We start from the raw sequence: 56,284 nt of genomic DNA, 5'->3' as shown, positions 1-56,284 counted from the left end.
GCAGGCAATGACCAGCAGCACCAGCGCCTTGTAAATGGACTCGTGCCAGGGCCAGCTTGCCGCCAGCGGCCCCAGCAGCGCCACGGCCAGCGCCAGCGCAAACACCGCCGGCGTGTAAATGGCGGCAAAGCGGTCGATGAAGGCCTGCATGGGCGCGCGCTCGCTTTGCGCCTGCTCCACGGCGTGGATGATGCGGGCCAGCTGCGTGTCTTGCGCCGCCGCTGTCACGCGCACCAGCAGCGTGCCGCTCAAATTCAGCGTGCCGGCGTACACCGTGTCGCCCACGCACTTGTCCACCGGCAGGCTTTCGCCCGTGACGGGGGCCTGATTGACGGCGCTTTGGCCCTGAATCACCGTGCCGTCCAGCGCCAGGCGCGCGCCCGGCTTGGCGCGGATCACGCTGCCGGGGGCCACTTGTGCGGCGGGCAGCTTGCGCCAGGTTTCGCCGCTTTCGCCGCCTTGGCCGCTTTTGCCGTTTTCCACGCGCACTTCCGCCTGCGCGGGGGCCATGTCCAGCAGGCGGGCGATGGCGCCGCGCGCGCGGTCCACGGCGCGCGCTTCCAGATGCTCGGCCAGGGCGTAAAGCGCCATCACCATCGCCGCCTCGGGCCACTGGCCAATGGCGAAAGCGCCCGTGACGGCCACGGCCATCAGCGCGCTGATGGAAAGCCGCGCGCGCCTGAGCGCCGCCAGCCCCTTGGCATACGTGCAAAGGCCCGCCAGCAGCACCGCCAGCGCCGCCAGCGCCATGCCCGCTGCGGCCCAGGCTTCAGGCGCGAAGGCGTGCCACAGCTCCGCGCCCAGCGCCAGCGCCAGCGCCGCCAGCGTGCGCCCCAGCGCAGGCGGCAGCAGCAGCGCCTGCCAGGCCGCTTGCAGGCGCGAAAGCAGGCCCGAATGCAGGTCCGGGTGCAGGCCCGGGTGCAGGTCTGATCGCGCGCGCGAATGTGAATGCGGGTGCGCGTGCCCGTGTTCATGCCCGCAACAGCCGCCGCAGTGCCCGGCCGCTTGCGACGCATTTGAAGCATCTGGTGGCTGCGGCGCAAAGCCCGCGTTGCGCAGCGCCGCTTCCACGTGCGCCAGCGCCTCTTGTTCGGCGTGCACCGTCAGCGTGCGCGCGCCCAGCCGGAACGCCAGCCGCCGCACGCCCGCCACACGGGCCAGCGCATGGCGGATTTCGCTTTCTTCAGCGGCGCAATCCATGTTGGGAATGCGCCAGGTCACTTCGGCCAGGGCGGAGCTTGCGGTATTCATGCCGCCAATTGAAAACCCTGGAGCCGCTCCAGGGTCAAGCGCCCGGGCCGCTGCCTATGATGCGGCCGCCCCTCAGAATCTGTCCAGAGTCTGGCCGTGAGGGGCAAAAGCGCGAAACCGGGATGGGCTGCAAGGCATTTGCAATGCCGCGCAAGCCGCCTTCGGGCCGCGCCCGATTCCACAATTTCCGTCACACCTTCCGCATCACGGACAGACTTTGAACAGGTTCCCAAGAGTTTGGCCATGAAGATCAGCGAGCTTGCCCGCGCCACCGCCACGCCGGTGGACACCATCCGCTACTACGAGCGCCAGGGCCTGCTGCCCGCGCCTGCCCGCAGCGGCAACAACTGGCGCCACTACGGCAGCGCCCACGCCGAGCGGCTGGCCTTCATACGCCAGGGGCGGGGCCTGGGCATGTCGCTGCAAGAAATCAAAACCCTGCTGCGCTGCCTGGACGCGCCTTGCGGCGACTGCGGCGAAGTCAATCGCATGGTGGACGAGCACATCCGCCACATCAGCCAGCGCATCCGCGAGCTGCGCCAGCTGGAGCGCCAGCTCAAGGCGCTGCGCGCGCGCTGCCCCGCCGCGCAAGAGGCGGCCCGCTGCGGCATCTTGCGCGGCATGGCCGAGCAGGCCGCGCAAGACGGCCCGCCGCCCGCGCCCGTGCAAGGCGTGCATGGGCAGTAAGCAGGTTCAGTGAACGCGCCAGCGCGCGATGAAATGAAGAAAAGCGTGAAGTCCGCCGATAAGCCGGATTCTGTGCGGCATGGCGCGCCATGCCGTGACCGCCATCAATCTGGGCCGGGGGTCGCCCGCCCGGCTCGATGCCACCTACCCGCACACTCAGCGGGCCGCCTCACTGTGTGCCTATTTGGTGTTGCTGCGCGCAGAGATTGCCCGTTTCACCCGCACTCAAGCGGCTCGTCTCTGTTGCTCTGATCCTCGCCTCGCGGCGGGGAGCCGTTAGCTCCTGCGCTGCCCTGTGCAGTCCGGACGTTCCTCCAGCGCGGCCTTGCGGCCTGTTGCGCCAGCGGCGGTCTGGCGGGCTTCACGGGCGGCGATTATCGCCGCCCAAGCCCGGGCCTGGGCGGCAAAGGGCAGCGCGCCGGCAATGCAAGAAAACGCTCGAACGAAGGGTATATCTCGCTCCTTAATCCATAGCAATATGTCCTAGTACATATTGCGCGAAGCGGTGTTTCTTTCCCGTTTATTTGCTCCTGTTTTTTTGTATCAAATCAGGCCTTCGAGCGTCAACTCCACGCGCAAGCCCTTGAGCGCCTCGCTTTTGCCCAGCTTCAGCTCTCCGCCGTAGGCTTGGGCGATTTGGCTGGCGATGGACAGGCCCAGGCCCGTGCCTTCCACGCTTTCATCAAAGCGCAGGCCGCGCTGGCCAGCCGCTTCAAGCTGGGCGGCGCTCATGCCGGGGCCGTCGTCTTCTATGGACAGGCGCAGGGCGCTGCCAGTTCGGCGCACTTGCAGGCGCACTTGGGAGGCAGCCCATTTGCCTGCGTTGTCCAGCAGGTTGCCTGTGGCTTCTTCCAGGTCGGTGCGGTCGCCTCTCCAGCGCCAGGCGGCAGCGGGCGGCGGCGCGTCCATGTGCCAGTCCAGCTCTTGCGCGGCGTGCAGTCTGCGCATGGCTTGCACGATGGGCGTCAGGCACTCAAGCACGGCTGTGCTGGCGTGGGTGGCGCTGGCGTGGGCGGCGTCGCTCATGGTGCGGCTTTGGTAGCGGTCTATCAGCCGCGTCATGGCGGTGATGTGCTGCAAGGCTTCGGCCGAGTCCACCTGGCTTTGGCGGCTGGCGCTGGCCGCCAGCAGGGCCAGGGGTTTTTTCAGAGCGTGGTTCAGGTCGGCCGCGTGGGCGCGGGCGCGGCTGACGACGCGTTCGTTGTGCGCCAGCAGGGCGCCAAGTTCGCGCTGCAGGGGGGCCAGGTCGGAGCCGGCGGGCACGTCCTGGATGCGGGGCGTTTGCGGATGGCGCGGGCCGTGGGGCTGGCGTTCGGCCGCTACGGCACGGGTGAGCCGCCGCAGCGGCGCCAGGCCCACGCGCACTTGCGCCAGCAGCATGACGGTGAGAAAAACAATGAGGCTGATGACGCTGACCAGCAGGATGCGGTCTATGCGCTCCAGGTTGTCTTGCAGGGTGCTGGCGGGGGCGAAGACGGTCAGAGTCGCTGGCTCGTTCAGGCCGCTGAGGGTGATGCTGCGGCTTTGCGCCAGCAGCGGCTCGGCGCGCGGGCCGCGTGCCTGCATCAGCCCCAGCGCGGCCGGGCCTGCGGCTTTGTCAAGCAACTGCGCCTCGGCATCCCATAGCGAACGCGAATGGCCCAGCGTGCTGGCGTCGGATGTGCGCCTGACCTGCCAGTACCAGCCGGAATAGATGGTGCTGAATTCGTCTCCTGCGCCTGATTCGGTGACTTCGTCTTTCACGCCGGGCACGTGCAGCAGGCGCGCGGCTACGCGCTCCTGGCGCTCTTGCAGCGCCTGCGCAAAGCTTTGGTAAAGCGCTCCGTGCATTTGAGTGCGCAGCCAGATGCTGCCGCCCACCAGCGCCAGCGCGGCTGGCGCCAGCGCCAGCACGGCAATGCGGCGCGCCAGTGTCCAGCGCCGCACGGAGGGCGCAGGCGGCGGGGCTGTTTCAGAAAGGTCTTCAGGCGCGGACATGGGTGCGGATTATTCAAAACCTGTTCATGGCTCGAAGGCGCAGACGGGTCATTGCCTTGGCGCTGCGCTTTCAGCTCCGTTCAGCTTGCACAGACACATCAAAAAGAAGAGCTAATTCAGGCATCCAGAAACGGCATCAAACGCACATTTCATCAGGACCTGATGCTATGGATAAAGGAGCTGAATATTTTGTCTCATTCAGCTCTGTTCCTCCGTTTGCTGGCAAGGCTGTGAACAAGACAGGAATAAATGTCACCTTGTCCACAGGGCGATGTGCGGCAGCGTTTCTTATCCCCGCTATGCCGCAAAGCGGGCGGCTGTTCTCCATACCTTCACCAATCATGCAATCCATTGAAAAACAAAGAAAAAGAGATGTTCTCCACAGAGAAGTGGCAGGCTTACTACGACGACTAATTCAAAAAATCAAAAAACATCCAGAGACAAGGGATATCTTTTTCCGGACCGTGCCTGGGCCAGACGCGGGCGTTTTCCGGCTGAAAGAATGAAAATTTCGTGAACTTCCCGCTATCGGCAAAGACAAAGGCTGCCCGGCACAGGCCCGGGCCTTGAACAACCTTCAACGAAACAAACCACCACGATGTCTTCTGCTCACACCAAAACCCTGCCAGACCAGGCCCGTTACACCCGGACGGCCATTGCCCTGCATTGGCTATTGGCGCTGCTTCTCATCGGCCTGGCAGGCTCGGGGGTCTATATGGCAAACCTGCCGTTTTCACCAGCCAAGCTCAAGCTCATCAACTGGCATAAATGGGTGGGCATCTGTGTGCTGGCGCTTTCAGCTTTGCGCCTGCTGTGGCGGCTGACGCACCGCCCGCCCGCGCTGCCGCCTGCCGTGCTGGAGGCTATGCCTGGCTGGCAGCGCGTGGCGCACCACGGGGTTCACGCGCTGATGTATCTGCTCTTTTTCGCCGTGCCGCTCGCGGGCTGGGCTTACAGCTCGGCGGCGGGCTTTCCCATTGTGTTGTTTGGCGTGCTGCCGCTGCCTGATTGGCTGGGCGCTGACAAGGCGCTGGCGGCTGGCATCAAGCCGCTGCACGCGCTTTTGGCCATGGCCCTGATGGCGCTGGTGGCGCTGCATGTGGCAGGCGCGCTCAAGCACCATCTGATAGACCGCGATGGCCTGTTGAGCCGCATGAAATAACGCTGAATTTGTCCGAAGGAGTCAGATATATGTTCAGAAAAACCGTGGCCGCCAGCGCGCTGGCGCTGGTCTTCGCAACTCCCGCCCTGGCCGCTCAGGCGTTGCTGCCCGCCCAAAGCGAAATGGCCTTTGTGAGCACGCAAATGGGTGTGCCGGTGCAAGGGCATTTCACCCGTTTCAGCGGTGATGTGGCGTTTGACCCGGCCCGCCCCGCCGCCGCCAGCATCACCTTGTTCATCGACATGGGCAGCGCCACACTGGGCGTGAAGGAAACCGATGCCGAGCTGGCCAAGGCTGACTGGTTTGACGTGGCAAAGTTTCCGCAGGCCACTTTCACTTCCAGCGCCGTAAAGGCGCTGGGCGGCGGCCGTTTTGAAGTGGCGGGGCAGCTCTCCATCAAGGGCAAGAGCCTGCCTGTGACAGTGCCGGTCACGCTTGTCCAGCAAGGCGCGGTGACGGTGGCCAGCGGCGAGATCACCATCAAGCGGCTGGCCTTTGGCATTGGTGGCGGCGAATGGGGCGACGCTTCTTTGGTGGCTGACGATGTGAAAGTCAGCTTCAGACTGGCGCTTTCGGGCGTGGACAAAATCTGATGGTCCTTGCTCAAAATACCCGCTCTGGCCGCCTTGGCAGCTTTCAATTGTTTTTATCAACCCCTAGAAAAGGAGCTTTCCCATGCGCCATGCATTTACCGTCCTCGCCGCTTGCGCCGCTTTCGCAGCCGCCGCGCCAGCCCAGGCCGCCGATTACGTGATTGACGCCACGCACACCACGGTGTTTTTTGAAATCAACCACTTCGGCGCTTCGATCAACCGCGCCCGCTTTGACAAGAAGGAGGGCACGGTGCAGTTCGATCCCGCCGCCAAGACGGGCAAGGTGAATATCAAGATTGACGCCGCCAGCATCAGCAGCGGTGTGCCGCCGTTTGACAAGCACCTCAAGAGCGCCGATTTGTTTGACGTGGAGAAATACCCGTCAATCACCTTCGCGGCCGACCAATTCACGTTTGACGGTGACAAGGTGAAGGAAGTGAAAGGCCAGCTCACGCTCAAGGGCAAGACGCACCCCGTTACGCTGGCGGCGCGGCAGTTCACCTGCTACCCGAACCAGATGGTCAAGCGCGAAGTGTGCGGCGGTGACTTCGAAACCACGATTGACCGCACCCTGTTTGATCTGGGCTACGGCCCCGAACAAATGGCGGGCAAGCAAGTGCACGTCGTTATTTCTGTAGAGGCTGTGCGCCAGTAAGAGCCTGCTTCCAATTTGTCAGTGGGCGCGAACCGCAGGCGGGCTTTGCGATCCGGCGAGAATTTGCAAGACCCGTAAATGCCCGAGGCCGCGCCCAAGTCCGCACTTTCCGCGCCCACGGACATGAACTGAAGGCGCGAGGGGGTTTGGAAGGCAGGCTGATTTTGCTATTGCATTGATAGCTGCCCGCGCTTATTTCATCAGGACTTGCGGGCAATTTGGCTCCCATAAAAACGCTTTCTCATCCGGCCCGGCCGCCCCAGCGGCTCCAGCCGCCCAACCGGCTTTCACGCACCATGCCCCGATTTCCCTTGTGGCCCCTGGCCTTGCCCCTGCTGGCCGCCGCCCAGACAGGCGCGGCCGCGACGCCAGCCGCCCCTGCCACGCCCCTTGCCTCGCCATTGGCCGAAGATACGCAAGCCAAAATTCAGCAGGCCGCCGCCTGGCAAGCCTGCACCCTGCTGGCCGATGACGAACGCCTGGCCTGCTTTGACCAGTGGGCCGCCAGCCAGCAAAAGCTCATGCAAGCCATGAGTCAGCGCGTGGCGGGCGTGACCCAGACGAGCGAGGCGGATGCCGCGCTGCCCGCTGCCAGCGCCACGGCCTCCGTGCTGCGCGCCGATGTCACGCAGGCTCTGGCCAGCGCCCAGCCCGCTCCTGCGGCCCGTGACGACGCGCCTGAAGGCATTACTGCTTCCACCGGCATCGTTGGCGTGGGGCTGGAGCAAGGCTGCCGCGACCGGCAGTTTTCCGCGCTCTCGCGCTTCTGGGAACTCGAGTCGGGCAGCGCCTGCCCCACTTTCAGCCTGCGCGGCTATGGCCCCACGGGCCTTCTGGTAGCCGTGGGCAACCGCATGAACCAGCAGCCAGCCTCGCCCAATGCGGCCAATGTGGTTTCCACTCCCACCAGCTGGCGCAAGGAAGAGACGCTGTTGCTGGTGTCCGTGCGCACGAAGATTGCGGGCGGCCTTTTCACCCCGGCTCATTCGCCCCGGCGCGACTCGCTGTGGTTTGGCTATACCCAGCAGTCTTACTGGCAACTGTTCAGCCCGGAGCATTCGCGCCCTTTCCGCTCTACCGATTACGCGCCCGAAGCCATCTACATCTACCCCACCACAGCCAGCCTGCCCCTGGGCTGGCGCTGGCGTTACACCGGCGCAGGCCTGGTGCATCAGTCCAACGGCCAGTCAGACCCCCAGTCGCGCAGCTGGAACCGCGCCTATCTGATGGCTGGCTTTGAGCATCCACGAGGCTTGACCGTGCAGGCCAAGCTCTGGAGCCGCTTCAAGGAAACGGCGCTCAACGACAACAACCCTGACATCACCCGCTACCTGGGCCACAGCGAAATTGCCGCAGCTTGGCAAGTCAATTCCCGCAACCTGTTGCGCGCCACCTTCACCGGCCCCGTTGGCACAGGCCGTGGCAGCACGCGCTTGGAATGGCTGCGCGCCTTGGGCAATGGCGCAGGCAACAGCTTCAGCGGCCTGCATCTGCACCTGCGCCTGTTCCACGGCTATGGCGACAGCCTGCTGGACTACAACTACAAGCGCACGGTTTTCAGCGTAGGGCTGAGCCTGCTGGAGTTCTAGGAACCCGTCCTCAAGGTCATTCCAGAAGTCTGACCGTGCGACGAATGCAGGCAATCTTCGCGAATGCTTCAGCCGAGGCCACGCTGACCCCCGGCTCAACTTTTCGATAGCGCTTGGAAAGCCACTCAGGCCGCCGCTTCCGTGGTGCTGAAGCGCACTTCGCCCGTTAGCAGCTTGTACAAGGTGTGGAGGTGCATTTTTTTCAAGCTTTGCCCCCGCCTTGGCGCGGCTACGGGGTGATGAAGCATCTCTCTCTTGCTAGTGCGCCACCAGCTGACGACTCCAGCCGCGCTACCGAGCCGGTGTTGCTTGCCCGTATGAATTGAAAAACAGGAGCGAATTAAAGGGGTATGAAATACCATTCTGCGCTTTGTGCACTAGGACATTCAGCTATGGTTTCAAGAGCAGATTAAGTCTTTCTTTCGTACCAGTGTGAGTGACTCTTTTATCCGCAGAGTCGGCCCAGGAATGCTCGGACCGGAGTTTGGGTTTTGCTTTGGAGCGCTCAGGCACCACATTGAAGCGCTGCTCATTCCCTGCGGCATGTCGCCCGGCCGCGCGACGGGTGGCGGTCTTTACAAAACTTCAGCGCTCATGCGCACTGCCCGAAACATGCGCAACCCACACTTGCTCTCCATGCCGGACAACGGCGCCCTTCCCCTCTGTTGGAGCTTTTAAAAGGAAACCGCCATGTTTCATCACCGCAAACCTTTTCTGATGGCCGCTTTGATGGCCGTTGCAGCCGCTTCGGCGCAGGCGCAAATGCCCGCTTCCGGCGAAGCCTCCGCCCAGGCGGATGGCGCGGCCCGCCAGAAAACCGCCAGCCACGACGGCAAGGCTGGCCGGTGCCATGCCCGCATGGCCGAGCGCCACGCCAAGCGCATGGCCGCGCTGAAAGAGCGTCTGAAGATTTCTCCCGCACAAGAAGACGCGTGGAACCAATTCGCCAGCGCCATGCAGCCGCCCGCCCCGCCCGCCCAGCGCCCTGATCGCGCCGAGTTTGAGCGCCTTACGACGCCTGAACGGCTCGACCGCATGCAAGCCATGCAGGCCGAGCATCAGACTCGCATGGCCGCCCGCAACCAGGCCATCAAGAATTTCTACGCGCAACTCACGCCTGAACAGCAAAAAGCCTTTGACCAGCACGCCATGCATGGCCGCCCCGAGGGGCGCCCGCACGGCCGGCCGCATGGCAAATCACGCGATGAACGCGACGGCTGCCAAGGCGGCAAGGGCGGTCCAAAAGCCGGATTCAGGGGCGGCGACGGCCCTTGCGCCATGCCGCCTGATGGCCCCAATGGCCGCCCGCCGCGCGGCTGACGCTGGCGGCTCCTGCCGGCCGCTTGCTTTCATGCTTTGACTCCTCTTGCTCCTCCTGCCGCCCGGTGGCTTGCCACGGGCGGTTTTTTTATGCGCTGTTTTCATACCCGGCGCAGGCCGGGCGTGGGGCTATGCCGTAAGCTCAGCAGCCCTTTTCATTCCTTGCCTGCCCATCCATGTTCGGTTTCAGTGAAGAGCAGATTGCCTGGTTCGGCCTCACCTTTGGCGTGGGCGCGTTCATTCTTTACATGCTGTTTGTCATTGGACAGCTGGCATGGGAATCCAAGGCGGGCAAGTTTGGCACTTTCGTGCTCTTTCTCGCGCTGGCGCTGGGCATGCTGGGCTTTATTGCCAAGGTGGTGATCCAGTGGATTCTGGAAAAGGGCGCGCCAGCTTGAGCGCCGCGCCCCCGGCGGCGCAGGCGTCTTGCAAAAAGCCTTTTCTTGAGGTTTTCAGGACCTGTTCAAGGCCTGGCCGTAGACGTAAAGAAAATTTACGGCAAACGATTGTCATGTATCCAAGTAAGTGACATGACCGATGAACAGTGTGAGATTGTGCAAAAGCACTTTCCGATAGGTAAGCGTGCAGGCAGATCCCGGGTGCGTAGCGCCCAAGACACCCTTTTGGGTTCATTCAGCAAAGTGTTTGGTCAGCACATGTCACTGTGCGTCGGTCATACCGCTTGGGTAAATGGGGGATTTTGCTATTCACTTGGGGTTTAAGGACAGGCTCTTATGACAGGAAGCGTTTAAGTCGCAGCACCAGAAACTGGTGCGCAAGCGGCAAGGGCGCGCAGGGGCTTGACGTGGGTGTCTGCCGTGCAATCAAAGCTGTCGCAAGCACTGCCCCAGACTTGCTCCAGCAGTTCAGCGCAGATGCAAGATGCGCCCCGCTACTGTAGCGGGGCGGCCAGTAAGCCATGCAAGGTGGCTCACGCGCAAACTGGCAGTTTGCGCGGGGAAAAGTCCCAGGGCATTCCGTCTCCGCGCCGGAAGGCGCGGAGGTCAGGCTGGCTGATGTCTCAGTCCGCTAGCGCAGCAGATCAGTTTGCGCCCGGCCCAGCCAAATTGCCGGGGCGGGTGTCGGGCAGATCAATTTTGACTTCAAGTACATCCAGATTGCCCTGGTGGTGAATCTGGATGTCGCTGTCGTTGATTTGCACGTATTTCTTGACGACGGCGATCAGCTCGGCGCGCAGTGCGGGCAGATAGTCAGGGGCATGGGCGCTGCGCTCGCCGCGTTCGTGAGCCAGGATGATTTGCAGCCGCTCTTTCGCCACCGAGGCGGTTTTTTTCTTCTCGCCAAAGAACAGATCGAGCAGGGACATGGCTTATTTGCCTCCGAACAGGCGCTTGAAGAAGCCAGGCTTTTCCGCTTCGGTAAAGCGCAGCGGGCGCTCTTCGCCCAGAAAGCGCTCTACTACGTCTTTGTAGGCTTCGGCCACATCCGTGCCTTCCAGATAAACGGCAGGCAGGCCTTGATTGGAGGCTTGCAGGATGGCCTCGCTTTCAGGGATGACGCCGATGAGCGGAATGCGCAGAATTTCCTGGATGTCGTCCAGGCTGAGCATCTGTCCGTCGGCTACGCGATTCGGGTTGTAGCGGGTGATGAGCAGGTGCTCCTTGATGGCCTCTTTGCCGTCAATGGCGCGCTGGGTTTTGCTGCCCAGCATGCCCAGAATGCGGTCGGAGTCGCGCACGCTGGAGACTTCGGGGTTGGTGACCACGATGGCTTCATCAGCGTAGTGCATGGCCATGAGCGCGCCGGTTTCTATGCCGGCGGGCGAGTCGCAAACCACGTAGTCAAAGCCCATTTCTGCCAGTTCGTCGAGCACTTTTTTCACGCCTTCCTGCGTGAGGGCCTCCTTGTCGCGTGTCTGGCTGGCGGCCAGCACATGCAGGTTTTCGCACTGCTTGTCCTTGATAAGCGCCTGCGTGAGCGTGGCATCGCCCTGGATGACGTTGATGAAGTCGTACACCACGCGCCGCTCGCAGCCCATGATGAGATCCAGGTTGCGCAGGCCCACGTCAAAGTCGATGACGGCGGTTTTGAAACCCTTCAAGGCCAGGCCCGACGAAAACGCGGCGCTGGTGGTGGTCTTGCCCACACCGCCCTTGCCGGAAGTCACGACAACGATCTTGCTCATCTTCAGAGGTCTTTCTTTGCGGAAAACTGTTTTTGCTGGAAAAGGTGAATTTCGTTTACATGGCGACAGCCACGAGCTTGTGTCCGGCATCGCTGCTGCTGAGATGGATTTGCGCAGGGCGACCCCGCACGCCTTGCGGCAGGCCCGCTTCGGCGGTCTGGTATACGCCCGCAATGGCCACCAGCTCCGGCTCCATGGCCATGGCAAAGATGCGCGCCTTGGCGTCGCCATGAGCGCCTGCGATGGCGCGGCCGCGCAAAGGGGCGTAGACGTGGATATGGCCGTCAGCAATGACTTCCGCGCCAGGATTGACCACGGCGTTCACGATCAGATCGCGCCCTCTGGCATACACCTGCACGCCCGCGCGCACGGGGCGATCCACCATCATGGCCGTGCTGGGAACGAAGGCCGCCTCGGCCGTTCTGGCTGGCGCAGGGCGCGGGGCGGGGCGCGCGGCTTGATGTGACACGCGCGCATCAGGCGCGCAGGCCAGCCCGGCTGCGCGGGCGGCTTCCATCATTGCGGGCGTGCCGCCGCATACGGCCACGGGAGCCATCTTGTACTGGCGCAGCAGCTTGAGCAGCTCGGCAAAATCCAGCTCCGCGCCGGGCTGGCTGGCAACCAGCGGCGAGAGGTCGATCAGCAGCGGGTCGTGGTCAAAAAAATCGGGAGTGGAACCATAGTGGCGGCGCAAATCCGCCGCCAGCGCATCCAGCCCGGCTGACTTGAGCAGCAGCCCCACCAGCGGCAAGCTGGCGCTCTTGACTTCAAAGCTGGCAGGCGCTTTGGCAGGGGAGACGGAAGGCATGGATGAAGACTGCGCAGGGGAAAAATCGCCGCATCTTACCAGTGGGGTTATGTTTTTCGCTGCCTGCTTGAGTGACGGATGTAAGCAGTGATACCAGTGATGCAGACACAGGCAATGCCGTCCAAATTCCGTTGCAAATTCTCGTTTCCTGTCAGCCGGCAGGGGTCTAGGGGCATGGATTACATTCGCCCGGTTTTCCCGCCCAGCCCACGCCATGCCCTCTGATTCGCAACACTTTTTCTCCTCCAGCGCCAGCCAGCGAACCTCGGTCACGGTTTTGTTGTGGCGCGCGCTGGCGCTGTTGGGCATCGTCCTGGCCATCATCGGCGTCATGCTGCCCGTCATGCCCACCGCGCCTTTCGTGCTGCTGGCCGCCTGGGCGGCAGGCAAGGGCTGGCCCCGGCTGGAGGCATGGATGCTCGCGCATCCGCTGTTTGGCGTTTACATCGTGCGCTGGCGCGCCCGCCGCGCCATCCCACGCTCCGCCAAGTGGTTCGCCACCCTGGCCATGCTGTGCAGCAGCGTCATGCTCCAGTTCACCGGCCTGCCGCTGGCCGCACGCCTGGGCGTGCCCGCCGTGATGCTGGCCGTGGCGCTGTGGATCTGGCAACGGCCTGATCAGTAAAAAAGAGGTCCCCTGCCTCCAGAAAGACTCGTCCCATGCAATTGCTCTTCATCGCCGATCCGCTGCACACCTTCAAAACGTACAAGGACAGCACCTTCGCCATGATGCGCGAAGCCGCCGCACGAGGCCACGGTATCGCCTTTTGCGAGCCGCGCCATCTGCAATGGCAGCGCGGCGCAAGCGTCACGGCCCGCGTGCAAACGCTGCGGCTGACGGGCGATGAAGCCGGCGTCTGGCACGACATCACGGGCGAAAGCGTGCAGCCGCTGACGGCGTTTGACGCCGTTTTGATGCGCAAGGACCCGCCTTTTGACGCCGAATACATCTACGCCACGCACTTGCTGGAGCAGGCCGAGCGCGAGGGCGCGTGCGTCATCAACCGCCCGCGCGCCTTGCGCGACCACCCCGAAAAGCTCGCCATCATGGAGTGGCCGCAATACATCGCGCCCACGCTCGTCACGCGATCGGCCGAAGCCATCCGCGCCTTTCACGCCGAACACGGCGACATCATCCTCAAACCGCTGGACGGCATGGGCGGCATGGGCATCTTCCGCGTGGCGGCTGACGGCCTGAACCTCGGCTCCATCATCGAAACCCTCAATCACGGCGGCGCTGTCACCGTCATGGTGCAAAAGTACCTATCCGCCATCAAGGCCGGCGACAAGCGCGTGCTCATCATTGACGGCCAGCCCGTGCCCTGGTGCCTGGCCCGCATTCCGCAAGGCAGCGAAGTGCGCGGCAACCTGGCCGCCGGGGGCCGGGGCGAAGCGCAGCCGCTCAATGACACCGACCGCGCCACTGCCCAGGCCATCGGCCAGCGCCTGGCTCCGCGAGGTTTGCTGCTCATTGGGCTGGACATCATCGGCAGCAACGTCACCGAAATCAACGTCACCAGCCCCACCTGTTTTCAGGAAATTCACCAGCAAGCCGGCATCAACGTGGCTGCCATCTTCATGGATGCCGTTGAAAAAAAAAAGCCAGGCACAACAGCTGAGCCAAACCACAAACGCTCCTGAAAAAATAGCTATACGTCCTAGTGCAAAGAGCGCAGAACGGCATTTTTGACCCCCTGAATTTGCTCCTGTTTCTGATGCTTCTGGGCTACCGAGCTGATCTGGAAGCCTGCCTGCAACCCATCCAGGGGCGTTAAAAGCGCGGCCACAAGCAGGCTGAGGCGCCTTGCCGGGCTGCAAGGGAGGAGCAAGGCCCATCTGCGGTTTGCGTCTTGCGGCCCATCCTGGCTCCTTGGCTTTCGCCCCTCCCGGCCAGCTTGCAAACAGGCTCTGACAAATGCGGACGGCGTAATCTCGCGCCATCTCTTTGGCTTGACCGGAAAACGCATATGCCCTCCCACACCCAGGACGCCACCCGCACCAACGACATCCGCATGCGCGCCGTGCGCCCGCTGCTCACGCCCGCGCTGCTGCAAGAGTGGCTGCCCGCGCCGGATGCCGTGCTGGCCTTGGTGGAGCAAAGCCGCGCCGGCATCGCCCGCGTGCTGCACGGCGAAGACGACCGGCTCATCGCCGTTGTCGGCCCCTGCTCCATACACGACCACGCGCAGGCGCTGGAATACGCGCAGCGGCTCAAGGCCGAAGCGGACGCGCTGGCAGGCGAGCTGCTCATGGTGATGCGCGTGTATTTCGAAAAACCCCGCACCACCGTGGGCTGGAAGGGCTACATCAACGACCCGCGCATGGACGGCAGCTACGCCATCAACGACGGCCTGCAAATGGCCCGCCGCCTGCTGCTGGACGTGCTGGCGCTGGGCTTGCCCGTAGGCACGGAGTTTCTTGATCTGCTCTCGCCGCAGTTCATTTCCGATCTCGTCAGCTGGGGAGCGATAGGCGCGCGCACCACCGAAAGCCAGAGCCACCGCCAGCTGGCCAGCGGCCTGTCATGCCCCGTGGGCTTCAAAAACGGCACCGACGGCGGCGTGAAAGTGGCCGCCGACGCCATCGTGGCCGCGCAAGCGCCCCACGCTTTCATCGGCATGACCCAGATGGGCCAGGCCGCCATTTTTGAAACGCGCGGCAACCCGGACTGCCACGTCATCTTGCGCGGCGGCAAAGCGCCCAACTACAGCGCCGCCGACGTGCAGGCTGCCTGCCAGCTTCTGGCCCAGGCCGGGCTGCGCGAGCAAGTGATGATTGACTGCTCCCACGCCAACAGCGCCAAGCAGCACCGCCGCCAAATCGACGTGGCCGCCGACGTGGCCGCGCAAATCGCCGCTGGCGAGCGCCGCATCACCGGCGTGATGATCGAAAGCCACCTGAACGAAGGCCGCCAGGACATCACGCCCGGCCAGCCCCTGCAACACGGCGTTTCCGTGACTGACGCCTGTTTGAGCTGGCAGCAGACGGCGCCCGTGCTGCGCCAGCTGGCCGAAGCCGTGAAGGCGCGGCGAAAGCGCGGCGCCTGATGGGCGGCTTCATCACGCCTCACGCGGCAGCCCATTTGCCGCGCCTTTTCGTGTGCCATTACTAATGGCAGAAACTGCATTATCTGGCCGGCCTGACCCGTTTGCAGTTTGAAAACCGGCGCCAATTTTCTGACCTGCGTCATGAAACACGAGAATGGCGCCTGCCAGAACAACATAATCCATATTTTTTCATCGCCCGGCTGCCGCGCCAGGTTTAGAATCCGCCTTCATTATGGCCATTTGTGCGGTTACGGCGTCCGTGGAAAATGCGGGCCATTAATGCATTCGTGTATCGGTAATTGGCGCGCAGGTGTGCGCTGGCAGTCGTTGATAGTTTGGAGACGTCATGTCCACGCTGTTTATTGTTCAGTTTGTCATTGTTTTGTTGTGCATTCTGGTGGGTGCGCAGGCTGGCGGCATCGGCCTGGGCGTCTTTGGGGGGCTGGGCCTGGCCGTGCTGACCTTCGGCTTCCAGCTCCAGCCCACCAGCCCGCCCATCGACGTGATGCTGATGATCATGGCCGTGGTCTGCGCCGCCGCCGCCATGCAGGCCGCAGGCGGGCTGGACCTGATGATCCGGCTGGCCACGCGCATTTTGCGCAAGAACCCCAAACACATCACCTTCATTGCGCCAGCGGTCACGTACGTATTCACCATTTTTGCGGGCACAGGACACGTGGCCTACTCTGTGCTGCCCGTCATTGCCGAAGTGGCCCGCCGCAACGGCGTGCGGCCCGAGCGCCCGCTGTCCATGGCCGTCATCGCCTCGCAGTTTTCCATTGTGGCCAGCCCGATCGCAGCCGCCGTGGTATCTGCGCTGGTCATTCTGGAGCCTTACCACATCACCATGCTGGATGTGCTCATGGTCACCATACCCTCCACCATTCTCGGCATTGGCTTGGCTTGCATTTTCGTCAACAAAATGGGCAAGGAACTCAAGGACGACGAGCATTACCAGAAACGGCTAAGCGATCCGGATTATCTGGAAATGATTGAATCGCAGCAGGAACAAAATGCCTCGGAAACGGCCGCCGGCAACCGCAACGCCAAAATATCCGTGGGCATTTTCCTGATTGCCGCCGTGCTGGTGGTCATTATGGGTTCGGTGGAAAGCCTGCGCCCGTTTTTCCCTGACGCCAGCGGCAAGCTGAAACCGCTGGGCATGGCGCACACCATTGAAATTGTCATGCTCACGGCAGGCGCGCTCATCTTGCTGATTTGCAGGCCCGACGGCACGGCCATCACGCGCGGTTCGGTATTCCACGCCGGCATGCGCGCCGTGATTGCCATTTTCGGCATTGCCTGGCTGGGCGACACGCTGATGCACGCCCACATGGGCGAAGTCAAAGAGCTGGTTTCAGGGCTGGTGAAAAGCGCGCCGTGGACCTTCGCTTTCGCGCTTTTCATTCTTTCCGTGCTGGTCAATAGCCAGGGCGCCACAGTCGCCACGCTGTTTCCCGTGGGCGTGGGCCTGGGCGTGCCGCCGGAAATCATGGTGGGCACCTTTGTGGCCGTCAATGGCTACTTCTTCATTCCGAACTACGGCCCCATCATCGCGTCCATCGACTTCGACACCACGGGCACCACGCGCATTGGCCGCTACATCTTCAACCACAGCTTCATGCTGCCAGGGCTGCTCAGCCTGGCGTTCAGCCTGGCGTTCAGCTTGTTGCTGGCCAAAATGCTGCTGTAGCAGCGGCGCTTCCGCCTGCAAAGCACCGCCCCTTCTGGCGGTGCTTTTTTATGCCAGCCTGCGAGATTGAAGCGGCAAGGCCGCCATCAGGCTTCGGCGGCAAATTTCCTCTGAACAGCTTCTCAGCCCTTGCTTCAAAACCCGCAAGTCAACGCGAATGGCGCATGCCTGATTCAAGGGAGCAGAAATGCCGTTCCGCGCAGTGTTCACTAGGACATTGCGCTATGAATAAAAGAGCTAAATCAGGGCAGGCAACACGCTCTGCCCACCTGGCAAAGTCACGGGCACATCCGACAAAAAGCGCCTGGCTCCGTCAGCCGCGCGGCCAGCCCCTTTCAGACGGCATGGACCGGGCAAGCCGCCCGCGCGCCAGCGTTTCCGTTGATTATTTATTGATAGGAATTCTTGTTACTTGTAGCATGCGGCCCGCCATTTTCCTGACGCCTACGCATTGCCGCCATGCTGTTTCGCCCCGAAGTCATCCGCAATCACCGCAGCGCCCGGCTGGGCGGCATCGCTATCAGCCAGCCGCTGGGCGTGTGGCTGCTCACGCTGGCGGCGACGGGTATGGCGGCGGTCATCGTCGCCTTTCTCCTGCTGGGCAGCTACACGCGCCGCGCCAGCGTGGCGGGCCAGCTGGTGCCCTTGCAAGGCGTGGTCACGCTGCCTGCCCCTGTCACCCGCATCGTCGAGCGGCTGGACGCGGCCGAAGGCGACGCCGCCAGCGCCGAGCAGACGCTCGCCATCATCCAGGCCCCGCGCGCCATGCCTGAAAGCGGCAACGGCGGCGCGGCGCTGGAGCAGCAAATCCGCCAGCAGAAAGCCAGCTTGAAAGCCGCGCAAGACGCTCAGCAACAGCAACTGCGCCAGCAAGCCAGCGGCCTGAACGAACAACTGCAAGCCGCCCGGCGCGAATTGCTGCAAATCGAAGCCGAAGCCGCCACCCGCCAGCGCCAAACCCGCCTGGCCCGCGAAAAACTGGCCCGCTACCAAAGCCTGGAAAAAGCCGGAGCCGTCAGCGTGCAAGAGCAGCAATCCGCCGTTTTCGAGCACGAAGCGCAAACGCAAACCCTGCTGCGGCAAGCCGCCAGCACCCGCCGCCTGCTCGCCCAGCTGGAACAGGCCCTGCGCGAGCTGCCCAGCCAGCGCGCAGCCGCCCGCGCCAACCACGCGCGTGACATGGCGCAACTGGAGCAAAGCGAAGTGCAGGTGCGCATGGACAACCGCCTGGCCGTCACCGCGCCCGTGGCGGGCGTCATCGCCGCCCAGCTCGTGCGCCAGGGCCAGGCCGTGCAAGCGGGCCAGCCCTTGCTCAGCCTGCTGCCCGGCCAGGGCACGCTGCAAGCCCACCTGCTTGCTCCCAGCCGCGCTGTCGGCTTCATCGAACCGGGCGACAAAGTCATGCTGCGCTACCAGGCCTATCCGTACCAGAAGTTTGGCCACCACACCGGGCGCGTGGCCAGCATCAGCCGCAGCGCCCTCACCCGCAGCGAATTGCAGGCCCTTTCATCCGTTTATCAGAACCTGTTCAGAGTTTGGCCGTGAGGGGCGAAAGTGCGAATCGGGATGGGCTGCAAGGCGCAAACCGCAGACGGGCCTTGTGGCCCGGCGAGGATTTGCAACGCGGCAGCCCGCCCGAGTTCGCGCTTTCACGCCCACGGACAGACTTTGAACAGGTTCTCAGGGCGACGAGCCGGTTTACCGCATCACCGTGGATCTGCCCCGGCAGTACATCACCGCCTACGGCCGCCACGAAAACCTCAAGCCCGGCATGCTGCTGGACGCCGACATCATGGGCGAAAAGCGCCGCCTCATCGAATGGCTGGTGGAGCCGCTTTATTCGGTGGCGGGGAAAGTGGGGAATGCGGAATGACAAATGCCCTCGTTCATAAAACAGGCGCCGCCATTCAATGGGCAAGGGATTATGGGCAGGCGCATCCGAAAATGCAGGGTATTTTCTGGATCATCTCGACGGCTATCTTGACCATTGTTCCGAACGAACTCGTTAAATTCATGTGGAAATTTACGGGAAAAAATATTGCCGAATTCGCGGTAACGGCAATCACCATCCCCATCCTATTCATGCTGCAAAAAGAGCAATGCAGGAAATTCATGGGCCGCAGAATACCCATGCTGGCGCTGGCAGGTATTTTGCCTGCTGCGCTGTGGCTTTGCTTCAATAGAGAAGGTCGCATCAATGTGAATGGCGACACAAGCGGGGTGAATTTATTGATGTATTACTGTTTACATTTGATGAACATCTCGTTGATTATTCCGTTGTACGAAGAAAAAATCGTGAGGGGATTGCTTCTGAGGGGCATTGAGAAATTCACTGGAAGCCTGGGAGCCATCATCATCACGTCGTTTCTGTTTGGCGTAGCTCATCGCGGCAATGAGTGGCTGACGTTTGTTTATGGCGCCGTGCTGGCGTGGGCGGCGACATGCATGCGCATGGGCGCGTTCGAGCGCTCCATCATTCATGGAGCATACAACTTCACAATAGGATTTTATGTGCTGTTTTACATGGCTGATATTTGAGCAGGATCCAAGAATTGCCGGGCGTTCCGGCAGTCCCGTGGCACCGGGTTTGTGCCATTTCAATCGAAAGGAGCGCAAAATGCGCGAATTGACTCAAAATGAATTGTCTGAAGTTTCAGGTGGCGGCCCCTTGTATCCCTGGTATGAAGATATATGCAGCATTGTTGATGATCTGCCCAATCTTTATCGCTCGGTTATTAACTCCACGACCGAGATGATATGCATTGGAACCGGCGATTGCTGATGCCATAGACGCCTATGAAAGCCGGGCCGCGAGGCCCAGCTTGAGATCATGAGCAACGCGCGAATAATCTGTCTCTATATTCTGCATTTGATGGTTGCCGTGCTGATTGGCGTGGGCTTGCAAGATGCTGCGGGCCGTCATGTCGCCCAGGCAATTGGCAATCTGGCTGGACTTTTGTTTTTCCTGGCGGTTTACAGGCATGTCAGCGGCGGGAAACTGTTCGCCTGGCGCCCTGAAAAAAAAGTTTTTACCGGAAAGGACATGGCAATGCTTGCAGCGGGAAGCATTATGGCGGGCATCGCCATCAAGAGTGGCATGGGGCTGATTGATGATGCCTTTTATTTTGTTGCGGGCGGAATGGATATGGGCGCATTCCAGGAGATGATCAACGAAGACGCCGTCAGGCTACAAAAGATATGGGGTTGGCCGCTGGTTCTGATGCTGGCAACGGGTGCAGTGCGGGAGGAGTTGATTTACAGAAAATACTTGCAGGGGCATTTCGCAAAATATGGCCTGCTTGCAGGAGCAGGGGTCTCCGCCGTCATTTTTGCCGCCATTCATTTCAGGCCGGATTATATTTTTGCGGCCTTGCTGTTCTCGCTGCTCTATGTGGTGACGGGGCATTTGTGGGCGGCCATGCTGGCGCATTTTTCGGCAAATATGTTTTTTGGCGTTTGGGTGTGGCTGGCTGGCGCGCCGCAGGCGAAAGCTGTTTGGGCGCTGGGCGTGCTGTCGTTCGCTCTGTGCGTGATGTTTGCGATTGATTCAGTCAGGCGCGTTCGCGCTCAGGGCGGTTTCGGGGCGGGTGCATGAAGCCGCTAATCCAGTCTGAGGCCGCCGAATGCGGCCTGGCCTGTCTGGCGATGGTGGCGGGGCATTACGGCCTGCATATGGATTTGCCGCAGATGCGGCGGCGCTTTCCGCTTTCGCTCAAAGGGCTGCGGCTGAACCAGTTGATTGAGCATGCGCAGCAGCTGGGGCTGAACGCGCGGGCGCTGCGGCTGGAGATGCAAGACCTGGGGCAGCTGAAGCTGCCGTGCATCCTGCACTGGGATCTGAATCACTTCGTGGTGCTGGCGCACGTGGGGCGCAAGAAGGCGGTGCTGCTGGATCCGGCCTCGGGGCGGCGGGAGATGGATTTGCAGGATGTTTCGCGCCACTTCACGGGCGTGGCGCTGGAGCTTGCGCCTGCGCCGCAGTTCAGGCCGCAGCGGGCGGCGCCTGCGGTTTCGCTGCGGCAGCTGACGGGGCCGGTGCGTGGGCTGTGGGGAGCGCTGGCGCAAGTGCTGCTGCTTTCGGCGGCCTTGCAGGTGTTTGTGGTGCTGGCGCCCTTTGAGAACCTGTTCGCTGTCTAGACGCGAGGGGCAAAAGGGCGGATCGGGATGGGCTGCAAGGCGCAAACCGCAGACGGGCCTTGTGGCCCGGCGAGGATTTGCAACGCCGCAGACCGCCCGAGTCCGCCCTTTTGCAACCGTGACTGGACGGTGAACAGGTTCTTGTATGCAATGGGTGGTAGATCATGTTCTGGTGTCTGCCGACCGTGATTTGCTGGCGGTGCTGGGGCTGGGCTTCGGGCTGGCGCTGCTGGTGCAGCTGGGCATTGGCTTTTTGCGGGGGTGGACGGTGGTTCACCTTTCATCCAGCCTGGGGCTGCAATGGGCGGGGCGGGTGTTCGCCCATTTGCTGCGGCTGCCGATGGCGTTTTTTGAAAAGCGCCATGTGGGCGATGTGACTTCGCGCATGGGTGCGGTGCAGGCCATTCAGAAAACCCTGAGCACGAGTTTTGTCGAAGCGCTGATTGACGGCCTGATGGCTGCCGTGACGCTGGCGCTGATGCTGGTGTACAGCTGGAAGCTGGCGCTGGTGACGCTGCTGGCGGTGGCGCTGTACGCGGGGTTGCGGCTGGCGGCTTTCGCGCCCTTGCGCGATGGCACGGAGCAGCAGTTGCTGGCCGCCGCACGCCAGCAGACGCATTTGCTGGAAACGCTGCGCGGCATGCAGAGCGTGAAGGTGGCCAACCAGGAGCCGCTGCGCCGCGCCGACTATGAAAACCTGATGGTGGCCACGGTGAATCAGGATGTGCGGCTGGCGCGCATGAATTTGGGCTTTGGCAGCGCGAGCCAATTGGTTTTTGGCGTGGAGCGCATCGCCGTCATCTGGCTGGGCGCACTGCTGGCGCTGGACAGCGTGTCCAGAACCTGTCCGGAGCCTGCCCGTGGATGCAAAAGGGCGGATTCGGGCGGTCTGCGGCGTTGCAAATCCTCGCCGGGCATTTAGCCCGTCTGCGGTTTGCGCCTTGCAGCCTATCCCGCCCCGCTCTTTTGCCCCGCACGGCCAGACTCCAGACAGGTTCTTCGTGGGCATGCTGATTGCCTACCTTTCGTACAAAGACCAGTTCGCCACGCGCGCCGGGGCGTTGATTGACAAGGGCATCGAGTTCAGGATGCTGCGGCTGCATGCACAGCGGCTGGCGGACATCATGCTGGCCGAGCCAGAGGACGGGCCGCTGCATGAGGAGGTTCCAGCAGGGGCTTGGGCGGATGCGCCAGCGCCCGCGAGTCTGCCGCCGCTGACGGCGCTGGCAGGAGCGGGCATAGAGGTGGAGAACCTGTCGTTCCGCCATGCGCAAGGGGAGCCGTGGCTGCTGAAGGATTGCAGCTTTCGCATTGAGCCGGGCGAATCGGTGGCCATCGTTGGCCCTTCAGGCTGCGGCAAGAGCACGCTGCTCAAGCTGATGCTGGGTTTGCTGGCGCCTGCGGCGGGCAGCATTCGCATCGGCGGGCACTTGATGCAGCCCGCGAGCGCGGCGCGCGTGCGCGGCCTGACGGGCTGCGTGATGCAGGACGACCGCCTGTTTGCCGGCAGCATTGGCGAAAACATCAGTTTTTTCGACCCCGGCTTTCAGCCCGATCGCATTGAGCAAGCCGCCCGGCTGGCCGCCATTCATGACGAAATCATGGCGATGCCCATGAACTACCACAGTCTGAGAACCTGTTCACGGCCTGTCCGTGGGGGCGAAAAGCGCGGACTCGGGCGGTCTGCGGCGTTGCAAATCCTCGCCGGGCCACAAGGCCCGTCTGCGGTTTGCGCCTTGCAGCCCATCCCGATCCGCCCTTTTGCCCCTCACGGCCAAACCATGAACAGGTTCTGGCGGGCGACAGGGGTAGCGCTCTCTCCGGCGGGCAGCGCCAGCGTCTGATGCTGGCGCGGGCGCTTTACCGCCAGCCGCAGTTTTTGTTTCTGGATGAGGCGACCAGCCATCTGGATGTGGCCTGCGAGCGCCAGGTGAGCGAGGCCGTGAGCCGCCTGCCCGTCACGCGCGTGATCGTGGCCCACCGCCCCGAAACCATTGCCAGCGCCAGCCGCGTGCTGGTGATGCAGGGCGGGCGCTTGCAGGAGGCAACGCGGCAAGAAGCGCCGTGAGAGCCTGTTCAGAGCGCGGCGTTTGCGCCGCCGCCAGCGGATTTTCAGAGCCAAATCGGCCTGAAGTCCCCGTGAAACGGGCGCGGGCAGCTATTTTTCTGATAGCAAAAAGCCCTCGCTCCTACAATCGCGCCCCATCATGCAAGACCGTTACGACCCCTCTCAGATTGAAAAGGCCGCCCAGGCGCACTGGCAGGCCAGCCAGGCCTGGCGTGTGCGCGAAGACAGCCGCCGCCCCAAGTACTACGCCTGCTCCATGCTGCCTTACCCCAGCGGCAAGCTGCACATGGGGCATGTGCGCAACTACACCATCAACGACATGATCACGCGCAGCCTGCGCATGAAGGGCTTTAACGTGCTCATGCCCATGGGCTGGGACGCCTTTGGCCTGCCTGCCGAAAACGCCGCCATCAAGCACGGCGTGCCGCCCGCGAAGTGGACTTACGACAACATCGCCTACATGAAGGGCCAGATGCAGGCGATGGGCCTGGCCATTGACTGGAGCCGCGAGTTCGCCACGTGCGACGCCAGCTACTACAAGTGGAACCAGTGGCTGTTTCTGAAGATGCTGGAAAAAGGCATCGCCTACCGCAAGACGCAGGTGGTGAACTGGGATCCGGTGGATCAGACCGTGCTGGCCAACGAGCAAGTGATTGACGGGCGCGGCTGGCGCACCGGCGCGCTGGTGGAAAAGCGCGAAATTCCGGGCTACTACCTGAAGATCACCGATTACGCGCAAGAGCTGCTGGACCATGTGCAGGTGGACAACCCCAAGGCCACGCTCACCGGCTGGCCCGAGCGCGTGCGGCTGATGCAGGAAAACTGGATTGGCAAGAGCGAGGGCCTGCGCTTTGGCTTTCCCTTCGACTGGAACGACGCTGCCGCCTGGCGCGACGGCCAGCCGCCCGCGCTGCCAGCGGGCGAGCAGCCGCCGCGCGGGCCGCTGTATGTGTTCACCACCCGCGCCGACACCCTCATGGGCGTGACCTTTGTGGCGGTTGCGGCCGAGCACCCGCTGGCGGCGCTCATCGCGCGCTTTCGCCCGGAAGTGGCCGCCTTCATCGAAAAGTGCCAGCAGGGCGGCACCACCGAGGCCGAGCTGGCGCTCAAGGAAAAAGAGGGCGTGCGCACGGGCTTTCACGTCAGCCACCCGCTCACGGGCGAATGGGTGGAAGTGTGGGTGGGCAACTACGTGCTCATGAGCTATGGCGACGGCGCGGTGATGGGCGTGCCCGCGCATGACGAGCGCGACTTTGCCTTTGCGCAAAAGTACGGCATCGACATCAAAAAAGTCATCCTCTCCGCCGTGGAGATGAACTACATGCGGGCGCTGGAAGACCAGGCCCAGCCGCTGGACGAACTCACCCGCGAAACCTATGAGGCCGCCTTGCTGCGCCACGCCGAAGCCCAGGAGTGGCTGCCGGACTACGCCGACAAGCAAGGCGTGTGCATCAACAGCGGCCCGCTGGACGGCCTGCCCTACCAGCAGGCCGTGGACAAGGCGGCCGCGCTGCTGGCCGAAAAGGGCCTGGGCGAAAAACGCACCACCTGGCGCCTGCGCGACTGGGGCATCAGCCGCCAGCGCTACTGGGGCACGCCCATTCCCATCATCCACTGCGAAAGCTGCGGCCCGCAGCCCGTGCCCGAAAAAGACCTGCCCGTGCTGCTGCCGCAAGACCTGGTGCCCGACGGCAGCGGCAACCCGCTGGCCAAAAGCGCCGCCTTCCAGGCGGGCGTGCGCTGCCCCCAATGCGGCGGCCCGGGCCGGCGCGAGACGGACACGATGGACACCTTTGTGGACTCATCGTGGTACTTCATGCGCTACTGCGATGCGCACGATGACGAAAAAATGGTGGGCAGCGGCGCGGCGCACTGGATGCCGATGGACCAGTACATCGGCGGCATCGAGCACGCCATCTTGCACCTGCTCTACGCGCGCTTTTGGACCAAAGCCATGCGCGATCTGGGGCTGATCCGCATCGACGAGCCTTTCACCCGCCTGCTCACGCAAGGCATGGTGCTCAACCACATCTACAGCCGCCGCACCGCCAAGGGCGGCAAGGAATACTTCTGGCCCGCTGACGTGGAGCCGGTGCTGGACGCCAGCGGCAAGCAAGTGGCCGCCAAACTGATCAAGCCCGTGGCCAGCGCCGACGGCGAGCTGCCCGCCGGCACGCCCATCGACTACGAAGGCGTGGGCACCATGTCCAAATCCAAAAACAACGGCGTCGATCCGCAAACGCTCATCGAGCAATACGGGGCCGATACCGCGCGCCTTTACACCATGTTCACCGCGCCGCCCGAGGCCACGCTGGAGTGGAACGACACCGCCGTGGAAGGCAGCCACCGCTTTTTGCGCCGCCTGTGGGCCTGCGGCCTGCGCCTGTCTGCCCTGCCGCAACTGGCGCAAGCGGGCAAGCCAAGCGCCCCCGCCGCTTTGGGCAAGGCAGCCCGGGCGCTGCGGCACGAAATCCACACCGTGCTCGGCCAGGTGGACTACGACTACCAGCGCCTGCAATTCAACACCGTGGTCTCCGGCGCGATGAAGATGCTCAACGCCATCGAAGCCTTCAAGGGCGACGGCGATGGCGCGGCCAGCGAAGGCGACACCTTCGCCCTGGGCGAAGCCTTCGGCATCCTGCTGCGCGTGCTCTACCCGGCCACCCCGCACATCACCCACGCCCTGTGGCGCGAGCTGGGCTACGAGGCGCTCATGGGCGATCTGATCGACGCGCCCTGGCCCAGCCCCGACGCCCAGGCGCTGGAGCGCGACGAAATCGAGCTGATGCTGCAAGTGGGCGGCAAGCTGCGCGGCCGCTTCACCGTGCCCGCCAACGCCAGCAAGGCCGAGATTGAACAGGCCGCGCTGGCCAGCGAAGCCTTCATCAAATTCGCTGGCGCGAACGCCACGCCCAAAAAGTTCATCGTCGTGCCGGGGCGGCTGGTCAATGTGGTGCTGTGAGCGGCACGGCCGTGCGGCTGTGAAGGGGGCGCTTGCGCCCCTCTCCTTGCGCTTGATTTGCTTCTTTATTCATAGCAAGACGTCCTAGTGGAATCTGCGCGAAGCGGCATTTCAGCCCCATCAAATTTGCTCCTCTTTTATGCCGCCTGTGCCCCTTCTTTCTGAACCATGACGAAAGCGCCCGCCATGCCTTGCCGCCGCCTTTTGCTCACCGCCAGCCTGGCCGCCCTTGCTGCCAGCACCGCGCCCTGGCTGACGGCCTGCGGCTTTCACCTGCGCCGCCCGCCTGAATTTGCCTTCCGCTCCATTTACGTGGACATGCCCGCCAGCTCCACCCTGGGCGCGGAACTCAAGCGCCAGCTTGCCAGCGCGGGCCTGCAAGTCATCACCGACGCCGCTGAAAAAAACCGGGCACAAGTCATCCTGCAAGCCCTGCAAGACAGCCGCGAGCGCAGCGTGGTCGGCCTGAACGCGGCGGGGCAAGTGCGTGAATACCAACTGCGCGTGCGCTTTGGCTTTCGCCTCGTCACCCCGGCAGGCCACGTGGCGCTGCCTGACGCCGAAATCCTGCGCGAAATCGACCAGAGCTACAGCGAAAGCGCCGCCTTGTCCAAGGAAGCCGAAGCCGAAATGCTCTACCAAAGCATGCAAAGCGACGTAGTGCAGCAGGCGCTGGAGCGCATTGCCGCCATTCAACTGCCCGCCAGCGGCCAGCAAGCCGGGCAATAAACAGGCGCCTTCATGGGCAGCCCCAAAGCAGTCAGGCGGCCAAGCGCCCAACTGCACGCCGCGCGCAGCCAAGAAGCGCGTGAACAAGCGGCTGGATGGACGCGCGAATATTGAATACGCCAGCCCCGGAAACGACGCTGCCCGCCCCTGCAAGGCGCAGGCGCGGGCAGAAAAAAGGGCTGTTGAAGCGGCGGGAAAAGCGGGTTTTCAGCGCGCGCTGCGAGCGGGCGGCGTGGCGCTGCCGGGCGCACGGTTGAGGTGGCGGAAGCTGATGCGGCCCTTGCTCAAGTCATACGGCGAAAGCTCCAGCGTGACGCGGTCGCCCGCCAGGATGCGGATGTGGTTCTTCTTCATCTTGCCTGCCGAGTAGGCAACGAGCTGGTGGCCGTTGTCGAGGGTGACGCGGTAGCGCGAGTCAGGCAGCACTTCATTGACGACGCCTTGCATCTCGATCAGTTCTTCTTTTGCCATGAGGGTGAATTTCTCCTTCGGCGGCGCCCGGCGGCCAGGCAGTCCGGGGCCGAATATGTGTGGTAAAGCAACCGGCCATTTTAGTGGAAGCCCCTGCTGCCGGAAGGCGGCAGCGCGCGGCGCGGGCCAGCTTGCACCCTGACACAAGCCCAACAGGCCAGAGGTGGTGTGTAACGGCGATGGCGGACACACTGCAACTCCCCTTCAACTCGATGAAAGGTTCTTCCATGACCAAACGTTCCATCTACGCTTCTTCTGCCGTTGTGCTGCTGACCACGGCAATGAGCTGGGGCATGGCCCATGCCGCCGGCACGGGCATCAAGCCCGTGGATCAGCAGGCCAATGCGCCTACGCCTTCAGCCGTTGCAGGACCACAGGCGCATGAGGCCGCCAAAACCACGGCGCAGCCTTCAGCCGCCCAATCTGCCACTCACTCCGCCACTCAGCCCGCTGCCACGGCAGCCGAACAGGCGCAAATGCCTGCGGTGACAGGACAGGACGGCCGGCAGGCAACCAAGGACGCCGCTTCGAACGCCGCCAAGGGCGCGGCTTCAGGCGCCCTTGGGCCGAAATAAACGCCCGTTTCTGCTCCTTTGCTCAGGCCGGGGCGCGCCATCAGGCGCGCCCCGGCCTTTTTGATGTGCAAGCGGCGCATTGGCTAAATGAGGTGAACTCCGAGCCGCCTTGCCCAACGGCAGTCTTAAAAAAGAGGAGCAAATTCAATGATTTCAAAAAACCATCCTGCGCTTTTCCCACTAAGACATCATGCTATGAATAAAGGAGCAATATTCATGTGTTGCATCAGTCCCGGCTTGGCCGAAGGCGTTTTGCTCTGCTTCACCCCTTCACGCACACCACCTGCTTGAGCGTGTGCAGCACGTCCACCAAATCGGCCTGGGCGGCCATTACGGCGTCTATGTCCTTGTAGGCCATTGGAATTTCGTCAATCACGCCTGCGTCCTTGCGGCATTCCACGCCTTCGGTCGCCCTGATTTGGTCGGCCTCCGTGAACAGTTTTTTCGCCTGGGTGCGGCTCATGGTGCGGCCTGCGCCGTGGCTGCAACTGTTGAAGCTGTCGGGGTGCCCCTTGCCGCGCACGATGTAGCTTTTGGCGCCCATGCTGCCGGGAATGATGCCCAGCCGCCCCTTTTCGGCGCTGACCGCGCCCTTGCGCGTGACAAAAACCGCCTGGCCAAAATGCGTTTCGCGCTGCACGTAGTTATGGTGGCAATTCACCGCTTCCACATGCGTTTCAAATGGCTTGGCAATGACTTTTCGCATAGCGTTAATCACGCGCGTCATCATCACTTCGCGGTTGGCGGCGGCGAATTTCTGCGCCCAGTCCACGGCTTTCACATATTCACCGAAATACCGCGCGCCTTCTTCAAAATAGGCCAGGTTTTCATCCGGCAGATTTTGCTGGTGCAATCGCGCATCTTGTTTCGCCAATTCAATGAAATGCGTGCCGATGGCATTGCCCACGCCGCGCGAGCCGGAATGCAGCATGATCCACACGGCCTGATTTTCATCCAGGCAAATTTCAATGAAATGGTTGCCCGTGCCCAGCGTGCCCAGGTGTTTGTAATTATTCGTCTTTTCCAGGCGCGGGTGTAATTCGCACAATTGCCTGAATTCATCGGCCAAACGGGTCCAGGCCGCGTCTGTTTCAGCGGGCGGCGTTTCCCAGCCGCCTTTGTCGCGGCCATATTTCTTGGGCGTCATGCCGTGCGGCACCGCTTTTTCAATGGCGCTGCGCAGCGGCCCCAGATCGTCGGGCAAATCGCTGGCCGTCAGCGTGGTTTTGCAGGCCATCATGCCGCAGCCAATATCCACGCCCACCGCTGCCGGAATAATGGCTTTGATGGTTGGAATCACCGTGCCAATCGTGGCGCCGATGCCCAGATGCACATCCGGCATCACCGCCACGTGTTTGAATACCACGGGCAGGCTGGCGATATTTTTTAATTGCTGGCGCGCGTCTTCTTCTACCGGCACGCCCCGGGTCCACATTTTGATGGGCGCAGCGCCGCCGATTTGCATTTGCAGGTAATGCCCGTTTTCGTTATTCACCTCAATGATTTCGGGCGGCATTTCTTCAGCGGCTTTTTCATTTCTGGCCCGCGCGGCCTCCAGGCGGCGCTCCAGCCGCTTTTGCGCCGCTTCTTCGGGCGCGGCGGCGTTTGGCATGGTTTCAGTCGTTGTCATTTTTGATTCCTTTAATCAACTGGCCGGATCCGCCAGTGAGCTGCGTGCATCCGAAGCCGGAATTTCCAGCGCCTTTTGTCGCGCCTTTTGCTGCGCGCGCCACTGCCGCCGCAATTGGGCGCGGCGCTGTTTTTCCTGTTTGAAGGCTTGCACGTCAAAGGTGCGGGCGGCTTTGCGGGCCAGGCCGTCTTGCGTGCGCTGGCGCTGTTCGGCCAGCTTTTGGCGGCGGGCGATGCGGCAGGGCAGGCAGCGCGTGGCGGTGCTGTAGATGCTGCCCTGGCAGTCTTCGTACCACCACTTTTGCTGGCGGGCTGTCCATATTTCTTCCTTGCCGCAGTCCATGCAGCGGAAGGGAACGGGTTCATAAAACTGCTTGCAAGCCGCGCCGTAGCTGTTGCCGGGGACCAGGCGGCTGACGTCCGCTGGCAGCCTTTGCGCGCAGGGCTGCTTGCGCGCGGCCTTTTGTTCGGTGCGCAGTTGCTTGCGGCTTGGGGTGTTTTTCATGATGACCAGGATGATGGGAAGACGGGGCGGCGCGGGCCGCCCCTGAGAGATCAATTCAATTCGCGCCTTCATCGGCCGCAAAACCCATGAAGACGCGCGGCGGCAGCCCTCCATGCGATGGCAGCCGTTTCAGTCCTGCCGGAGCTTGACCAGCCCGCTGAGCACCTGGTCCAGCCCGCCGACGACGGAAATCTTGTCGATGCGTTCGGCCACGCGCTCCAGCGTTTCCAGCTCTTTCATGCGCAGGGCGACGGGGTTGCCTTCCATGACCTTGGCGGTGTTGAGCAGCGAGCGGGTGGCGGCGGTTTCCTCGCGGCGGCGGATGACGTTGGCCTGGGCGGCCTTTTCGGCTTCCACCACCTGGGCAAGGATGGTCCGCATGTCGCCCGGCAAGATGATGTCTTTCACGCCCACGCTCTCCAGCGCGATGCCGCTGCCAGCCAGGCGCGGCTGCACCTGGGCGAGCACGGTGGCGTCAATGGCGGCCTTGTCTTCCAGCAGGGCGTCCAGCGTGCGCTGGCCGACGGCGGCGCGCAAGGCAAATTGCAGTTCGCGGTACACGTGATCGGCAGGCTTGGGATGCTGGCCGAAGGCGGTTTGCGCGTCGGTGTAGCGCCAGACGGCGGTGAGGTTCAGGCGCAGCGTGACTTTGTCGCGGGTGAGGATGTCTTGCCCGGCAACTTCGGCGGTTTGCGCGCGCAAGTCCACCACGTCCACGCGCACGGCGTGCCCGTGTTGCCACCAGCCATGCACGCCGGGCGGCAGGGTTTCGCGGATTTGCCCGTCCACCCACAGCAAGCCGGTGTGAAACTGCGGCACTTCGGCCATGAGCGGCGCGTAGCGGTTCATGCCCGCAGCGCGGGCGGCGCGTATGCGGGCCAGCAAGTCGGCGGGCACGCGCAAATCGGGCGGCACGGGCAGCACTTGCGCTTGCACTTCGTGCAGGCCCTTCCAGTACAGACGCCGCGTGGCGGGCGGGATGATGGCGGTCAGCACGCCGTCTTCAATGAGCAGGGCCACTTCGTCCTCGCCCGTTTGCACGCGCACAAAGTGCTCGTCCACCACTTGCGGCTCGCGCGCCATCAGGTAGTCGCTCAAAGAGTGCGTGAAGGCGCTTTCTTCCAGATTGAAGGCTTGGGCGCGCAGCTCGTCGCCCCAGGCCGTGATGCGGTGCTTGCCTGGCATGAGCATGCGGTCAAAGTCGCCATTGCGCAGGAGCATGGCGCGTTCGTTTTTCTTGACCCGTATGGTTTTGAAGCCCCAGGTTTTCATGTTTTTTTCTCCTATGGCGATTCGCGCAAGTCATTCACGCCGAACCGGTTTGTTTCAAAAAAGGGTTGCCGAACCCTGCCCCGGCAGCGGGCCGGCGCGTGAGCCGGGCGCAGACGGGCGGCGTGCGATGCGGGCGGCGCCCAGAGAGCCTGCTTTGAGGCCAAGGCCCTGCCAAGGCGGCCTTTTCTCTGGCGCGGCCCGCCGCTGGCCGCCCGCTGCGGCCCCGGTGCGCGCGCTGGCGCGGGGCCGCCGGGACAGGGGCGGCGCGGCTGGCAGGCCGGGCAGGCTTGACGCCAGCCGTGGCCTTGAGGCCGCGCCGCACTCGGCGGGAGGGGCCTTGCGGCCCCGGTACTTGGGCATTCCTTGCGAAATGCGGTTTTGTTTGGCGGGACTCGAACCCGCTACGGATATACCGATGCATTCACAGTGCATTGCTCTACCGAATGAGCCACAAACAATTTGCCTGGCAGGACTTGAACCTGCGACTTCACCTTAGAAAAAAGTGCGCTCTATCCATACTGAGCTACCAGCAAAACCCGAACACCATCACCAGCGGCATACGGCGCGCCTACAGGCCGCTTTGCGCTGCAAGGCGCTTCGCGAACCGGGCGCCGCACCGGGCCGCAGGGCTTGTGGCCCGATGCGGCTCCTGCAAGCTGGCGGCAGCCATTCAGGTGCTTTCTTCAGTGCAGGCGGCATGCCAGCGCCGCTTGCAGGCGGCAAAAAAACCATTCAATTCATTGAAATAAAAGGAGAAAATTTTTTCTGAAGGCATCTGGCCGCGCCTTTCAGGCCAGGCGGCAGGCGGGTTGATTCGATATTCAAAGCTAGACTTTGAGATATGAATATCAAACCGGTCACGGCCATTGGCTTTCTCGGCACGCAGCTCGACAGCGGCATGGGCGCGGGCCGCTGGCAAAAGTGGCGGCCCTCCGTGGCGCTGTGCCAGCAGCCCGGCCAGCCCGTGGCGCGGCTGGAGCTGATTTACACCGGCGAGCGCCACCGCCGGCTGGCCGAATGCGTGCAGGGCGACATCGCCTCCTTTTCGCCCGCCACCGACGTGCGCCTGACCCTGCTGCCCATTGCCGACCCCTGGGACTTTGGCCAGGTCTACAGCGCGCTCTATGACTGGGCGCACGGCTACGCCTGGGCACCGGACGAGTGGCAGTACTGGGTGCACATCACCACCGGCACGCACGTGGCGCAAATCTGTTTGTTCCTGCTGGCCGAATCGCGCCACCTGCCCGGCGTGCTGGCGCAAACCTCGCCGCCGCGCCGCTGGGGCACGGGCGAGCCGGGCCAGCTCTCGCTCATTGACCTGGACCTTTCGCGCTACGACGCCATCGCCCGGCGCTTTGAGGCCGCGCAGCGCGACGCCGTGGCCTTTCTCAAAAGCGGCATCGCCACGCGCAACGCGCGCTTTAACGCGCTGATCGACGAAATCGAGCGCGTGGCCGTGCGCTCTGCCGCGCCCATCTTGCTGACCGGCCCCACGGGCGCGGGCAAATCCTTTCTGGCGCGGCGCATGGCCCAGCTCAAGCGCGAGCGCAAGCTCATCAGCGGCCAGTTCGTGGAAGTCAATTGCGCCACGCTGCACGGCGACGGGGCCATGTCCGCCCTGTTCGGCCACAAAAAAGGCGCCTTCACCGGCGCGGCCAGCGACCGCGCCGGCCTGCTCAAAAGCGCCGATGGCGGCGTGCTGTTTCTGGACGAAATCGGCGAGCTGGGGCCGGACGAGCAAGCCATGCTGCTCAAAGCCATCGAGGAAAAGCGCTTCTACCCGCTGGGCAGCGACCGCGAAGTGGGCAGCAACTTCCAGCTCATTGCCGGCACCTGCCGCGACCTGCGGCGCGAAGTGGCCGCCGGGCGCTTTCGCGAAGACCTTTTTTCGCGCATCAACCTCTGGACTTACGACCTGCCGGGCCTGGCCGCGCGGCCCGAAGACATCGAACCCAACATCGACCACCTGCTGGCCCTGCACGCCAGCGAGCAAGGCCGCATGGCGCGCTTTCACCCCGAAGCGCGCAGCGCCTTTTTGCGCTTTGCCCAAAGCGAAGAAGCCGCCTGGCGCGGCAACTTCCGCGACCTGTCCTCCAGCATCACCCGCCTGGCCACCCTGGCCGAAGGCGGCCGCATCACGCAAGCGCAAGTAGAAGCCGAAACCGCCCGCCTGCGCTGGCTCTGGGCGCGGCAGGAGCCGGAAAGCGGCTCCGAAAGCGGCCCGGAAAGCGCCCCCGAAAGCGCGCCAGCGGCCGCCGACTGGCCCGCCCGCCTGCTGGGGCCTGAAAAAGCCGCCGCGCTCGACCTCTTTGACCGCCTGCAACTGGCCGCCGTGCTGCCCGTTTGCGCTCAAAGCGCGAGCCTGTCTGAAGCGGGGCGGCGGCTTTTTGCCCAATCGCGCCAGCAGCGCAAGGCCGTCAATGACTCCGACCGCCTGCGCAAATACCTGCTGCGCTTTGGCCTGAGCTGGGAGCAAATCAGGCAAGGCATGGCCAGCGGCGTCAAACCCTGACAAGCGCCGCCGGACCGGAACCGCCGGCGCCAAAACCGGCCTTGGCATTCGCATGCGGCTTTCCTCATGAAACGCCTTGCCGCCCTGCCCTCACAGCCTTCTCCCCTTCTTTTTGCCCCTCTATTGATAGCATGGGGTCCTAGTGGAACGGGCGTTATGGCGCATTTGATCTCCGCTAAATTTGCTTCCTTTTTTGATGCAAAACGGCTGCATGGCGGCAAAGAAAAAACGTGCGCTCTGGCCGGAAGGGCGCGGACGCCTGTCAGGTGCATCCATGACAATTGGCGCAATGACCACTTACGTTTTGACCCTCTCCTGCCCGGACCGCATGGGCATCGTGCATGCCGTCTCCGGCTTTTTGCTGGAAAACGGCGGCAACATCGAAGAAGCGGCGCAGTTCAACGATCAGGCCACGGGCCTGTTTTTCATGCGTGTGCAGTTTGTGGTGACGGACGAAAACCCCGAAGCCAAAAGCCAAGCCATGCGTGCGGCGCTGGACGCGCTGGCGGCGCAGTTCGACATGCGCTGGCAGCTGCACGACGCGGCGCAGCCCATGCGCTGCGCCATCTTTGTCAGCCGCGAGGGGCATTGCCTCAACGATTTGCTGTTTCGCTGGAAAAGCGGGCTGCTGCCGCTGGACATTCGCGCCATCGTCAGCAACCACCGCGATTTCTATCAGCTGGCGGCCAGCTACAACGTGCCTTTCCATCACATCCCCGTCACCCGCGAAACCAAGGCGCAGGCCGAGGCCAGGCAGTACGAAATCATCCAGGCCGAATCGGCGGAGCTGGTGGTGCTGGCGCGCTACATGCAAGTGCTCTCTGACGACCTGTGCCGCAAGCTGGCCGGGCGCGCCATCAACATTCACCACAGCTTTTTGCCCAGCTTCAAGGGCGCGCGGCCCTACTACCAGGCGCACGAGCGGGGCGTGAAACTCATCGGCGCCACGGCGCACTACGTCACCGCCGATCTGGATGAAGGCCCCATCATCGAGCAGGATGTGGCCCGCGCCGACCACACGCACACCGTGGAGTCGCTGACCGCCGTGGGCCGCGACACCGAAAGCCAGGTGCTGGCCCGTGCCGTGAAGTGGCACGCCGAGCGGCGCGTGCTGCTCAACGGGCACAAAACCGTGGTCTTCCGCTGACGACCTGCGCAGCAGCCCGCTTCGTTTAAAACCTGTTCAAAAGTCGTGCGGCAAGCCTTGGGTGTTCGCATTCTTCACGCCCTGCGCATGAATGACCAAGAGCGCGTTTGAGGTGCCGCGCGCCGAGCTGATTTTTTTAAGGCCTGCTCCAGCAGGCCGACGCCTTGCGCATTGAGCTCGGGCTGGATTTGGAAGCAAGCGTGCACGGTGCGCCATTTGGGAAAACCGCCAGGGACTTCCGAAACACCAGAATGGCTCCTTTAACAGGAGCAAATTCAGGCCTGCCAAAAACACGCTCTGCGCTTTCTGCACTAGGACATCATGCTATTGATAAAGTAGCGAAAAATTCTGGCCCGCCAGATGCATTGCTGCGCTACATTTTGGTGGCGGCGCCCTGGCGCGGCGCGGGCTGGGCGGCGTCTTGAAATTGCCTGGCGCGCCGCCAATTCCAGACACCTCTTTTGAACAAGGATTCCCTGCTTCATGACCACACTGACCCTGCTGCCTCCCCAACCGGTGGACATGCCGCTGATGCCCCTGCGCGATGTGGTGGTGTTTCCGCACATGGTCATCCCGCTGTTCGTGGGGCGGCCCAAGAGCATCAAGGCGCTGGAAGCGGCCGTGGGCGGAGAGCGCCGCATCGCCCTGGTGGCGCAGCGCACTTCCGGCAAGGATGAGCCGGCCATGACCGACCTGTACGCCACCGGCTGCATTTGCACTGTGCTGCAAATGCTCAAGCTGCCCGACGGCACGGTGAAAGTGCTGGTGCAGGGCCAGCAGCGCGCGGCGCTGGAGCGCGTGGAAGACGGCGAGTTTTTCAAGGCCACCGTATTGCCCATGCCGCCGGAAGCGGCCGCGCCCGCCAACCCCACCGAGGCCGAGGCGCTGCGCCGCGCCGTCACGCAGCAGTTCGAGCAATACGCCAAGCTCAAGAAGATTCAGCCCGACATCCTCAATTCCATCTCCGGCATTGCCGAAGCCGAGCGCCTGGCCGACACCATCGCCGCGCACATGCCGCTGCAGCTGCCCGTCAAGCAGAAGATGCTGGAAGTGGCCGACGTGCAAAAACGCTTGCAGGCGCTGCTGGAAGAAATCCAGCGCGAGGTGGACATCCTCAACGTGGACAAGCGCATTCGCGGCCGCGTCAAGCGCCAGATGGAGAAAAACCAGCGCGACTTCTACCTGAACGAGCAGGTCAAGGCCATTCAAAAAGAGCTGGGCGAAGGCGAAGACGGTGCGGACATTGAAGAAATCGAAAAGCGCATCAAGGCCGCCCGCATGCCCAAAGAGGCGCTGAAAAAGGCGGAAAACGAGCTGAAAAAGCTGCGCCTGATGTCGCCCATGTCCGCCGAAGCCAGCGTGGTGCGCAACTACGTGGACGTGCTGGCGGGCCTGCCCTGGTCGAAAAAAACGCGCATCAAACATGACCTGGCCCACGCCGAAGAAGTGCTCAACGCCGACCACTTCGGGCTGGAAAAAGTCAAGGAACGCATCCTGGAGCACCTGGCCGTGCAGCAGCGCGTGGACAAAGTCAAGGCCCCCATCCTCTGTCTGGTGGGGCCGCCCGGCGTGGGCAAAACCTCGCTGGGCCAGTCCATCGCGCGCGCCACGGGCCGCAAATACGTGCGCATGGCGCTGGGCGGCATGCGCGACGAAGCCGAAATCCGGGGCCACCGCCGCACCTACATCGGCGCCATGCCCGGCAAAGTGCTGCAAAGCCTGAACAAGGCCGGCACGCGCAACCCGCTGTTTTTGCTGGATGAAATCGACAAAATGGGCATGGACTTCCGGGGCGACCCGGCCAGCGCCCTGCTCGAAGTGCTGGACCCCGAGCAAAACCACGCCTTCAGCGACCACTATGTGGAAGTGGACTTCGATTTGTCAGACGTGATGTTCGTGGCCACCAGCAACTCCATGAACATTCCGCCCGCGCTGCTGGACCGCATGGAAGTCATTCGCCTGTCGGGCTACACCGAAGACGAAAAAACCAGCATCGCCATGCGCTACCTGCTGCCCAAGCAGATGAAGACCAACGGCGTCAAAGAGGCGGAGCTGAGCGTTTCCGAAGACGCCGTGCGCGACATCGTGCGCTACTACACGCGCGAAGCGGGCGTGCGCTCGCTGGAGCGCGAAATCTCGCGCATCTGCCGCAAAGTCGTCAAGGGCCTGCAACTGGTGCAGCTGAAGCCGAAAGTGAAAGTCACCGCCAAAAACCTGGGCGACTTTCTGGGCGTGCGCAAGTTCACCTATGGCCGCGCCGAACAGAACAACCAGATCGGCCAGGTCGTGGGCCTGGCCTGGACGGAAGTGGGCGGCGACTTGCTCACCATTGAAGCCGCCGCCATGCCCGGCAAAGGCAACATCCTGCGCACCGGCATGCTGGGCGATGTGATGAAAGAGTCCGTCGAAGCCGCCCGCACCGTCGTGCGCGCCCGCGCGCGCCGCCTGGGCATTGCCGACGACGCCTTCGAAAAGCTGGACATCCACCTGCACGTGCCCGACGGCGCCACGCCCAAGGACGGCCCCAGCGCCGGCGCGGCCATGACCACGGCCTTCGTCTCGGCGCTGACCGGCATTGCCGTGCGCGCCGACGTGGCCATGACGGGCGAAATCACCCTGCGCGGCGAAGTCACCGCCATCGGCGGCCTGAAGGAAAAGCTGCTGGCCGCGCTGCGCGGCGGCATCCGCAAGGTGCTCATCCCCGAAGAAAACGTGAAGGATTTGCAGGAAATTCCGGAAAACGTGAAAAACGGCCTGGAAATCATCCCCGTCCGCTGGATCGACCAGGTGCTCGAAACCGCCCTGGAGCGCCTGCCCGCGCCGCTGCCCGACGCGCAGGCCGCTGCCGCCCCGCCGCTGCCTTCCGCCGCCGCCGTGGCGGCCGCTGCCAAAAAGCGAGTGCGTGGCGCGCGCGCGGACGCAACCCGGCACTGAGTCGCCTGTATCCACTCGCAGCTCTGGAGCAATGAATAGAACAGCAGCCTGCGAAGCACTCAAAAACAGGAGCGGATTCAGGGGCCATCAAAATGGCTCCTGCGCTTTATGCACTAGGACGTAATGCTATGGATAAAGAAGCAAAATAAGCTCGTCGCAGTCCATCCATTTCCTGCCAGCGCCTTTTTTCGCCCCCGCTTTTCTTGTCTTGCGCGGCCAGAATTTGGCGCAGGCGTTTGCCACAGCCTTCACAGAAGCGCTAAAAAGCCCCGGCAAGAAACACAAAGCAAAGCGGTCATTTCGTAAAAACGCGTAAAAATCGCTTGATAGCCGTTCTTGTTTGTCGCTATAATCGCTGCGGTTCTCCAAGCCTGCGCGGGTGAACGTGACCACCGACTTCCCCCTGCGCGAACCTCTCTGCGCCGGACCTGCACTTTGTCAGTGCGGTCCGGCTTTTTTATGCTGCGCGGAACCTGCCCGGTATCTACTGCCAGGCCGCGCCCGCTTTCATTCAGAACCCGTGCGGAGTCTGACCGTGAGGGAGCGCGAGGCGAGGCGGGCGGCAAGGCGCTAATCGCAGATGGCTTGGCGGCCTCTATCAAGGATTCGCAAAACCCAAAAGCGCCCAAGACCGCGCTTTTCGCACTGACAGATCAATTGCGAACAGGTTTTCAGGAGCGGTAATCCGCATTGATGCTTACATATTCGTGGCTCAGGTCGCACGTCCAGACGGTTTCGCTGGCCGCGCCGCGCCCCAGGTTCACGCGCACGGTGATTTCGGGCTGTTTCATCACGCGCTGGCCGTCTTCTTCGCGGTAGTCCGGATGCCGCCCGCCGCGAGTGGCCACATGCACGCCGTCCAGATACAGATCGATTTTTTCCGTGTCCAGATCAGCAATGCCCGCGTAGCCAATGGCCGCCAGAATGCGGCCCAGGTTCGGGTCGCTGGCGAAAAAGGCCGTTTTCACCAGCGGCGAGTGGGCGATGGCATAGGCCACCTGGCGGCACTCGGCGGCGTTTTGTCCGCCTTCCACCTGCACGGTGATGAACTTGGTCGCGCCTTCGCCGTCGCGCACGATGGCCTGCGCCAGCCAGCGCGCCACTTCCAGCAGAGCGGCAAACAGCGCCTGCCCTTCGGGCGACTGAAGCGACTGCACGGGCGCGTGCGCCGCCTTGTTCGTGGCGATGACGATGAAAGAGTCATTGGTCGAGGTGTCGCCATCGACCGTCACGCGGTTGAAGGAGCTTTCGGCCAGCGCCCGCGCCAGTTGCGGCATCAGGCCGGGGGCCACGCATGCGTCGGTTGCCACAAAGCCCAGCATCGTCGCCATGTTGGGGCGGATCATGCCCGCGCCCTTGCTGATGCCCGTGACGGTCACTTGCGCGCCGCCCACGCTTGCTTTCACGCTGCGCGCTTTGGGCACGGTGTCCGTGGTCATGATGCCTTCGGCGGCCTTGAGCCAATGGGCGGGCTGCGCATCGGCCAGCGCGGCGGGCAGGCCCGCTTGCAGGCGCTCCAGCGGCAGCGGCTCCAGGATCACGCCCGTTGAAAACGGCAGCACCTGCTGCGGCCGCACGCCCAGCTGCGCGGCCAGAGCGTCGCAGGTGCGGCGCGCCGCCGCCAGCCCCGCTGCCCCCGTGCCCGCGTTGGCGCAGCCCGTGTTGATCACCAAAGAGCGGATGTCCGCTCCGGCTCCTGCCGTCAGGTGCTCTCGGCACACCTGCACGGGCGCGGCGCAAAAACGGTTTTGCGTGAACACGCCGCCCACGCTCGCGCCTTCATCGAGCAGCATCACGGTCAAGTCCTTGCGCCCGGCCTTGCGGATGCCCGCCTCGGCCACGCCGATGCGCACGCCGCTGACAGGATGCAGGCTGGCCGCGTCTGGCGGCGAAAGATGGACTGGCATGGCAAAAACTCCTTTGTTATCGGAAAACAGGGAAAAACGCGCGGCTTCCAGCCACGGCAGGCGGGCGGCTCGCTATGCAAATGATAGTTACAGACCGGATCAGGCCAGCTGGCGCGCCAGCGCCATGGCTTCTTCCACGCGCTCGACGGCGTGAATGGTCAGGCCCTCGAAAGCCTTGTCTTTTCTTTTGGGCGCGTTGGCCTTGGGCACCACGGCCACGGAAAAGCCGAGCTTGGCCGCTTCTTTCAGGCGCTCCTGCCCGCGCGGGGCGGGGCGCACTTCGCCGGCCAGGCCCACTTCGCCAAAGGCCAGAAAGCCCTTGGGCAGCGCCTTGCCGCGCAGGCTGCTGGTGATGGCCAGCATCACCGCCAGGTCGGCCGCCGGTTCGCTGATGCGCACGCCGCCCACGGCGTTCACGAACACGTCCTGATCGCCCGTGGCCACGCCCGCGTGCCGGTGCAGCACGGCCAGCAGCATGGCCAGGCGGTCGCGCTCCAGCCCGACGGAAAGCCGCCGGGGGCTGGGGCCGCCGCTGTCCACCAGCGCCTGCACTTCCACCAGCAAGGGGCGCGTGCCTTCCAGCGTGACGAGCACGCAGCTGCCGGGCACCGGGTCGGCGTGCTGGCTCAAGAAGATGGCGCTGGGGTTGCTCACGCCCTTCAGGCCCTTTTCCGTCATGGCGAACACGCCGATTTCATTGACGGCGCCAAAGCGGTTCTTGATGGCGCGTATCAGCCGGAAGCTGCTGTGCGTGTCGCCCTCGAAGTAAAGCACCGTGTCCACCATGTGCTCCAGCACGCGCGGGCCGGCCAGCTGCCCGTCTTTGGTCACGTGGCCCACCAGCACGATGGCGCAGCCTTGCGCCTTGGCCCAGCGCGTCAGGTGCGCGGCGCACTCGCGCACTTGCGCCACGCTGCCGGGGGCGCTGGTGAGCTGGTCGCTGTAAATCGTCTGAATCGAGTCAATCACCGCCACGGCGGGCTGCCGCGCGGCCAGCGTGGCCACGATTTTTTCAAGCTGGATTTCAGCCAGCACCGCCACTTGCGAGCCAGCCAGCCCCAGCCGGCGCGCGCGCAGCGCCACTTGCGCGCCGCTTTCTTCGCCCGTCACGTAAAGCGAAGGCACGCCCGCGCGCTGCAAGGCATCCAGCGCCTGGAGCAGCAGCGTGGATTTGCCGATGCCCGGATCGCCGCCCATGAGCACCACGCCGCCGGCGACGATGCCGCCGCCCAGCGCGCGATCCAGCTCGGCCTGGCCCGTGGGCGTGCGCGCCACGTCTTGCGCCTCAATGCTGGCCAGCGCCTGCACGTCTGACGCGGGGGCCAGCGCTGCGAAGGCCGCGCCCAGCCGGTTCTTGCCGCCGCCTGCGGGCGCTTGCGCCACGGTTTCCACCAGGCTGTTCCACGCCCCGCACGAGGGGCACTTGCCCAGCCAGCGCGCGCTGGCGGCCCCGCATTCGTTGCAGGCGTAGGTGGTCTTGCTGCGGCTCATGGGGCGGCGATGGTAGCGGCGCGGCAAGCGCCCCGCCCGCCGCCTCAGACGGCCGCCGCCCAGCCTGCCATGCGGAGCCAGAAGGGCCTGGGCGGGCCGCGCCTTTGAGCCGTTGAAAACGAGCACTCCTGCCCGCCGGAGGATGACGAAAACAGGAGCAAAAACCAGGCCTATGAAATGCCGTTCAGCGCCCTATTCACTAGGACCTCATGCTACGAATAAAGGAGCAAAAATAAGACCATCCGCCTTCCCTCCGTCTGCCGCGAAGCCGTGAACAGGCCCTCAGGTATTGGAGACGGTGATGGTCGGAAAGCGGCTGGAATAGTCCTTGGCCTGTTCGGCCACCTTCACGGCGATGCGGCGGGCAATGGCGCGGTAGGTGGCGGCCTCGGCGCTGTCGGGCGCGGCCACCACGGTGGGGCAGCCGCTGTCGGCCTGCTCGCGGATGGACAGCGACAGGGGCAGGCCGCCCAGGTAGTCCACCTTGTATTCCTCGGCCATGCGCTGGCCGCCGCCCGCGCCGAAGATGTGCTCTTCATGCCCGCACTGCGTGCAGCGGTGCACGGCCATGTTTTCCACCACGCCCAGAATGGGCACGCCCACTTTTTCAAACATGGCGATGCCCCGGCGCGCGTCCATCAGGGCGATGTCTTGCGGCGTGGTGACGATGACCGCGCCGGTGACGGGCGCGCGCTGGCTGATGGACAGCTGCACGTCGCCCGTGCCGGGGGGCATGTCCACGATGAGGTAGTCCACGTCGTGCCAGGCCGTCTGGCGCATGAGCTGGTCCAGCGCCTGCGTGACCATCGGGCCGCGCCAGATCATGGCCTGCCCCTGCTTGACCATCAGGCCGATGGAGTTCACCTGCACGCCGTGGCCGATGAGCGGCTGCATGACCTGGCCGTCGTGCTCGGGCGAGCCATGCACGCCCATCATGGTGGGCTGGCTGGGGCCGTAGATGTCGGCGTCAAGCATGCCCACGCGCGCGCCTTCGGCGGCCAGCGCCAGTGCCAGATTGGCCGCCGTGGTGCTTTTGCCCACGCCGCCCTTGCCGGAAGCCACGGCGATCATGTTTTTCACGCCCGGCAGCAGCGGCACGCCGCGCTGCACGCTGTGGGCGATGATTTTGAAATCCACATTCGCCGTGGCCTGCTGCACGCCGGGCACGCTGCGGGCGGCGTCTTCCAGCATCTGGCGGATGGGGGCGATCTGGCTGCGCGCAGGGTAGCCCAGCGTCACGTCAAAGCTCACGCTGGCGCCTTGCGCGCGCAGGTTTTTCAGCAGCTTGGTGGAAACGAAATCCTTGCCCGTGTTCGGGTCGATCACGCCTTGCAGCGCGGCCATCAGGGCGGCCTGGTCCATGCTCATGGGAGGTGTCCTTGCGGGAGTTGTTTCAATGGGCGCGGCAGTCTATCCGTGAGGGGTGAAACCCTAAAATCAGTGGCCTTTCTTCAACTGTCTGCAAATACAGCCATGAACCCGCGCCGCATATTCGTCACCACCGCCTTGCCGTATGCCAATGGCACGTTTCACATCGGCCACATCATGGAATACATCCAGGCCGATATCTGGGTGCGCACGCAACGCATGCTGGGCCATCAGGTGGATTTCGTGGGCGCGGACGACGCGCACGGCGCGCCCATCATGATTGCCGCCGAAAAGGCCGGAAAAACCCCGCAGCAATTCGTGGCCGATATTGCAGCGGGCCGCAAACAGTATCTGGACGGCTTTCTCATCCGCTACGACAACTGGCACAGCACCGACAGCGCCGAAAACGTTGAATTATCCCGGGCCATTTACAAGGATCTGAAAGCCGCCGGCTTGATTGAAGTGCGCGCCATCGAGCAGTTTTTCGACCCGCAAAAAGGCATGTTTCTGCCCGACCGGTATATCAAGGGCGAATGCCCCAAATGCCACGTGCCCGACCAGTATGGCGACAACTGCGAAGTCTGCGGCGCCGTTTATGCGCCCACCGACCTGGGCCATCCCTATTCGGCGCTCACCGGCGCAAAGCCCGAATTGCGCAGCAGCGAGCATTTCTTCTTCCGCCTCTCGGACGCGCGCTGCGTGCAATACCTGCAAGACTGGACGCAAAACGGCCGTCTCCAGCCCGAAGTGGCCAACAAGGCGCGCGAATGGTTTGCCGAAGACGAAAACGGCAAGCCCAAACTGGGCGACTGGGACGTCAGCCGCGACGCGCCCTATTTCGGCATTGAAATACCGGATGCGCCCGGAAAATACTTTTACGTGTGGCTGGACGCGCCCGTGGGTTATCTGGCCAGCCTGAAAAACCTGCTGGAAAAGCGCGGCGAAAGCTACGACGAATACATGAAAAACCCCGGCCTGGAGCAGGTACATTTCATCGGGAAAGACATCATTACTTTCCATACCCTTTTCTGGCCCGCCATGCTGCATTTTTCAGGGCGCAAGGCGCCGGATAATGTATTCGTTCACGGTTTTCTCACCGTCAATAACGGCGAGAAAATGAGCAAAAGCCGTGGCACCGGGCTGGATCCGCTCAAATACCTGAACCTGGGCATGAATGCCGAATGGCTGCGCTATTACCTGGCAGCCAAGCTTTCGGCGCGCAATGAAGATATTGATTTCAATGCCGAAGATTTCATGCTGCGCGTCAATGCCGATTTGATTGGGAAATACATCAACATCGCCAGCCGCGCCGCCGGCTTCATCACCAAACGCTTTGACGGCCGGCTGGGCGAAGTCTCGGCAGATGGCGACGCCCTGCTGTGCCACCTGCAAGATGCGGCCCCTGCCATCACCGCGCTGCTGGCCGGGCGCGAATACGGCAAGGCCGTGCGCGAAATCATGGCCCTGGCCGACCGCGTGAACGAATACGTCGATCAGAACAAGCCCTGGGAGCTGGCCAAGCAGCCCGGCATGCAAGGCCGCCTGCACGACGTGTGCACCACCTGCATTCAGGCGTTTCGCCTGCTCACCATCTTGCTCGCGCCCGTGCTGCCGCGCCTGGCCGAAAGCGTGGGCCAGTGGCTGCATGCGCCCTTTGACCGCTTTGCCGCCGCCCGCCAGCGTCTGCCCGCCGGCCACGCCATCGGCGAATACAGGCACCTCATGCAGCGCGTGGAAGCCGGGCAGCTCCAGGCGCTTTTCGCGCCCGCCGAACCGGCCCAAGAGCCGCCTGCCGAGTCCGCCCAGGCGGCCAGCGCGGCCAGCGCGGACGGCGGCGCGCCGGGCGGCGAGCCGGTGGCCGAAGTCATCACCATTGACGATTTCGCCAAAATCGACCTTCGCATTGCCCGCATCGTGGATTGCGAAGCCGTGCAAGGCAGCAAAAAGCTGTTGCGCCTGACGCTGGATGCGGGCGAAGGCCGCACCCGCAACGTCTTCAGCGGCATCGCCAGCGCCTACAAGCCCGAAGACCTCAAGGGCAAGCTCACCGTCATGGTGGCCAACCTTGCGCCGCGCAAGATGAAATTCGGCGTGAGCGAAGGCATGGTGCTGGCCGCCAGCCACGCCGACGAAAAAGCCCATCCCGGCATCTACGTGCTCGAACCCTGGCCCGGCGCGCAGCCCGGCATGCGCGTGCGCTGAACGCGCCCTAGGCCCCTAAACGCACACCAACCAGCATGTCCGGCCTGGCTGCCGCCAGGGTGAACCACAGCCTGGCTACCCGGTGAGCGATCACTTCGTGAATGAAACAACAAGGTGGTTTCCATTCCAGACCTTGCTCCGAGCATGTTGCGCGACGAGCAGAGCGGCTTTGACGCCGCCATCTACCGGAACACGACCAGGGGCAATATGTCGTTGCCTTCCTTGGCACGGGCCAATGTTCGGGCCGGAAGGAGCGGACATCAAAGCCAATGGCGGACAAGCCCTGGGGCTGACAACGGACCAATATCAACAGCCATCTTGTTGGCAAAGCGCGCTGTTAAAGCTTTCGGCAAAGGCAACGTGGTTTTCATGGGGCACTCCCTGGGCGGCGGCTTGGCTTCGGCGGCCATGCTGACCACGGGCGCGCCGGGCGTGACTTTCAATACGGCGGGCCTGAGCGACAGCACCCTGCGCAGCCTGAAGCCGGGCAAGACGCCCCACGCCATACGCGAGGAACTGGCTGGCAGCGGCCAGATCCGCCGCTACAACGTGGAAGGCGCGCTGCTGACGGGCTTGCAGGGCGCAATGCTCGCGTCTGACGCCGTGGGGCATGAGCTGCGCCTTGCCGCGTCCAGAGGCGCTTGTTGCAACTTTGTGGGACTGCATGGCGGCAAGGGCGACGGCCGGGCTTATGTGGAAGCCCTGCGCGAAGGCGCTTCGCTTTTGGGCCATGCGCAGCGCGGCGCGGGCAAGGCCACGGGGCAGGAAGCCTCATTCAATCAAGCCGCCCTGCGGGTTGAGACGGCAGGCGAGCGCGCCAATGCGCTGATTGATGGCGCGAGCCATGAAGCTGCCGTGCTGACGGACAAGGCGGGCGACGGCGCCAAACGGGCCGCCAGCGAGGCGGCGGATGACGTGAAGCGGACAAGCGACAAGCTGGCGCAAGGCGTTCAGTGGCTGACTGAAAAGACCAGGGCCGTTGGCGGTGCCATTAGCCAGGGCGCACAAAAGGCGCGCGACGCCATTGCCGAAGCGGGCCGGACGATTGCGGACCTGTTCAACAGATAAGCTGCGCTTTGGGCCCGGTGAGAAAGGCAAACGGCAGCGGGCGCTTTCCATCGCCTTCCGGGCCGCTGTTTCTCTGTTTTTTCCTTCCATCTTTCATACAACACATGATGCGCAGACGCAGACTGCTTTTATCCGCGCTGGCCGTGTTGGCCGCCTCGGCCTGCGGTCAGCCAGACACGGACATGAGCAACGGAAAATTCGCAACGCCCAAAGACGCGGCGCTGTACCAGGCGGCGGCCAGGGACGACTTGGCGCAGGCGCGCCAGCTGCTGGCCGAAGGCGCAAGCCTCAATAGCCGCAACGCCAGGGCCATGACGCCGCTGGACGTGGCGATGGTGGAAGGCAACCGCCGCGCCTTCGAGAGCCTGCTGGAGCTGGGCACGGACCCCACATGGCTGGGGGATGCGAGAGACACCTCCATGCACTTTGCCGCCAAACTGTCCGACAGCTACTGGCTGAAAGCTCTGCTCAAGCGCGGGTTTTCCACCGAAGTGAAAAACCGGCTGGGCGAAACGCCCCTGTTTTCGGCCTTGGGTACTAGCACCCAGGCCAATGTGCAGCTGCTGCTGGATGCCGGGGCCAATGTGCATGCGCGCTCGAAGGATGGCCGGACGCCGCTGCATCAGGCTGCAATGATTGGCAGCTTCGAAGATATTCCGCGCCTGCTGGACTTGGGCGTCGATCCGCGCGCGGTGAACGAGGCAGGCCATACGTTCCAGCGCTACTTTTTCATGGGTCCGCGCAATCCGGAAACAGAGAAAAAGTGCGCGCCTGGCTGAGCGCCCACGGCATTGCCGTGGAAGACCAGATGTGATTGCGGCGGGCCTGTGGGCCGTGGTTTCAGACTTTTGCCGTTTGAATGGGGCCTGCCAGAGCGGCAGGCCTTTTTCTTGGGTGGTGCAGGTAAAGCAGTATTAAAAAGAGGAGCGCGAGACGCCATTTTCATTCGTCAAATTTGCTCCTGTTCTTAATTCACTCTGAATCGGTGTCTTCGGCTTCAGAACCTGTCCAGCGCCTGGCCGTAAGCAGCGAAAGCGCGGGAATCGGGATGTACCGCAAGACGCAGACGGGCCTCGCAGCCCGGCAAGGATTCGCAAGGCCCACGAGCGCCCGAGGTCACGCCCAAAGGCGTACTTCTCGCATCGCATCCAGGGGCCGCTTTTGAGCGAGTTTCAAAGTTCCAAAACCACCGGAAAGCGGGCCGCCAGCCCGCTTTTTCATGCCCCAATTGGCCTCAAGTCCTGATGGAATGGGCGCAAGCCGCTATTGAAGCAGGAGCAATCTGCAGCCCGCCAGCCGCTGCGAAAGGCTCGGGAGCGCGCAGGCGCGTGACGCCGCAGAATTGCCCCTTTTTTCCGCCTTCCGGCCCGCCAAAAACCGTTTCATGTTCCGCTTTTTTGAAAACCGCCTTGATTTCTACCCCGCCGCCGAGCCGGCCTTGCCGCCCAGGCGGCTCGTGCCGTTCGTGTGGGCCTGCACGCAGGGCATGCGCGGCCTGATTGCGCTGCTGACCGTGCTGGCGGCCTTGCGCGCGGCGTTTGACGCGCTGCTGTTTGCACTGCTGGGCCGCGTGGTGGACTGGATCGGCCAGGCCGATCCGGCCCATTTCTGGGCCGGACACGGCCCTGCGCTGGCGGCGCTGGCGGCGGTGCTGCTGGCATCCATTGCGCTGATTGCGCTGCACACGCTGGTGCAGCACCAGGCGCTGGCCATCGGCTTTCCGATGCGGCTGCGCTGGAACTTTCACCGCCTGATGCTGAGGCAGAGCCTGTCTTTCTATGCCGACGAATTCGCCGGCCGCGTGGCCGCCAAAGTCATGCAAACGGCGCTGGCCGTGCGCGATGTGATGCTCACCGCCGTTGATGTCGTCATCGGCATGGGCGTTTACATGCTCACCCTCCTGGCCCTCACGGCGGGCATGGACTGGCGGCTGATGCTGCCTTTTGCCCTGTGGGCGCTGGCCTACGGGCTGGCGTGCGGGTATTTCGTGCCCCGGCTGGGGCGCGCCGGCAAGGAGCAGGCCGACGCCCGCAGCCTGATGACCGGGCGCGTGACCGACGCCTACACCAACATCGCCACCGTCAAGCTCTTTTCCCACAGCCAGCGCGAAGCGGCCTACGCCCGCGAAGCGATGCAGGCGTTCCAGATCACCGGCCAGGTGCAAATGCGCCTGATCAGCGCGTTTGAGATCGTCAATCACGCGCTCATCATGCTGCTGATGCTCTCGGCCGGCGGGCTGTCGCTGTGGCTGTGGTCGCGCGGCGAAACCGGCGCAGGCGCGGTGGCTGCCGTCATCGCCATGTCGCTGCGCCTGGCGGGCATCAGCCACTGGGTCATGTGGGAATTTGCCCGCCTGTTTGAAAACATCGGCACGGTGCAAGACGGCATCAGCGCCCTGGCGCAAACACCCGCCGTAGCCGACGCGCCCCTGGCCCGCCCCCTGGCCGTCACACGCGGCGACGTGCGCTTTGAAAACGTGAGCTTCGCCTACGAAGCAGGCAGCGGCGGCGGCAAGCCCGTCATCAGCGGGCTGAACCTGCACATCCGCCCTGGCGAAAAAGTGGGGCTGGTCGGGCGCTCCGGCGCGGGCAAATCCACGCTGGTCAACCTGCTGCTGCGCTTTCACGACGTGCAAGGCGGGCGCATCCTCATCGACGGGCAAGACATCGCCCACGTCACGCAAGAAAGCCTGCGCGCGGCCATCGGCATGGTCACGCAAGACACCTCGCTGCTGCACCGCTCCATGCGCGACAACATCCTGTATGGCCGCCCCGACGCCAGCGAAGAACACATGCGCGCCGCCGCCAGCCGCGCCCAGGCCAGCGACTTCATCGAACAACTGACCGACCTTCAAGGCCGCAGCGGCTATGACGCGCACGTCGGCGAGCGCGGCGTCAAACTCTCCGGCGGCCAGCGCCAGCGCGTGGCCATCGCGCGCGTCATGCTCAAAGACGCGCCCATTCTGCTGCTGGACGAAGCCACCAGCGCGCTTGACAGCGAAGTGGAAGCGGCCATCCAGCAAAGCCTGGAAACCCTCATGCAAGGCAAAACCGTGATTGCCATCGCCCACCGCCTGTCCACCATCGCCGCGCTGGACCGCCTCATCGTCATGGACGCCGGCCGCATCGTCGAGCAAGGCACCCACGCCCAGCTGCTGGCCCAGGGCGGCCTCTACGCGCGCCTGTGGGCACGGCAAAGCGGCGGCTTTCTGGGCGGCGAGCCGGATGCTGCTGGCTGAAAGCCGGTTCAGCATCTGGCCGTGAGGAGCGAAAGAGCGGGCTGGGTTGCAAAGCCGCAGACCGCTGGGGCCGCCGCCTTCACGCTAAAGCTTCAAGAGCAATGGTCACAAAGCGGGAGGCCATGAGCGGTACCGAATACGCCAAATTTGCTCTTTTATTAATAGCGCGATGTCCTAGTGAAAATTGCGCAAGGCGGCATTCAGACCCCTTCGATTTGCTTCTTTTTTTGATGCTCTCCGGCGGGCGCGCCAGCTTTTTGGGTTGGCTTGCGAGGCATGGATGCCCGAAATTACGGCGAAAGCGCCAAACCTAGAATCCGGCCGCATGACGTTTACCCAGATGCTCGCAGCGGCCAGCCAGGCCAGGCAGTCCCTTTTGTGCGTGGGGCTGGACCCGGACCCTGCCCGCTTTCCGGCCGGCATGACGCCTGCGGCGGAAAGCTTTTTTGACTTCTGCGCGGCCATTGTGGACGCCACGGCGGACGTGGCCGCCGCTTTCAAGCCGCAAATCGCCTACTTCGCTGCACATGGCGCAGAGCGCCAGCTTCAGCGCCTGATTGCGCACGTGCGCCAGGCCGCGCCGGGCGTGCCCGTCATTCTGGATGCCAAGCGCGGCGACATTGGCGCCACGGCCCGGCAATACGCGCGCGAAGCCTTCGAGCGCTACGGCGCCGATGCCGTCACGCTCTCGCCCTTCATGGGCTTTGACTCCATCGAGCCGTATCTGGACTACGCGGACAAAGGGCTGTTTTTGCTGTGCCGCACCTCCAACCCCGGCGGAGACGACTTGCAGGCCCTGCCGCTGGCCCTGCCCGGCCAGCCGCGCCTGTTTGAGCACCTGGCACAACTGGCGCAAGGGCCGTGGAACATGAACGGGCAGCTGGGCCTGGTGGTGGGCGCCACGCGCGCACATGAAGTGGCGCGCGTGCGCGAAATGGCGCCTGCGCTGCCTCTGCTCATTCCGGGCGTGGGCGCGCAAGGCGGCGACGCGGCCGCCACCGTGCGCGCCGGCTGGCGCCCCGGCGGGCCGGTGGTCATCAACAGCTCCCGCGCCATTCTTTACGCCAGCAGCGGCGCCAACTTTGCCGACGCCGCCCGCGCCGCCGCGCTGGCCACGCGCGCGCAACTGCAAGCGGCCCTGCCCGCGGGCGCGGTTTTGTGAAGGTTCATGAAAAAGATTGAGGGCAGCGCTTTTCAAAAGCATGTTCCCGAAAGCGTTTTTTATCTACCCATTCCTGACCGGATGGATTTTTTGACAACCCGATTGAAATAACAGGAGACATGAATGAGCGCGCCTGAAAACCAAAAACCTTCACTCTGGGCCGTGGGCCTGATGCTGTTCGCCCTGTTTTTTGGCGCGGGCAACCTGATTTTTCCGGCTTTTCTGGGGCAGCAAGCGGGCAGCAATTGGCTTTCGGCCATGTCAGGCTTTTTGCTGACCGGCGCGGGGCTGCCGCTGCTGGGCGTGATTGCCATCGGCTATTCCGGCTCGCGCGATGTGCAGGATTTGGCCTCGCGCGTCACGCCCTGGTATGGCGTGGCTTTTGCCGCCGTGCTGTATTTGGCCATCGGCCCGCTTTTTGCCACGCCGCGCACGGCAACCGTTACGTTTGAAATCGGCGTCACGCCCTTTATCGGGCCAGAGCACAAAACCGTGGCGCTGGCGATATTCAGCGCCTTTTTCTTTGGCGTGACTTATTGGCTGTCCATTTCGCCCGGCAAGCTGGTAGACCGCATTGGCAAAGTGCTCACGCCCGCGCTGCTGGCCACCATTGCCGTGCTGGTGGGCTACGCGGCCTTCAACCCGATGGGCGAATTGCAAGCGGCGCAAGGCGGCTTTGCAGACAAGCCATTCGTCACGGGCGTGCTTGAGGGCTATCAGACAATGGACGCGCTGGCCTCGCTGGTGTTCGCCATCATCGTGATTGACGCCGCGCGCGCCCTGGGCGTGCGCAACCGCGCGCAGCTGCTGGCCACCACCACTGTTGCGGGCGCCGTGGCCGCCGCCTGCCTGGCCGTGGTGTATCTGCTCATTGGCTACATGGGCGCGACCAGCGTGGCCGGGCTGGGCCTTCAGGAAAATGGCGCCGCCGTGCTTTCAAAAACCGCGCAGCATTATTTCGGCATGGGCGGCAATGTCTTGCTGAGCGCGATCGTGTTTCTGGCTTGCCTGAGCACTGCCGTGGGGCTGATTATTTCCTGCTCCGAATATTTCAACCGCCTGCTGCCAGCGGTTTCATATAAAACCTTTGTCGTGATTTTCACGCTGGTTTCGATGGTGTTTGCAAACAAAGGACTGTCAGGCATTATCAGCATTTCTGTTCCGGTGCTGATGCTGCTTTACCCGCTGACGGTGGTCATTATCTTGCTGGCTTTTCTGAACAACTGGTTTGGCGGTAGCCGGGTTGTTTATGTTTGCACCATTTTTGCCACTTTGGTCGTGGGTGTGCTGGACGCCTGGAAGGCGGCTTTCAGCTTCGCGCCGGAAACGGCCGCGCTGATTAACAGCATTTTCCCGCTTTACGACATTGGCATGGGCTGGCTGCTGCCGGCCACGGCTGGTTTCGTGCTGGGCCTGGTTCTGAAGACGGCCATTGGCAAGAAAGGCTGAGATTCTGTTCAGAGTCTGTCCGTAGGCGTGAAAAGCGCGGACCCGGATGGTTTGCGGCGTCGCAAGCGCCTCGCTGGGCCGCAAAAGGGGCATCACCCACTGCGGTTAGTGCCCTGCCGCCATCCTGATTCTTCTCTTTTGCCCTTACGGCCAGCCACGGCACGTCAAAAACAGAAGCAAATTCAGGGGGCAAAAATGCTGTTTTGCGCAGTTTCTACTAGGACATCTCGCTATTAGAGTAGGAGCAAATATCCTGTTTCGCTGCACGCCCAGCCCTGCCGCAGCTGCGCAAAGCATGTTTCTGCATGGCGACGCCAGCATGGCAATTGCCTGACAAATATGCCGCGAATGTGTTGCGGATGGCCATAAGATGTCAAAATCGCGCCTGTGCTTCTTTCTGCAACCCGTTCTCATCGAAAAGGAGTCCGTCATGCCCGTATCCGATTTCGCTGCCTGGTGGATTGCCGCCGGCCTTCTGGTGGCCGCTGAAATGTTCACCGGCACGTTTTACCTGCTCATGCTGGCCATTGGCATGACGGCAGGGGCTGTGGCCGCGCATCTGGGGCTGTCGCAAACGGCGCAAATGGCGGCGGCCGCCATCGTCAGCGCCGCAGCGGTGTTTGCCTGTTACTGGATACGCCAGCGGCGCGGGCGCGATCTGTCGCCGGGCGCAGACCCCAGCGTGAATTTCGATATTGGCGAAACGGTGGAAGTGCGCGCGTGGAAGGCCGATGGCACCGCCTCCGTGCGCTACCGTGGCGCGCCGTGGACGGCCATTTGCCGCCCGGGCGCCGCGCCCGCACCAGGGCCGCACCGCGTGGCCGAAATCGTTGGCAGCCGCCTGCTGGTTGATCCTGTCTGATTCACCCGCTTTCTTCAACCCCCAGCCAGAAAGGCCATCATGGAAATCGCCATCATCGCGCTCGTTGTCGCCGTCATCGCCGCCAAATTCACCATCAAAATCGTGCCGCAGCAAAACGCCTGGATCGTCGAGCGTCTGGGCAAATACAAAACCACGCTTTCGCCGGGCTTCAACGCCATCATTCCCTTCATTGACCGCGTGGCCTACAAGCACAGCCTCAAGGAAATTCCGCTGGATGTGCCCAGCCAGGTTTGCATCACGCGCGACAACACGCAGCTGCAAGTGGACGGCATCCTCTACTTTCAGGTGACAGACCCCATGCGCGCCAGCTATGGCTCCAGCAATTACGTCATGGCCATTTCGCAACTGGCGCAGACTACCTTGCGCAGCGTGATTGGCCGGCTGGAGCTGGACAAGACTTTTGAAGAGCGCGACATGATCAACGCCAAAGTGGTGGAAGCCGTGGATGAAGCCGCGCTCAATTGGGGCGTGAAGGTGTTGCGCTATGAAATCAAGGATTTGACGCCGCCCGCCGAAATCCTGCGCGCCATGCAGGCGCAAATCACCGCCGAGCGCGAAAAGCGCGCCGTCATCGCCACGTCTGAAGGCAAGCGGCAAGAGCAAATCAACCTGGCCGAAGGCCAAAAGCAAGCCGCCATCGCCAAGTCAGAAGGCGAAAAGCAGGCGCAAATCAACAACGCGCAAGGCGAAGCGGCCGCCATTACCGAAGTGGCCAACGCCACGGCCGCCGCTCTCATGCGCGTGGCCGAAGCCATCCGCCAGCCCGGCGGCCAGGAAGCCGTGCAGCTCAAAGTGGCCGAAAAAGCCGTGGATGCCTACAGCCGCGTGGCTTTTGACGCCAAAACCACGCTCGTGGTACCCAGCAATATGACGGAGGTTTCGGCTCTCATCAGCTCCGCCATGAAAATGGTGCAGGCCAACAAGAGCTGAAAGCCGCTAGAATTCGCCGTTTTCCCCATTCAGGAGAGATGGATGAGTGGTTTAAGTCGCACGCCTGGAAAGCGTGTGTAGGTCAATAGCCTACCGCGGGTTCGAATCCCGCTCTCTCCGCCACATGCCAAGCCCGGCCCATTTACGTTGGCCGGGCTTTTTTCTTGCCTGATGCAGACGCTTAGCCTGAGAGTTTGTCATCCAATCCTGCTCATGCCGCATGATCAGGAGCATGACATGCCGCTACGCTTTGACAGATACCCAATGAGAGCGCATTCAGGCCCTTTTGCCCGGCAGGGCTGGCCATGCGGGGGCGCCTCCCGCAGCCAACCGTCGCCTGTCTGTCGATGCCAAGCTCTATTGCTGCCGCGCCGGGATGCCCTGGCGCAATCTGCCGGAGCGCTTTGGCGACTTTCGCGTCATTCATCTGCACCATTCGCGCCGGAGCCGATCGGGCCCGTTCGAGTGTGCGGCAGCGCGTGTTCCAGGCCATGGTTCAGGATGCGGACAATGAATAGGCCAGGATCGACTCGGCATTCGCGCGGGCGCATCAGCACAGCGCAGGGGCGAAAAACAAGCCTGTCAGGCCATTGGGCGTAGCCGAGGAGCTTAGGCACCAGGAATGACGCCACGGTGGAGGCCATGGACAACCCCACGACCTTTCCCTGACGCCCGGACAGGCGCACGTTCTGCAAGGAGCCGATGCACTGCTGCCACGCATTCAGGGCCGCACGATCATTGCTGGCAAGGGCGATGGCTCGCATGAGCGAATCATTGAGCCACTGATGGCTGCAGGCAAGCAGGCGCTTACTGCGCAGCGCGAACCGGAGGCAACGCCAATGGGATAGGGATCTATACAAGCAGGGCGTGCCACGTTATTGAGGACTTCTTTACCGAACTCAAGCGGTATCGAGAGCCATCGCCAAGCGCTACGACAAGACAGCATGCGCCTTCCTAGGGAGCATTTATCTGGCCGCAGCCATCCCTGAATGATTTGACGGCACGCCATAGAGGAAGAAAAAAGCTGACGTGGCAAGCAGGGAACCAGAAGATGTAAACGAGAAAGGTATCATGCAAATTTGCCACCAGGCTCTTGCACAAGCAGCAATTTTGAAGCATAATTAGAAGCTTCACTCAAGGAGGGGTGGCCGAGTGGTTAATGGCAGCAGACTGTAAATCTGCCGGTTTACACCTACGCTGGTTCGAATCCAGCCCCCTCCACCATCTGTCACGCAGAAATGCGCAGCAGGAAGGTGCGGGAGTAGTTCAATGGTAGAACCTTAGCCTTCCAAGCTAATGACGCGGGTTCGATTCCCGTCTCCCGCTCCAAAAGCTGGCGCAAAGTATGGCGTTGCGAAGCATGTTTGCCCTTGTGGCTCAGTGGTAGAGCACTCCCTTGGTAAGGGAGAGGTCGCGGGTCCGATTCCCGCCAAGGGCACCAATTCCACCAAGTGTTGTCAAGTCAACTTTTTCGGAGCTGAAAAATGGCGAAAGAGAAATTCGAGCGGACGAAGCCGCACGTAAACGTAGGCACGATTGGTCACGTTGACCACGGCAAGACCACGCTGACGGCGGCGATCACGACCGTGCTGTCCAAGAAGTTTGGCGGCCAAGCCAAAGCTTATGACCAGATTGACGCTGCTCCCGAAGAAAAAGCGCGCGGCATCACCATCAATACGGCACACGTGGAATACGAAACGGCCACGCGCCACTACGCCCACGTGGACTGCCCCGGTCACGCCGACTACGTCAAGAACATGATCACCGGCGCAGCCCAGATGGACGGCGCCATCCTTGTTGTCTCTGCTGCTGACGGCCCCATGCCGCAAACGCGCGAACACATCCTGCTGTCCCGTCAAGTCGGTGTGCCCTACATCATCGTCTTCCTCAACAAAGCCGACATGGTTGACGACGCCGAGCTGCTCGAACTCGTGGAAATGGAAGTTCGCGAACTTCTCTCCAAATACGAATTCCCTGGCGACGACACCCCCATCATCAAAGGCTCCGCCAAACTCGCTCTGGAAGGCGATACAGGCGAGTTGGGCGAACAAGCCATCCTGAAGCTGGCAGATGCTCTGGACAGCTACATCCCCACGCCTGAGCGCGCGGTGGACGGCACCTTCCTCATGCCCGTAGAAGACGTCTTCTCCATCTCTGGTCGTGGCACCGTGGTCACTGGTCGCGTGGAACGCGGCGTCATCAAAGTTGGCGAAGAAATCGAAATCGTCGGCATTCGCCCCACACAGAAAACCACCTGCACCGGCGTCGAAATGTTCCGCAAACTGCTGGATCAAGGTCAAGCAGGCGATAACGTCGGCATTTTGCTGCGCGGCACCAAGCGCGAAGAGGTGGAGCGTGGCCAGGTTCTGGCCAAGCCGGGCACTATCACGCCGCACACGCACTTTACTGGCGAGGTCTATGTGCTCAGCAAGGAAGAAGGCGGTCGTCACACGCCCTTCTTCAACAACTATCGTCCTCAGTTTTACTTCCGCACCACGGACGTCACAGGCTCCATTGAGCTGCCTGAAGGCAAGGAAATGGTCATGCCTGGTGACAACGTGAGCATCACGGTCAAGCTGATTGCGCCGATCGCCATGGAAGAAGGTCTGCGCTTTGCCATCCGCGAAGGCGGCCGCACGGTGGGCGCTGGCGTGGTGGCAAAAATTATTGAGTGATATTTGTTGCAGGGGTATAGCTCAACTGGCAGAGCGTCGGTC

At 63.0% G+C, this 56,284-nt stretch carries 49 protein-coding genes, 7 tRNA genes, 1 other RNA gene and 2 pseudogenes (2 of these 59 running past the window's edge); 43 read left to right on the top strand and 16 right to left on the bottom strand.

Features of this window, described 5'->3' with window-relative positions; all coding sequences use genetic code 11:
- A protein-coding gene (locus tag ADJ79_RS06270; protein ID WP_253273790.1) for a cation-translocating P-type ATPase crosses the window boundary here: on the bottom strand, positions 1-1,251 show its 5' portion. It extends 1,116 nt beyond the left edge of the window; only the first 1,251 of its 2,367 coding nucleotides appear in the window; its start codon is at positions 1,249-1,251; its stop codon lies off the left edge, out of view.
- A gap of 243 nt (positions 1,252-1,494) precedes the next feature.
- Here ADJ79_RS06270 and cadR point away from each other — a divergent pair, with 243 nt between their 5' ends.
- Complete coding sequence (gene cadR, locus ADJ79_RS06265; RefSeq protein ID WP_050715238.1) at positions 1,495-1,938, top strand: Cd(II)/Pb(II)-responsive transcriptional regulator; 444 nt, start codon at positions 1,495-1,497, stop codon at positions 1,936-1,938.
- A 43-nt stretch (positions 1,939-1,981) separates the two neighbouring features.
- On the opposite strand, the gene rnpB is transcribed toward cadR, so the two are convergent.
- Together rnpB and ADJ79_RS06260 are read right to left on the bottom strand one after the other, a co-directional pair.
- An RNA gene (gene rnpB, locus ADJ79_RS12800) (RNase P RNA component class A) lies at positions 1,982-2,301 on the bottom strand.
- A gap of 180 nt (positions 2,302-2,481) precedes the next feature.
- Positions 2,482-3,915, bottom strand: coding sequence for a sensor histidine kinase (locus ADJ79_RS06260; protein ID WP_082203159.1), 1,434 nt, complete (start codon positions 3,913-3,915; stop codon positions 2,482-2,484).
- Positions 3,916-3,971: 56 nt separating this feature from the next.
- Between ADJ79_RS06260 and ADJ79_RS14145 the strand changes: the two genes are divergently transcribed.
- The 7 genes from ADJ79_RS14145 (at position 3,972) to ADJ79_RS06225 (ending at position 9,632) form a co-directional block, all read left to right on the top strand.
- Positions 3,972-4,421 (top strand): hypothetical protein, encoded by a 450-nt coding sequence (locus tag ADJ79_RS14145; RefSeq protein ID WP_172674038.1) that lies wholly within the window; start codon positions 3,972-3,974, stop codon positions 4,419-4,421.
- 92 nt (positions 4,422-4,513) lie between these two features.
- Positions 4,514-5,077 (top strand): cytochrome b, encoded by a 564-nt coding sequence (locus ADJ79_RS06255; RefSeq protein ID WP_050715237.1) that lies wholly within the window; start codon positions 4,514-4,516, stop codon positions 5,075-5,077.
- Between the two features lie 29 nt (positions 5,078-5,106).
- On the top strand, positions 5,107-5,670 hold the full coding sequence (locus ADJ79_RS06250) for a YceI family protein (RefSeq protein ID WP_050715236.1): 564 nt from the start codon (positions 5,107-5,109) through the stop codon (positions 5,668-5,670).
- An 82-nt stretch (positions 5,671-5,752) separates the two neighbouring features.
- On the top strand, positions 5,753-6,325 hold the full coding sequence (locus ADJ79_RS06245) for a YceI family protein (RefSeq protein WP_050715235.1): 573 nt from the start codon (positions 5,753-5,755) through the stop codon (positions 6,323-6,325).
- Positions 6,326-6,621: 296 nt separating this feature from the next.
- Positions 6,622-7,914, top strand: a complete 1,293-nt coding sequence (locus ADJ79_RS06240; RefSeq protein WP_082203158.1) for a phospholipase A — start codon at positions 6,622-6,624, stop codon at positions 7,912-7,914.
- A gap of 690 nt (positions 7,915-8,604) precedes the next feature.
- Positions 8,605-9,234, top strand: coding sequence for a Spy/CpxP family protein refolding chaperone (locus ADJ79_RS06230; RefSeq protein ID WP_050715232.1), 630 nt, complete (start codon positions 8,605-8,607; stop codon positions 9,232-9,234).
- A 176-nt stretch (positions 9,235-9,410) separates the two neighbouring features.
- On the top strand, positions 9,411-9,632 hold the full coding sequence (locus ADJ79_RS06225; RefSeq protein ID WP_050715231.1) for a DUF2788 domain-containing protein: 222 nt from the start codon (positions 9,411-9,413) through the stop codon (positions 9,630-9,632).
- A gap of 644 nt (positions 9,633-10,276) precedes the next feature.
- Here the strand turns inward: ADJ79_RS06225 and minE are convergent.
- The 3 genes from minE to minC are packed head-to-tail and all read right to left on the bottom strand — an operon-like array spanning position 10,277 to position 12,188.
- Positions 10,277-10,561, bottom strand: coding sequence for a cell division topological specificity factor MinE (gene minE, locus ADJ79_RS06220; RefSeq protein WP_050715230.1), 285 nt, complete (start codon positions 10,559-10,561; stop codon positions 10,277-10,279).
- 3 nt (positions 10,562-10,564) lie between these two features.
- Positions 10,565-11,380, bottom strand: coding sequence for a septum site-determining protein MinD (minD, locus tag ADJ79_RS06215; protein WP_050715229.1), 816 nt, complete (start codon positions 11,378-11,380; stop codon positions 10,565-10,567).
- Positions 11,381-11,435: 55 nt separating this feature from the next.
- Positions 11,436-12,188, bottom strand: coding sequence for a septum site-determining protein MinC (gene minC, locus ADJ79_RS06210; protein WP_050715228.1), 753 nt, complete (start codon positions 12,186-12,188; stop codon positions 11,436-11,438).
- A gap of 214 nt (positions 12,189-12,402) precedes the next feature.
- On the opposite strand from minC, the gene ADJ79_RS06205 reads away from it, so the two are divergent.
- From ADJ79_RS06205 to lptE, 15 genes and pseudogenes are all read left to right on the top strand, one after another.
- Positions 12,403-12,813, top strand: coding sequence for a YbaN family protein (locus ADJ79_RS06205; protein WP_050715227.1), 411 nt, complete (start codon positions 12,403-12,405; stop codon positions 12,811-12,813).
- Between the two features lie 35 nt (positions 12,814-12,848).
- Positions 12,849-13,829, top strand: a complete 981-nt coding sequence (gshB, locus tag ADJ79_RS06200; RefSeq protein ID WP_050715226.1) for a glutathione synthase — start codon at positions 12,849-12,851, stop codon at positions 13,827-13,829.
- Between the two features lie 326 nt (positions 13,830-14,155).
- Positions 14,156-15,235: a 3-deoxy-7-phosphoheptulonate synthase gene (locus ADJ79_RS06195; RefSeq protein WP_050715225.1), complete on the top strand. Its 1,080-nt coding sequence runs from the start codon at positions 14,156-14,158 to the stop codon at positions 15,233-15,235.
- Positions 15,236-15,581: 346 nt separating this feature from the next.
- Positions 15,582-16,928, top strand: a complete 1,347-nt coding sequence (locus ADJ79_RS06190; protein ID WP_050715224.1) for an anaerobic C4-dicarboxylate transporter family protein — start codon at positions 15,582-15,584, stop codon at positions 16,926-16,928.
- A 459-nt stretch (positions 16,929-17,387) separates the two neighbouring features.
- On the top strand, positions 17,388-18,473 hold the full coding sequence (locus tag ADJ79_RS06185; protein WP_050715223.1) for an HlyD family secretion protein: 1,086 nt from the start codon (positions 17,388-17,390) through the stop codon (positions 18,471-18,473).
- A 166-nt stretch (positions 18,474-18,639) separates the two neighbouring features.
- Positions 18,640-18,801: a hypothetical protein gene (locus ADJ79_RS14135; RefSeq protein ID WP_156304055.1), complete on the top strand. Its 162-nt coding sequence runs from the start codon at positions 18,640-18,642 to the stop codon at positions 18,799-18,801.
- The gene (locus ADJ79_RS06180; protein WP_050715222.1) at positions 18,798-19,466 is read left to right on the top strand and encodes a CPBP family intramembrane glutamic endopeptidase; all 669 of its coding nucleotides are present in this window, start codon (positions 18,798-18,800) and stop codon (positions 19,464-19,466) included. Before ADJ79_RS14135 ends, ADJ79_RS06180 begins: the two co-directional genes overlap by 4 nt.
- 79 nt (positions 19,467-19,545) lie before the next feature.
- Positions 19,546-19,710 (top strand): bacteriocin, encoded by a 165-nt coding sequence (locus ADJ79_RS14130; protein ID WP_156304053.1) that lies wholly within the window; start codon positions 19,546-19,548, stop codon positions 19,708-19,710.
- 48 nt (positions 19,711-19,758) lie between these two features.
- Positions 19,759-20,523, top strand: a complete 765-nt coding sequence (locus ADJ79_RS06170; protein WP_082203156.1) for a CPBP family intramembrane glutamic endopeptidase — start codon at positions 19,759-19,761, stop codon at positions 20,521-20,523.
- Entirely contained in the window at positions 20,520-21,065 is a 546-nt protein-coding gene (locus ADJ79_RS06165) for a cysteine peptidase family C39 domain-containing protein (RefSeq protein ID WP_050715219.1), read from the top strand. The genes ADJ79_RS06170 and ADJ79_RS06165 overlap by 4 nt, the downstream gene beginning before the upstream one ends.
- Before the next feature lie 172 nt (positions 21,066-21,237).
- Positions 21,238-21,987, top strand: coding sequence for an ABC transporter transmembrane domain-containing protein (locus tag ADJ79_RS06160; RefSeq protein ID WP_216597159.1), 750 nt, complete (start codon positions 21,238-21,240; stop codon positions 21,985-21,987).
- A gap of 85 nt (positions 21,988-22,072) precedes the next feature.
- The gene (locus ADJ79_RS06155; RefSeq protein ID WP_082203368.1) at positions 22,073-22,909 is read left to right on the top strand and encodes an ATP-binding cassette domain-containing protein; all 837 of its coding nucleotides are present in this window, start codon (positions 22,073-22,075) and stop codon (positions 22,907-22,909) included.
- A pseudogene (locus ADJ79_RS14965) lies at positions 22,855-23,133 on the top strand (ATP-binding cassette domain-containing protein); the annotation flags it as partial. The gene ADJ79_RS06155 and the pseudogene ADJ79_RS14965, both read left to right, overlap by 55 nt.
- A gap of 139 nt (positions 23,134-23,272) precedes the next feature.
- Positions 23,273-26,095 (top strand): leucine--tRNA ligase, encoded by a 2,823-nt coding sequence (gene leuS / locus ADJ79_RS06145; RefSeq protein WP_050715217.1) that lies wholly within the window; start codon positions 23,273-23,275, stop codon positions 26,093-26,095.
- 168 nt (positions 26,096-26,263) lie between these two features.
- The gene (lptE, locus tag ADJ79_RS06140; protein ID WP_253273877.1) at positions 26,264-26,824 is read left to right on the top strand and encodes an LPS assembly lipoprotein LptE; all 561 of its coding nucleotides are present in this window, start codon (positions 26,264-26,266) and stop codon (positions 26,822-26,824) included.
- Between the two features lie 207 nt (positions 26,825-27,031).
- Here the strand turns inward: lptE and infA are convergent, their stop codons facing one another.
- On the bottom strand, positions 27,032-27,295 hold the full coding sequence (infA, locus tag ADJ79_RS06135) for a translation initiation factor IF-1 (protein WP_050715216.1): 264 nt from the start codon (positions 27,293-27,295) through the stop codon (positions 27,032-27,034).
- Between the two features lie 227 nt (positions 27,296-27,522).
- On the opposite strand from infA, the gene ADJ79_RS06130 reads away from it, so the two are divergent.
- Positions 27,523-27,870: a hypothetical protein gene (locus ADJ79_RS06130; RefSeq protein ID WP_050715215.1), complete on the top strand. Its 348-nt coding sequence runs from the start codon at positions 27,523-27,525 to the stop codon at positions 27,868-27,870.
- 262 nt (positions 27,871-28,132) lie between these two features.
- Here the strand turns inward: ADJ79_RS06130 and ADJ79_RS06125 are convergent, their stop codons facing one another.
- From ADJ79_RS06125 to ADJ79_RS06100, 5 genes are all read right to left on the bottom strand, one after another.
- Positions 28,133-29,335, bottom strand: a complete 1,203-nt coding sequence (locus tag ADJ79_RS06125; protein WP_156304266.1) for an RtcB family protein — start codon at positions 29,333-29,335, stop codon at positions 28,133-28,135.
- A 180-nt stretch (positions 29,336-29,515) separates the two neighbouring features.
- Positions 29,516-30,004: a zinc-ribbon domain containing protein gene (locus tag ADJ79_RS13120; RefSeq protein WP_082203367.1), complete on the bottom strand. Its 489-nt coding sequence runs from the start codon at positions 30,002-30,004 to the stop codon at positions 29,516-29,518.
- A gap of 129 nt (positions 30,005-30,133) precedes the next feature.
- The gene (locus ADJ79_RS06115) at positions 30,134-31,276 is read right to left on the bottom strand and encodes a slipin family protein (RefSeq protein ID WP_050715214.1); all 1,143 of its coding nucleotides are present in this window, start codon (positions 31,274-31,276) and stop codon (positions 30,134-30,136) included.
- 377 nt (positions 31,277-31,653) lie between these two features.
- A tRNA-His gene (locus ADJ79_RS06105) sits at positions 31,654-31,734 on the bottom strand.
- Positions 31,734-31,810 (bottom strand) — tRNA-Glu (locus tag ADJ79_RS06100). The genes ADJ79_RS06105 and ADJ79_RS06100 overlap by 1 nt, the downstream gene beginning before the upstream one ends.
- Between ADJ79_RS06100 and ADJ79_RS14125 the strand changes: the two genes are divergently transcribed.
- The 4 genes from ADJ79_RS14125 (at position 31,779) to lon (ending at position 37,869) form a co-directional block, all read left to right on the top strand.
- Positions 31,779-32,045: a hypothetical protein gene (locus ADJ79_RS14125; protein WP_156304052.1), complete on the top strand. Its 267-nt coding sequence runs from the start codon at positions 31,779-31,781 to the stop codon at positions 32,043-32,045. The two genes, ADJ79_RS06100 and ADJ79_RS14125, sit on opposite strands and share 32 nt — an antisense overlap.
- Positions 32,046-32,117: 72 nt before the next feature.
- Complete coding sequence (gene rtcR, locus ADJ79_RS06095; protein ID WP_050715212.1) at positions 32,118-33,788, top strand: RNA repair transcriptional activator RtcR; 1,671 nt, start codon at positions 32,118-32,120, stop codon at positions 33,786-33,788.
- A gap of 274 nt (positions 33,789-34,062) precedes the next feature.
- On the top strand, positions 34,063-34,935 hold the full coding sequence (purU, locus tag ADJ79_RS06090; RefSeq protein ID WP_371256939.1) for a formyltetrahydrofolate deformylase: 873 nt from the start codon (positions 34,063-34,065) through the stop codon (positions 34,933-34,935).
- Positions 34,936-35,418: 483 nt separating this feature from the next.
- Positions 35,419-37,869 carry an endopeptidase La gene (gene lon / locus ADJ79_RS06085; protein WP_050715211.1) on the top strand — a complete coding sequence of 817 codons (2,451 nt, stop codon included), beginning with the start codon at positions 35,419-35,421 and terminating at the stop codon, positions 37,867-37,869.
- 126 nt (positions 37,870-37,995) lie between these two features.
- Here the strand turns inward: lon and ADJ79_RS14120 are convergent, their stop codons facing one another.
- The 4 genes from ADJ79_RS14120 to apbC form a co-directional block, all read right to left on the bottom strand.
- A complete protein-coding gene (locus tag ADJ79_RS14120; protein ID WP_156304051.1) occupies positions 37,996-38,262 on the bottom strand; it encodes a hypothetical protein in 267 nt (88 codons plus the stop codon).
- A 278-nt stretch (positions 38,263-38,540) separates the two neighbouring features.
- Positions 38,541-39,776, bottom strand: a complete 1,236-nt coding sequence (gene argJ / locus ADJ79_RS06080) for a bifunctional glutamate N-acetyltransferase/amino-acid acetyltransferase ArgJ (protein WP_050715210.1) — start codon at positions 39,774-39,776, stop codon at positions 38,541-38,543.
- 99 nt (positions 39,777-39,875) lie between these two features.
- Positions 39,876-41,267: a DNA repair protein RadA gene (radA, locus tag ADJ79_RS06075; protein ID WP_050716459.1), complete on the bottom strand. Its 1,392-nt coding sequence runs from the start codon at positions 41,265-41,267 to the stop codon at positions 39,876-39,878.
- Between the two features lie 282 nt (positions 41,268-41,549).
- Positions 41,550-42,635, bottom strand: a complete 1,086-nt coding sequence (gene apbC, locus ADJ79_RS06070) for an iron-sulfur cluster carrier protein ApbC (protein WP_050715209.1) — start codon at positions 42,633-42,635, stop codon at positions 41,550-41,552.
- 105 nt (positions 42,636-42,740) lie between these two features.
- Between apbC and metG the strand changes: the two genes are divergently transcribed.
- From metG to ADJ79_RS05995, 15 genes and pseudogenes are all read left to right on the top strand, one after another.
- On the top strand, positions 42,741-44,837 hold the full coding sequence (gene metG / locus ADJ79_RS06065; RefSeq protein WP_050715208.1) for a methionine--tRNA ligase: 2,097 nt from the start codon (positions 42,741-42,743) through the stop codon (positions 44,835-44,837).
- A 369-nt stretch (positions 44,838-45,206) separates the two neighbouring features.
- The gene (locus ADJ79_RS06060) at positions 45,207-45,905 is read left to right on the top strand and encodes a hypothetical protein (protein ID WP_050715207.1); all 699 of its coding nucleotides are present in this window, start codon (positions 45,207-45,209) and stop codon (positions 45,903-45,905) included.
- A gap of 182 nt (positions 45,906-46,087) precedes the next feature.
- Complete coding sequence (locus tag ADJ79_RS06055) at positions 46,088-46,684, top strand: ankyrin repeat domain-containing protein (protein ID WP_172674036.1); 597 nt, start codon at positions 46,088-46,090, stop codon at positions 46,682-46,684.
- A gap of 605 nt (positions 46,685-47,289) precedes the next feature.
- A complete protein-coding gene (locus tag ADJ79_RS06050; RefSeq protein ID WP_050715205.1) occupies positions 47,290-49,143 on the top strand; it encodes an ABC transporter ATP-binding protein in 1,854 nt (617 codons plus the stop codon).
- A 325-nt stretch (positions 49,144-49,468) separates the two neighbouring features.
- The gene (pyrF, locus tag ADJ79_RS06045; RefSeq protein WP_050716458.1) at positions 49,469-50,305 is read left to right on the top strand and encodes an orotidine-5'-phosphate decarboxylase; all 837 of its coding nucleotides are present in this window, start codon (positions 49,469-49,471) and stop codon (positions 50,303-50,305) included.
- 123 nt (positions 50,306-50,428) lie between these two features.
- On the top strand, positions 50,429-51,754 hold the full coding sequence (brnQ, locus tag ADJ79_RS06040) for a branched-chain amino acid transport system II carrier protein (protein WP_050715204.1): 1,326 nt from the start codon (positions 50,429-50,431) through the stop codon (positions 51,752-51,754).
- A gap of 430 nt (positions 51,755-52,184) precedes the next feature.
- A complete protein-coding gene (locus ADJ79_RS06035) occupies positions 52,185-52,616 on the top strand; it encodes an NfeD family protein (RefSeq protein ID WP_050716457.1) in 432 nt (143 codons plus the stop codon).
- A gap of 39 nt (positions 52,617-52,655) precedes the next feature.
- Positions 52,656-53,567: an SPFH domain-containing protein gene (locus tag ADJ79_RS06030; protein ID WP_050715203.1), complete on the top strand. Its 912-nt coding sequence runs from the start codon at positions 52,656-52,658 to the stop codon at positions 53,565-53,567.
- Positions 53,568-53,599: 32 nt separating this feature from the next.
- A tRNA-Ser gene (locus tag ADJ79_RS06025) sits at positions 53,600-53,690 on the top strand.
- Positions 53,691-53,841: 151 nt separating this feature from the next.
- Positions 53,842-54,560 (top strand): annotated as a pseudogene (locus ADJ79_RS15690) (IS5 family transposase).
- Positions 54,561-54,705: 145 nt separating this feature from the next.
- Positions 54,706-54,791, top strand: a tRNA-Tyr gene (locus ADJ79_RS06015).
- 31 nt (positions 54,792-54,822) lie between these two features.
- Positions 54,823-54,896 (top strand) — tRNA-Gly (locus tag ADJ79_RS06010).
- A gap of 37 nt (positions 54,897-54,933) precedes the next feature.
- A tRNA-Thr gene (locus ADJ79_RS06005) sits at positions 54,934-55,008 on the top strand.
- Positions 55,009-55,051: 43 nt separating this feature from the next.
- On the top strand, positions 55,052-56,242 hold the full coding sequence (tuf, locus tag ADJ79_RS06000) for an elongation factor Tu (protein ID WP_050715131.1): 1,191 nt from the start codon (positions 55,052-55,054) through the stop codon (positions 56,240-56,242).
- A gap of 10 nt (positions 56,243-56,252) precedes the next feature.
- Positions 56,253-56,284, top strand: a tRNA-Trp gene (locus ADJ79_RS05995); it runs 44 nt beyond the window's last position.

Source organism: Ottowia sp. oral taxon 894, from assembly GCF_001262075.1.
Lineage (GTDB): Bacteria > Pseudomonadota > Gammaproteobacteria > Burkholderiales > Burkholderiaceae_C > Ottowia > Ottowia massiliensis.
The sequence above is the reverse complement of the archived record's forward strand: the minus strand, read 5'-3'. Positions and strand labels throughout refer to the sequence as shown.

Excerpts from the sequence above, each read along its gene's own strand:
- cadR (WP_050715238.1), top strand. The coding sequence starts at position 1,495 with ATGAAGATCAGCGAGCTTGCCCGCGCCACCGCCACGCCGGTGGACACC.
- ADJ79_RS06260 (WP_082203159.1), bottom strand. The coding sequence starts at position 3,915 with ATGTCCGCGCCTGAAGACCTTTCTGAAACAGCCCCGCCGCCTGCGCCC.
- ADJ79_RS06255 (WP_050715237.1), top strand. The coding sequence starts at position 4,514 with ATGTCTTCTGCTCACACCAAAACCCTGCCAGACCAGGCCCGTTACACC.
- ADJ79_RS06250 (WP_050715236.1), top strand. The coding sequence starts at position 5,107 with ATGTTCAGAAAAACCGTGGCCGCCAGCGCGCTGGCGCTGGTCTTCGCA.
- ADJ79_RS06245 (WP_050715235.1), top strand. The coding sequence starts at position 5,753 with ATGCGCCATGCATTTACCGTCCTCGCCGCTTGCGCCGCTTTCGCAGCC.
- ADJ79_RS06240 (WP_082203158.1), top strand. The coding sequence starts at position 6,622 with ATGCCCCGATTTCCCTTGTGGCCCCTGGCCTTGCCCCTGCTGGCCGCC.
- ADJ79_RS06230 (WP_050715232.1), top strand. The coding sequence starts at position 8,605 with ATGTTTCATCACCGCAAACCTTTTCTGATGGCCGCTTTGATGGCCGTT.
- ADJ79_RS06225 (WP_050715231.1), top strand. The coding sequence starts at position 9,411 with ATGTTCGGTTTCAGTGAAGAGCAGATTGCCTGGTTCGGCCTCACCTTT.
- minE (WP_050715230.1), bottom strand. The coding sequence starts at position 10,561 with ATGTCCCTGCTCGATCTGTTCTTTGGCGAGAAGAAAAAAACCGCCTCG.
- minD (WP_050715229.1), bottom strand. The coding sequence starts at position 11,380 with ATGAGCAAGATCGTTGTCGTGACTTCCGGCAAGGGCGGTGTGGGCAAG.
- minC (WP_050715228.1), bottom strand. The coding sequence starts at position 12,188 with ATGCCTTCCGTCTCCCCTGCCAAAGCGCCTGCCAGCTTTGAAGTCAAG.
- ADJ79_RS06205 (WP_050715227.1), top strand. The coding sequence starts at position 12,403 with ATGCCCTCTGATTCGCAACACTTTTTCTCCTCCAGCGCCAGCCAGCGA.
- gshB (WP_050715226.1), top strand. The coding sequence starts at position 12,849 with ATGCAATTGCTCTTCATCGCCGATCCGCTGCACACCTTCAAAACGTAC.
- ADJ79_RS06195 (WP_050715225.1), top strand. The coding sequence starts at position 14,156 with ATGCCCTCCCACACCCAGGACGCCACCCGCACCAACGACATCCGCATG.
- ADJ79_RS06190 (WP_050715224.1), top strand. The coding sequence starts at position 15,582 with ATGTCCACGCTGTTTATTGTTCAGTTTGTCATTGTTTTGTTGTGCATT.
- ADJ79_RS06185 (WP_050715223.1), top strand. The coding sequence starts at position 17,388 with ATGCTGTTTCGCCCCGAAGTCATCCGCAATCACCGCAGCGCCCGGCTG.
- ADJ79_RS06180 (WP_050715222.1), top strand. The coding sequence starts at position 18,798 with ATGACAAATGCCCTCGTTCATAAAACAGGCGCCGCCATTCAATGGGCA.
- ADJ79_RS14130 (WP_156304053.1), top strand. The coding sequence starts at position 19,546 with ATGCGCGAATTGACTCAAAATGAATTGTCTGAAGTTTCAGGTGGCGGC.
- ADJ79_RS06170 (WP_082203156.1), top strand. The coding sequence starts at position 19,759 with ATGAGCAACGCGCGAATAATCTGTCTCTATATTCTGCATTTGATGGTT.
- ADJ79_RS06165 (WP_050715219.1), top strand. The coding sequence starts at position 20,520 with ATGAAGCCGCTAATCCAGTCTGAGGCCGCCGAATGCGGCCTGGCCTGT.
- ADJ79_RS06155 (WP_082203368.1), top strand. The coding sequence starts at position 22,073 with ATGCTGATTGCCTACCTTTCGTACAAAGACCAGTTCGCCACGCGCGCC.
- leuS (WP_050715217.1), top strand. The coding sequence starts at position 23,273 with ATGCAAGACCGTTACGACCCCTCTCAGATTGAAAAGGCCGCCCAGGCG.
- lptE (WP_253273877.1), top strand. The coding sequence starts at position 26,264 with ATGACGAAAGCGCCCGCCATGCCTTGCCGCCGCCTTTTGCTCACCGCC.
- infA (WP_050715216.1), bottom strand. The coding sequence starts at position 27,295 with ATGGCAAAAGAAGAACTGATCGAGATGCAAGGCGTCGTCAATGAAGTG.
- ADJ79_RS06130 (WP_050715215.1), top strand. The coding sequence starts at position 27,523 with ATGACCAAACGTTCCATCTACGCTTCTTCTGCCGTTGTGCTGCTGACC.
- ADJ79_RS06125 (WP_156304266.1), bottom strand. The coding sequence starts at position 29,335 with ATGCAAATCGGCGGCGCTGCGCCCATCAAAATGTGGACCCGGGGCGTG.
- ADJ79_RS13120 (WP_082203367.1), bottom strand. The coding sequence starts at position 30,004 with ATGAAAAACACCCCAAGCCGCAAGCAACTGCGCACCGAACAAAAGGCC.
- ADJ79_RS06115 (WP_050715214.1), bottom strand. The coding sequence starts at position 31,276 with ATGAAAACCTGGGGCTTCAAAACCATACGGGTCAAGAAAAACGAACGC.
- rtcR (WP_050715212.1), top strand. The coding sequence starts at position 32,118 with ATGAATATCAAACCGGTCACGGCCATTGGCTTTCTCGGCACGCAGCTC.
- purU (WP_371256939.1), top strand. The coding sequence starts at position 34,063 with ATGACAATTGGCGCAATGACCACTTACGTTTTGACCCTCTCCTGCCCG.
- lon (WP_050715211.1), top strand. The coding sequence starts at position 35,419 with ATGACCACACTGACCCTGCTGCCTCCCCAACCGGTGGACATGCCGCTG.
- argJ (WP_050715210.1), bottom strand. The coding sequence starts at position 39,776 with ATGCCAGTCCATCTTTCGCCGCCAGACGCGGCCAGCCTGCATCCTGTC.
- radA (WP_050716459.1), bottom strand. The coding sequence starts at position 41,267 with ATGAGCCGCAGCAAGACCACCTACGCCTGCAACGAATGCGGGGCCGCC.
- apbC (WP_050715209.1), bottom strand. The coding sequence starts at position 42,635 with ATGAGCATGGACCAGGCCGCCCTGATGGCCGCGCTGCAAGGCGTGATC.
- metG (WP_050715208.1), top strand. The coding sequence starts at position 42,741 with ATGAACCCGCGCCGCATATTCGTCACCACCGCCTTGCCGTATGCCAAT.
- ADJ79_RS06060 (WP_050715207.1), top strand. The coding sequence starts at position 45,207 with ATGGGGCACTCCCTGGGCGGCGGCTTGGCTTCGGCGGCCATGCTGACC.
- ADJ79_RS06055 (WP_172674036.1), top strand. The coding sequence starts at position 46,088 with ATGAGCAACGGAAAATTCGCAACGCCCAAAGACGCGGCGCTGTACCAG.
- ADJ79_RS06050 (WP_050715205.1), top strand. The coding sequence starts at position 47,290 with ATGTTCCGCTTTTTTGAAAACCGCCTTGATTTCTACCCCGCCGCCGAG.
- pyrF (WP_050716458.1), top strand. The coding sequence starts at position 49,469 with ATGACGTTTACCCAGATGCTCGCAGCGGCCAGCCAGGCCAGGCAGTCC.
- brnQ (WP_050715204.1), top strand. The coding sequence starts at position 50,429 with ATGAGCGCGCCTGAAAACCAAAAACCTTCACTCTGGGCCGTGGGCCTG.
- ADJ79_RS06035 (WP_050716457.1), top strand. The coding sequence starts at position 52,185 with ATGCCCGTATCCGATTTCGCTGCCTGGTGGATTGCCGCCGGCCTTCTG.
- ADJ79_RS06030 (WP_050715203.1), top strand. The coding sequence starts at position 52,656 with ATGGAAATCGCCATCATCGCGCTCGTTGTCGCCGTCATCGCCGCCAAA.
- tuf (WP_050715131.1), top strand. The coding sequence starts at position 55,052 with ATGGCGAAAGAGAAATTCGAGCGGACGAAGCCGCACGTAAACGTAGGC.